This is a genomic window from Gordonia sihwensis, assembly GCF_029632925.1.
GTDB classification, from domain to species: Bacteria; Actinomycetota; Actinomycetes; order Mycobacteriales; family Mycobacteriaceae; genus Gordonia; species Gordonia sihwensis.
This window is the reverse complement of sequence record NZ_CP121248.1, coordinates 913743-971413: the sequence shown is the minus strand read 5'-3', so window position 1 is coordinate 971413 and position 57671 is coordinate 913743. Positions and strand designations below refer to the sequence as shown.

49 protein-coding genes and 4 pseudogenes (2 of these 53 cut by a window edge) are annotated in these 57671 nt (G+C 64.5%); 36 read left to right on the top strand and 17 right to left on the bottom strand.

Annotation, left to right across the window (positions count from 1 at the left end):
* From P5P27_RS04650 to P5P27_RS04625, 6 genes are all read left to right on the top strand, one after another.
* Nucleotides 1-224: the 3' portion of a hypothetical protein gene (locus P5P27_RS04650; protein WP_006897056.1), read on the top strand. Its footprint begins 82 nt before the window's first position; 224 of the gene's 306 nt are visible here — the last part of the coding sequence; the start codon falls outside the window, past its left edge; it ends in the stop codon at nucleotides 222-224.
* A 48-nt stretch (nucleotides 225-272) separates the two neighbouring features.
* Entirely contained in the window at nucleotides 273-470 is a 198-nt protein-coding gene (locus P5P27_RS04645; protein WP_006897055.1) for a ferredoxin, read from the top strand.
* Complete coding sequence (locus P5P27_RS04640) at nucleotides 467-1702, top strand: NAD(P)/FAD-dependent oxidoreductase (protein WP_006897054.1); 1236 nt, start codon at nucleotides 467-469, stop codon at nucleotides 1700-1702. The genes P5P27_RS04645 and P5P27_RS04640 overlap by 4 nt, the downstream gene beginning before the upstream one ends.
* Complete coding sequence (gene phtC, locus P5P27_RS04635) at nucleotides 1699-2448, top strand: 3,4-dihydroxyphthalate decarboxylase (RefSeq protein ID WP_006897053.1); 750 nt, start codon at nucleotides 1699-1701, stop codon at nucleotides 2446-2448. Before P5P27_RS04640 ends, phtC begins: the two co-directional genes overlap by 4 nt.
* A 46-nt stretch (nucleotides 2449-2494) precedes the next feature.
* Nucleotides 2495-3295: an IclR family transcriptional regulator gene (locus tag P5P27_RS04630; RefSeq protein WP_006897052.1), complete on the top strand. Its 801-nt coding sequence runs from the start codon at nucleotides 2495-2497 to the stop codon at nucleotides 3293-3295.
* Between the two features lie 292 nt (nucleotides 3296-3587).
* On the top strand, nucleotides 3588-4991 hold the full coding sequence (locus P5P27_RS04625) for an IS1380 family transposase (protein WP_006897051.1): 1404 nt from the start codon (nucleotides 3588-3590) through the stop codon (nucleotides 4989-4991).
* Between the two features lie 98 nt (nucleotides 4992-5089).
* Here P5P27_RS04625 and P5P27_RS04620 read toward each other — a convergent pair whose 3' ends face one another.
* Complete coding sequence (locus tag P5P27_RS04620) at nucleotides 5090-5833, bottom strand: MFS transporter (protein ID WP_423201243.1); 744 nt, start codon at nucleotides 5831-5833, stop codon at nucleotides 5090-5092.
* 44 nt (nucleotides 5834-5877) lie between these two features.
* Here P5P27_RS04620 and P5P27_RS20750 point away from each other — a divergent pair, with 44 nt between their 5' ends.
* From P5P27_RS20750 to P5P27_RS04610, 3 genes are read left to right on the top strand one after another with little or no spacing between them, the layout of a single operon-like run.
* Nucleotides 5878-6441 (top strand): transposase, encoded by a 564-nt coding sequence (locus P5P27_RS20750; RefSeq protein WP_423201251.1) that lies wholly within the window; start codon nucleotides 5878-5880, stop codon nucleotides 6439-6441.
* On the top strand, nucleotides 6324-7406 hold the full coding sequence (locus P5P27_RS04615) for an IS30 family transposase (protein ID WP_423201250.1): 1083 nt from the start codon (nucleotides 6324-6326) through the stop codon (nucleotides 7404-7406). The genes P5P27_RS20750 and P5P27_RS04615 overlap by 118 nt, the downstream gene beginning before the upstream one ends.
* A complete protein-coding gene (locus P5P27_RS04610) occupies nucleotides 7390-8397 on the top strand; it encodes an IS3 family transposase (protein WP_222111449.1) in 1008 nt (335 codons plus the stop codon). Before P5P27_RS04615 ends, P5P27_RS04610 begins: the two co-directional genes overlap by 17 nt.
* Nucleotides 8398-9101: 704 nt before the next feature.
* Here the strand turns inward: P5P27_RS04610 and P5P27_RS04605 are convergent.
* Nucleotides 9102-9857: an IclR family transcriptional regulator gene (locus P5P27_RS04605; RefSeq protein ID WP_006898357.1), complete on the bottom strand. Its 756-nt coding sequence runs from the start codon at nucleotides 9855-9857 to the stop codon at nucleotides 9102-9104.
* 70 nt (nucleotides 9858-9927) lie between these two features.
* Here P5P27_RS04605 and pcaH point away from each other — a divergent pair, with 70 nt between their 5' ends.
* The 4 genes from pcaH to pcaDC are packed head-to-tail and all read left to right on the top strand — an operon-like array spanning nucleotide 9928 to nucleotide 13707.
* Nucleotides 9928-10695, top strand: coding sequence for a protocatechuate 3,4-dioxygenase subunit beta (pcaH, locus tag P5P27_RS04600; RefSeq protein ID WP_006898356.1), 768 nt, complete (start codon nucleotides 9928-9930; stop codon nucleotides 10693-10695).
* Nucleotides 10692-11261 (top strand): protocatechuate 3,4-dioxygenase subunit alpha, encoded by a 570-nt coding sequence (gene pcaG, locus P5P27_RS04595; protein ID WP_006898355.1) that lies wholly within the window; start codon nucleotides 10692-10694, stop codon nucleotides 11259-11261. Before pcaH ends, pcaG begins: the two co-directional genes overlap by 4 nt.
* A gap of 5 nt (nucleotides 11262-11266) precedes the next feature.
* Nucleotides 11267-12511, top strand: coding sequence for a lyase family protein (locus tag P5P27_RS04590; protein ID WP_039868240.1), 1245 nt, complete (start codon nucleotides 11267-11269; stop codon nucleotides 12509-12511).
* Nucleotides 12508-13707 carry a bifunctional 3-oxoadipate enol-lactonase/4-carboxymuconolactone decarboxylase PcaDC gene (gene pcaDC, locus P5P27_RS04585; protein WP_006898353.1) on the top strand — a complete coding sequence of 400 codons (1200 nt, stop codon included), beginning with the start codon at nucleotides 12508-12510 and terminating at the stop codon, nucleotides 13705-13707. The genes P5P27_RS04590 and pcaDC overlap by 4 nt, the downstream gene beginning before the upstream one ends.
* Nucleotides 13708-14075: 368 nt before the next feature.
* Here the strand turns inward: pcaDC and P5P27_RS04580 are convergent, their stop codons facing one another.
* Nucleotides 14076-14852 (bottom strand): recombinase family protein, encoded by a 777-nt coding sequence (locus tag P5P27_RS04580; RefSeq protein ID WP_006898352.1) that lies wholly within the window; start codon nucleotides 14850-14852, stop codon nucleotides 14076-14078.
* A 165-nt stretch (nucleotides 14853-15017) separates the two neighbouring features.
* On the opposite strand from P5P27_RS04580, the gene istA (P5P27_RS04575) reads away from it, so the two are divergent.
* Nucleotides 15018-16529, top strand: a complete 1512-nt coding sequence (gene istA, locus P5P27_RS04575) for an IS21 family transposase (protein ID WP_075845131.1) — start codon at nucleotides 15018-15020, stop codon at nucleotides 16527-16529.
* Nucleotides 16526-17314 (top strand): IS21-like element helper ATPase IstB, encoded by a 789-nt coding sequence (istB, locus tag P5P27_RS04570; protein WP_062394395.1) that lies wholly within the window; start codon nucleotides 16526-16528, stop codon nucleotides 17312-17314. The genes istA (P5P27_RS04575) and istB overlap by 4 nt, the downstream gene beginning before the upstream one ends.
* Nucleotides 17315-17339: 25 nt before the next feature.
* On the opposite strand, the pseudogene P5P27_RS20745 reads toward istB, so the two are convergent.
* Nucleotides 17340-17495: pseudogene (locus P5P27_RS20745) on the bottom strand (hypothetical protein); the annotation flags it as partial.
* Between the two features lie 262 nt (nucleotides 17496-17757).
* Between P5P27_RS20745 and P5P27_RS04565 the strand changes: the two are divergent.
* Together P5P27_RS04565 and P5P27_RS04560 are read left to right on the top strand one after the other, a co-directional pair.
* Nucleotides 17758-18501, top strand: a complete 744-nt coding sequence (locus tag P5P27_RS04565; protein ID WP_075844772.1) for a DUF4839 domain-containing protein — start codon at nucleotides 17758-17760, stop codon at nucleotides 18499-18501.
* Nucleotides 18502-19855: 1354 nt separating this feature from the next.
* Entirely contained in the window at nucleotides 19856-20512 is a 657-nt protein-coding gene (locus tag P5P27_RS04560) for a hypothetical protein (protein WP_006898340.1), read from the top strand.
* 272 nt (nucleotides 20513-20784) lie between these two features.
* Here P5P27_RS04560 and P5P27_RS04555 read toward each other — a convergent pair whose 3' ends face one another.
* Together P5P27_RS04555 and P5P27_RS04550 are read right to left on the bottom strand one after the other, a co-directional pair.
* Complete coding sequence (locus tag P5P27_RS04555) at nucleotides 20785-23595, bottom strand: AMP-binding protein (protein WP_156896117.1); 2811 nt, start codon at nucleotides 23593-23595, stop codon at nucleotides 20785-20787.
* A gap of 115 nt (nucleotides 23596-23710) precedes the next feature.
* The gene (locus P5P27_RS04550; protein ID WP_006897085.1) at nucleotides 23711-24349 is read right to left on the bottom strand and encodes a TetR/AcrR family transcriptional regulator; all 639 of its coding nucleotides are present in this window, start codon (nucleotides 24347-24349) and stop codon (nucleotides 23711-23713) included.
* Between the two features lie 98 nt (nucleotides 24350-24447).
* Here P5P27_RS04550 and P5P27_RS04545 point away from each other — a divergent pair, with 98 nt between their 5' ends.
* From P5P27_RS04545 to P5P27_RS04520, 6 genes are read left to right on the top strand one after another with little or no spacing between them, the layout of a single operon-like run.
* On the top strand, nucleotides 24448-25335 hold the full coding sequence (locus tag P5P27_RS04545) for a CoA transferase (protein WP_008382193.1): 888 nt from the start codon (nucleotides 24448-24450) through the stop codon (nucleotides 25333-25335).
* A 23-nt stretch (nucleotides 25336-25358) separates the two neighbouring features.
* On the top strand, nucleotides 25359-26564 hold the full coding sequence (locus P5P27_RS04540) for a thiolase family protein (RefSeq protein WP_006897083.1): 1206 nt from the start codon (nucleotides 25359-25361) through the stop codon (nucleotides 26562-26564).
* A 52-nt stretch (nucleotides 26565-26616) separates the two neighbouring features.
* Complete coding sequence (locus P5P27_RS04535) at nucleotides 26617-28290, top strand: long-chain-fatty-acid--CoA ligase (RefSeq protein ID WP_006897082.1); 1674 nt, start codon at nucleotides 26617-26619, stop codon at nucleotides 28288-28290.
* Nucleotides 28287-29084, top strand: coding sequence for an enoyl-CoA hydratase/isomerase family protein (locus P5P27_RS04530; protein WP_039867704.1), 798 nt, complete (start codon nucleotides 28287-28289; stop codon nucleotides 29082-29084). The genes P5P27_RS04535 and P5P27_RS04530 overlap by 4 nt, the downstream gene beginning before the upstream one ends.
* A gap of 23 nt (nucleotides 29085-29107) precedes the next feature.
* Nucleotides 29108-30271 (top strand): acyl-CoA dehydrogenase family protein, encoded by a 1164-nt coding sequence (locus P5P27_RS04525; protein ID WP_008382198.1) that lies wholly within the window; start codon nucleotides 29108-29110, stop codon nucleotides 30269-30271.
* The gene (locus tag P5P27_RS04520) at nucleotides 30268-30753 is read left to right on the top strand and encodes a MaoC/PaaZ C-terminal domain-containing protein (protein ID WP_006898348.1); all 486 of its coding nucleotides are present in this window, start codon (nucleotides 30268-30270) and stop codon (nucleotides 30751-30753) included. Before P5P27_RS04525 ends, P5P27_RS04520 begins: the two co-directional genes overlap by 4 nt.
* 558 nt (nucleotides 30754-31311) lie before the next feature.
* Here the strand turns inward: P5P27_RS04520 and P5P27_RS04515 are convergent.
* On the bottom strand, nucleotides 31312-32247 hold the full coding sequence (locus tag P5P27_RS04515; RefSeq protein ID WP_006898349.1) for a hypothetical protein: 936 nt from the start codon (nucleotides 32245-32247) through the stop codon (nucleotides 31312-31314).
* 286 nt (nucleotides 32248-32533) lie between these two features.
* Here P5P27_RS04515 and P5P27_RS04510 point away from each other — a divergent pair, with 286 nt between their 5' ends.
* The 3 genes from P5P27_RS04510 to P5P27_RS04500 are packed head-to-tail and all read left to right on the top strand — an operon-like array spanning nucleotide 32534 to nucleotide 35035.
* Complete coding sequence (locus tag P5P27_RS04510) at nucleotides 32534-33742, top strand: hypothetical protein (RefSeq protein WP_008382285.1); 1209 nt, start codon at nucleotides 32534-32536, stop codon at nucleotides 33740-33742.
* A gap of 34 nt (nucleotides 33743-33776) precedes the next feature.
* A complete protein-coding gene (locus tag P5P27_RS04505) occupies nucleotides 33777-34070 on the top strand; it encodes a transposase (protein ID WP_006898371.1) in 294 nt (97 codons plus the stop codon).
* On the top strand, nucleotides 34067-35035 hold the full coding sequence (locus P5P27_RS04500; protein WP_008382279.1) for an IS3 family transposase: 969 nt from the start codon (nucleotides 34067-34069) through the stop codon (nucleotides 35033-35035). Before P5P27_RS04505 ends, P5P27_RS04500 begins: the two co-directional genes overlap by 4 nt.
* Nucleotides 35036-35109: 74 nt before the next feature.
* Here P5P27_RS04500 and P5P27_RS04495 read toward each other — a convergent pair whose 3' ends face one another.
* Together P5P27_RS04495 and P5P27_RS04490 are read right to left on the bottom strand one after the other, a co-directional pair.
* Nucleotides 35110-36510 carry an IS1380 family transposase gene (locus tag P5P27_RS04495; RefSeq protein WP_008382277.1) on the bottom strand — a complete coding sequence of 467 codons (1401 nt, stop codon included), beginning with the start codon at nucleotides 36508-36510 and terminating at the stop codon, nucleotides 35110-35112.
* Nucleotides 36511-36775: 265 nt separating this feature from the next.
* Nucleotides 36776-38176, bottom strand: a complete 1401-nt coding sequence (locus P5P27_RS04490) for an IS1380 family transposase (RefSeq protein ID WP_006898364.1) — start codon at nucleotides 38174-38176, stop codon at nucleotides 36776-36778.
* Between the two features lie 182 nt (nucleotides 38177-38358).
* Between P5P27_RS04490 and P5P27_RS20740 the strand changes: the two genes are divergently transcribed.
* From P5P27_RS20740 to P5P27_RS04475, 3 genes and pseudogenes are all read left to right on the top strand, one after another.
* Nucleotides 38359-39132, top strand: a complete 774-nt coding sequence (locus tag P5P27_RS20740) for an AMP-binding enzyme (protein ID WP_082924098.1) — start codon at nucleotides 38359-38361, stop codon at nucleotides 39130-39132.
* Between the two features lie 29 nt (nucleotides 39133-39161).
* Entirely contained in the window at nucleotides 39162-39515 is a 354-nt protein-coding gene (locus P5P27_RS04480) for a hypothetical protein (RefSeq protein WP_006898361.1), read from the top strand.
* A gap of 212 nt (nucleotides 39516-39727) precedes the next feature.
* A pseudogene (locus P5P27_RS04475) lies at nucleotides 39728-40204 on the top strand (ISL3 family transposase); the annotation flags it as partial.
* Between the two features lie 104 nt (nucleotides 40205-40308).
* On the opposite strand, the gene P5P27_RS04470 reads toward P5P27_RS04475, so the two are convergent.
* Nucleotides 40309-41076: an ATP-binding protein gene (locus P5P27_RS04470; protein ID WP_006898359.1), complete on the bottom strand. Its 768-nt coding sequence runs from the start codon at nucleotides 41074-41076 to the stop codon at nucleotides 40309-40311.
* Nucleotides 41076-42677 carry an IS21 family transposase gene (istA, locus tag P5P27_RS04465; RefSeq protein ID WP_006898358.1) on the bottom strand — a complete coding sequence of 534 codons (1602 nt, stop codon included), beginning with the start codon at nucleotides 42675-42677 and terminating at the stop codon, nucleotides 41076-41078. The genes P5P27_RS04470 and istA (P5P27_RS04465) overlap by 1 nt, the downstream gene beginning before the upstream one ends.
* A gap of 146 nt (nucleotides 42678-42823) precedes the next feature.
* Here istA (P5P27_RS04465) and P5P27_RS04460 point away from each other — a divergent pair.
* Nucleotides 42824-43663: pseudogene (locus tag P5P27_RS04460) on the top strand (ISL3 family transposase); the annotation flags it as partial.
* Nucleotides 43664-43781: 118 nt separating this feature from the next.
* On the opposite strand, the gene P5P27_RS04455 reads toward P5P27_RS04460, so the two are convergent.
* The 3 genes from P5P27_RS04455 to P5P27_RS04445 all read right to left on the bottom strand — a co-directional run bounded on the left by P5P27_RS04455 (nucleotide 43782) and on the right by P5P27_RS04445 (nucleotide 48307).
* The gene (locus P5P27_RS04455; protein WP_006897513.1) at nucleotides 43782-45263 is read right to left on the bottom strand and encodes an aldehyde dehydrogenase family protein; all 1482 of its coding nucleotides are present in this window, start codon (nucleotides 45261-45263) and stop codon (nucleotides 43782-43784) included.
* Between the two features lie 91 nt (nucleotides 45264-45354).
* A complete protein-coding gene (locus P5P27_RS04450) occupies nucleotides 45355-46479 on the bottom strand; it encodes an NDMA-dependent alcohol dehydrogenase (protein ID WP_006897512.1) in 1125 nt (374 codons plus the stop codon).
* A 427-nt stretch (nucleotides 46480-46906) separates the two neighbouring features.
* The gene (locus P5P27_RS04445) at nucleotides 46907-48307 is read right to left on the bottom strand and encodes an IS1380 family transposase (RefSeq protein ID WP_039867814.1); all 1401 of its coding nucleotides are present in this window, start codon (nucleotides 48305-48307) and stop codon (nucleotides 46907-46909) included.
* Between the two features lie 159 nt (nucleotides 48308-48466).
* On the opposite strand from P5P27_RS04445, the gene P5P27_RS04440 reads away from it, so the two are divergent.
* Nucleotides 48467-50011: a DUF262 domain-containing protein gene (locus P5P27_RS04440; RefSeq protein ID WP_278126580.1), complete on the top strand. Its 1545-nt coding sequence runs from the start codon at nucleotides 48467-48469 to the stop codon at nucleotides 50009-50011.
* Between the two features lie 49 nt (nucleotides 50012-50060).
* Here the strand turns inward: P5P27_RS04440 and P5P27_RS04435 are convergent, their stop codons facing one another.
* On the bottom strand, nucleotides 50061-50495 hold the full coding sequence (locus P5P27_RS04435) for a hypothetical protein (protein WP_278126578.1): 435 nt from the start codon (nucleotides 50493-50495) through the stop codon (nucleotides 50061-50063).
* Nucleotides 50496-50850: 355 nt separating this feature from the next.
* Between P5P27_RS04435 and P5P27_RS04430 the strand changes: the two genes are divergently transcribed.
* The gene (locus P5P27_RS04430) at nucleotides 50851-52152 is read left to right on the top strand and encodes a hypothetical protein (RefSeq protein WP_278126576.1); all 1302 of its coding nucleotides are present in this window, start codon (nucleotides 50851-50853) and stop codon (nucleotides 52150-52152) included.
* A 145-nt stretch (nucleotides 52153-52297) separates the two neighbouring features.
* On the opposite strand, the gene P5P27_RS04425 is transcribed toward P5P27_RS04430, so the two are convergent.
* Nucleotides 52298-53323, bottom strand: coding sequence for a hypothetical protein (locus P5P27_RS04425; RefSeq protein ID WP_278126574.1), 1026 nt, complete (start codon nucleotides 53321-53323; stop codon nucleotides 52298-52300).
* 397 nt (nucleotides 53324-53720) lie between these two features.
* Nucleotides 53721-54365: a recombinase family protein gene (locus P5P27_RS04420; protein ID WP_278126572.1), complete on the bottom strand. Its 645-nt coding sequence runs from the start codon at nucleotides 54363-54365 to the stop codon at nucleotides 53721-53723.
* A 118-nt stretch (nucleotides 54366-54483) separates the two neighbouring features.
* Here P5P27_RS04420 and P5P27_RS04415 point away from each other — a divergent pair, with 118 nt between their 5' ends.
* The 4 genes and pseudogenes from P5P27_RS04415 to P5P27_RS04405 form a co-directional block, all read left to right on the top strand.
* Complete coding sequence (locus tag P5P27_RS04415) at nucleotides 54484-55515, top strand: DUF6414 family protein (RefSeq protein ID WP_278126570.1); 1032 nt, start codon at nucleotides 54484-54486, stop codon at nucleotides 55513-55515.
* A gap of 174 nt (nucleotides 55516-55689) precedes the next feature.
* Nucleotides 55690-55848, top strand: a pseudogene (locus P5P27_RS20735) (hypothetical protein); the annotation flags it as partial.
* A 135-nt stretch (nucleotides 55849-55983) separates the two neighbouring features.
* Complete coding sequence (locus P5P27_RS04410; RefSeq protein ID WP_278126568.1) at nucleotides 55984-57465, top strand: polysaccharide deacetylase family protein; 1482 nt, start codon at nucleotides 55984-55986, stop codon at nucleotides 57463-57465.
* A gap of 109 nt (nucleotides 57466-57574) precedes the next feature.
* On the top strand, nucleotides 57575-57671 hold the 5' portion of the coding sequence (locus P5P27_RS04405; protein ID WP_341338664.1) for an HNH endonuclease. The gene runs 707 nt beyond the window's last position; the window shows 97 of its 804 coding nt (coding positions 1-97); it begins with the start codon at nucleotides 57575-57577; its stop codon lies beyond the right edge, outside the window.

Sequence of the window (57671 nt, the reverse complement as noted above, 5' to 3'; positions counted from 1 at the left end):
ACGTCACCGGCAAGCCGATCGTGATCGCTAACGAGTTCTCGGAGGTCCAGGTCACCCGCATCGAGACCCGCAACGGTTCGCGGCTGATGATTCAATCTCCTCGTTCGGGCCAGTGGGTAACGCTCTGTCCGCTGGAACTGGAGTCCCTGACCTGGCAGGCCCCGGCCACGTTCTCGGCCATGATCGGACACCCTTTCGGGCCGCTCGTGGCCGAAGACGAATAAACACCCCAACCGCCAGAGCACCACCGTCTCAAGCTAAGGAGTTCGACCATGCCCGTTGTAAAAGCCGATCTGCAGGCCTGTCAGGGATACGCGAACTGCGTCGTCGGAGCCTCTGACTACTTCGACCTGGACGACGACGGGATCGTCGTGCTGCTCCAGACCGAAGTCCCCGAAGCCGACCGCGCCCGCGTCACCGAAGCCGCGCGCAGCTGCCCGGTCTCCGCACTGGTGGTAGAGGACGCATGAGCCCGGGCACCGTCGTCGTCGTCGGGTCCTCCATTGCCGGGGTGCGCACCGCGCAGTCCCTCCGGCTGGAAGGCTATAAGGGGGAGATCATCCTCGTGGGAGAAGAGACCGAACTTCCCTACGATAAGCCGCCATTGTCGAAATCCGTTCTTGCGGGATCCGCCGACGAGGACTCTATCCGGCTGCTGACACAGGAGCAGGCCGATGCCGAGGACATCCAACTCTTGCTGGGGCACCGCGCTGTCGATCTGGACGTCGCCGAGAACCTGCTGAAGCTTGAAGGGCATGACCCCCTTCGCTACGACAACCTCGTCATTGCCACCGGAGCATCACCCCGGCCCTCTCCCTGGGGCCAGTCTCCAGGGATTCACGTGCTGCGCACCCTTGAGGACGCCCGCGAACTACGTGGGGACCTTCTCCGGGGTGGGGCGCTGGCCGTTATCGGGGCAGGGTTCATCGGCGCCGAAGCGGCAGCCACCGCCCGCGGCCTGGGATTGGAGGTCACCGTCATCGACCCGGTGCCCGTGCCCATGAGCCGCCTCTTTAACCCTGAGATCGGCCAGTGGTTCGCAGACCTTCACCAGGACAACGGGGTCGACACCATGTTCGGCACCGGAGTGGAAGCTATCGAAGGCGAGGAGGGCAACTTCTCCCTCCACCTGACCAACGGTGAGAGCGTTCAGGCGGCCACCGTGCTGATCGGTATTGGCGTCATCCCCAATGACTCCTGGCTTAGCGCATCCGGCCTGCTGGTGGACAACGGGGTCGTGCTCAACGAGTACTGTCAAGCCCTCGACGCTGCGAACGTGTACGCCGTCGGCGACGTAGCCCGCTGGCGCCACCAGAAGCACGGCGAGGACGTCAGGACCGAGCACTGGACTAACGCGGTGGAACAGGCCGCCTGCGTGGCCTACAACATCATCCATCCGGAACAGCCGCGCGCCTACACGCCCATTGAATACGTGTGGAGCGACCAGCACGACTGGAAGATCCAGGTCGTGGGACGCGTCGGAGGCAATGTCGACCACGTCCTCATCGGACACCCGCAGGTCCACGGCAAGTTCGCCGCCCTCTACACCATCGACGGCACCACCGTCCGGGGCGCAGCCATCGTGAACTGGCCCAAAGCCCTCATTGCCTGCCGTCTGGGCATGGCCAGGGGCATCACGGTGCAGGATCTGCGCGCCAAGCTCGAACCCCAGTTGGAGCCACCGCCGAGGAGGGCGTCATGACACCCGGAAACTTGCTGCCCCAGACCGAGAGCGTCAGCCGGGAACGTATCGCCCTCGCCTGCCGGGTCTTGGCCCATCGGGGCCTTGCAGATGGAATCTTGGGTCACATCAGCCTGAAAATTACCGACAGCACATTGCTGGTGCGCTGTCGCGGCCCGTACGAACGCGGACTGGCGTATACGCAAGCCGAAGACATCCGCATGGTGGACCTCGACGGCAATCCCGCCGCCGACGGCGAGCTCGCGGGCGGATACACGGTCCCCAACGAACTGCCGCTGCACACCGAGCTCTTCCGGCGCCGCCCAGACATCCGGGCTGTCGTTCACGCCCATCCCCCGCGAGTGGTTGCCGCCGACCTGGCAGGGCTTGCAGTACGCCCCATCGTAGGGGCGTACGACATTCCCGGAGCCCGCCTCGCCGCCAACGGGGTGCCCGTCTATCCCCGCGGAGTACTCATCCGCGACCGTCGGCTCGCCACCGAAATGGCCGATGCTATGGGAACAAGGCCCGTTGTTGTGCTGCGGGGCCACGGCCTCACCAGCGCGGCCGAAACCGTCGAGCAAGCAGTTCTCCAGGCCATCAGCGTGGACGGCCTGTCCGGGTTGGCACTGCAAGTGACTTCGGCTGGTGGGCACCTCGTCGATCTGCCCGACGCCGATATGGCCGAACTGCCCGACCTCGGAGGAGCATTCAACACAGAGACTGCTTGGAGACATGAACTCGCACGACTTGGTGAGCCTCGTTGATGGCCTGCGCCCTAGCCGGACAGAGACTGAACCCCCGGTCAGTAACATGAAGCTCATGTCCGCATCACGGGCGGAGGACGACTCCAGATACGGCCCTCCTCCGCAGTACCCCATCGAATCCGTCGACAACGCACTCCGATTGTTGCTGCTCTTCGAGACTCGGCCGAGCATCCGGCTCACCGATGCCAGCAAGTACCTCGGAGTGGCGTCATCTACGGCCCATCGCCTCATGGGGATGCTCCTCTACCGAGGTTTCGTACGGCAGAACCCTCAGACCAAAGCGTACGAACCCGGACAAGCACTCAGCTCCATCGCCTTCGCCATACGGCGCCACGTCGACATCGGAACGCTAATTCGTCCAGCAATGGAAAGGGTATTCGAGGCAACCGGAGAGACGGTGCACTTTGCCGAGCTCAAAGGCTCGAACGCACACTTTCTGGAGGCCATCGAAAGCCAACGTGCCGTCCGCGTTGCCTCACGTCAAGGTGCGATGCTTCCTGCCAACTGCACTGCAACGGGCAAAGCAATGCTGAGCCTACTCACCACGGAACAACTGCATGCCCTGTACCCGTATGAGGAGCTCCCGGGTCTCACCAAGGGATCTATCATTTCCCGTTCCGATCTGGAGCGTGCCCTCGAAACGATTCGGCAAACCGGGTACTCAACGAGCCAGGAAGAAAGCGAAGACGGCGTCATGTCAGTCGCTGTTCCCATCACCAGCCCGAGCGGAGGATACTACGGGATCAATGTATCCGTGCCCGCTCACCGCATGACTGAACAACTCCGCACAGAACTCGGAGCTATGCTCCAGACAGTCGCCAAAGAAATCCAGAACTTGCTCGTTTAAGGATCTCGACGGCCGGTGACGGTGGTGCTGTGGACAGGACCACCTCAGGCCAGCGGCGATTCCAGAGAGTCGATTCTCCGCAGTCGGAGCCCGAAGAAGAAGGAAATGACCACGGCGACGGTTGCCATAGTGACGAGCATCGCCCAGGTCAGTGTCGAGTTACCGAGGCTAACCCGGGTGATTCATGGGAATCTGCGGATCGCTGGGCGAAAATAGACCGAAGTGCTTCCTGAACAGGGGAAACTGGGACTTGTCTAAGGTTCCATGTTCTCCAGCAGAAAGCACTCGGTAGGTGAAGCGTACTTCGTGGTCGGCCGGTCTGTCCGTTACTGCAGATGGTGTCGGGGTGGTCTCGCATGCCGGGGCTATCGTGCCTCGACTTCTGGCTGATCAGGTCGGTCTGACCGCCGAGCTGTCAGGGGCCATGGCTCGCCGCCGGTTCATCCCGATCCACGATCGCGGCCGGGTGTTGATCGATACCGCGGTGATGCTCGCCGATGGCGGCGAGTCCATCTCCGACATCGGCGTCCTGCGCCACCAGTCCGGCGCCCTGGGCCCAGTGGCGTCGGCGCCGACGGTGTGGCGCACGCTCGATGAGGTCACTGCCGGCAAGCGCAAGAAGATCCAGGTGGCGCGGGCTCGCACGCGGCGGCACGTGTGGTCCCACCTGCCCGGCGGAGTGCCCGCATCGGCGTGTGCGGGGCGGGATCTGGGATCGACGGTCGTGCTCGATGTGGACGCCACCATTGTGGTCACTCACAGCGAGAAGGAGCTTGCTGCGCCGACGTATAAGCGCACGTTCGGGTACCACCCGATCGGCGTGTGGTGCGACAACACAGAAGAGTTCCTCGCCGCGAGCTTGCGCCCAGGCAACGCCGGGTCCAACACCGCCGCCGACCACATCGACGTCCTGGGCCAGGCAATCGCGCAGATCCCCGCCAGTCATCGGCGTGATCTGCTGATCCGCTCCGACGGTGCCGGCGCCTCCCACGACCTGATCGACTGGATCACCGAGCAGAACCGCGTCCGTGGTCGACAGGTGGAGTACTCGGTCGGCTTCTCCATCACTGCCCCGATTCGCCGGGCCATCGCGACCTGCCCCGAAGCCGCGTGGGGACCAGCGCTCAACCCCAACGGGGACATTCGTGACGGGGCCGACATCGCGGAGCTGACCGGATTCCTCTCCCAACGGATGCTCGCCAAGTGGCCAGACGGGATGCGGGTGATCGTGCGCCGCGAGCGGCCCCATCCGGGTGCTCAGTTGTCGATGTTCGAGGAGATCGATGGATGGCGCTACCAGGCTTTTGTCACCAACACCACCGCCACGGGTCAGCTGCAATTCCTCGAGGCCAGGCATCGGGCTCACGCCCGGGTCGAGGACCGGATACGCCACGCCAAGGACACCGGGCTCGGGCGGCTACCTTCGCGGGGGTTCGCGCTCAACCAGGCCTGGCTCGTCGCGGTGATGATCGCAGCGGACCTCGTTGCCTGGACGCGGATGCTCGCTTGCACCGGCGAGGCCGCAGTCCTGGCGTTGTGCGAGCCCAAGGCACTGCGCTACCGCTTCCTTCACGTGGCAGCCCGGCTGGTCCGCAGCGGCCGACGGCGAAAAGTGAAGATCCCGGAAACATGGCCCTGGGCCGTCGCGATCGTCGCTGTGTTCAACACGATCGCCGCGATCCCCAAACCAGCCTGACCTCACATGCCCGCCCACGACATCACCACCCGGGGACCCGCCCACCGGCAGCGCCAGCCGGCACACACGCACGCCCACCCACGAAATCGATCCCGCCGTCACCCGACAGCAGCAGTCACACCGGCCCGTGAATCAGCGGGGCTAAGGGCCACCCCGGTGAGCACGGGGCCGATGGTATTGCCGATGTACGTGCCGGTCTGGACAATGCCGGTGGCCGCTGCGGTGGCCCCAGGCGCCATGTGCGAGATGAGGAAGTGCACCAGACCTGGCCACCCCCACCCCAGGCCCACCGCTAGCAGGACACCTACCACGTAGCTCCAGGTGGTGGGGATCGCCATGAGTGAAAGCCCGACGGCGCAGACGATGAGTGCTGTCTGGATCAGAGAAAGTGCTGACACGCCGCCTCGATCGACGACTCCGCCAATGACGATACGGGTCGCGGCTCCTAAGGCGCTGCCGACGGCCAGAATCACACCAGCCGGGCCGACTGCAATCCCCCGCTCCAGCGCGCCGATCACGGCAAAGGCCACGGCGGACGTAACGGCACCGCCCGCGAACATCGTCATCGCGGCCATCAGCACCAACGCCGAACGCATCTGGGTATCCCATTGCCCCGCCGGCCGGGTCGTACCCATAACGACCGGCATGGTCCGGGTCCGGGCCACGGGGACCAGTACGAGCATGCCCAGTACAGCCATCAGCAGGAAGGCCATGGACCATCCCAGAGTCAACGCAACCAACGGGATCGAAACGCCGGCGACCAACCCCGTCACAGGGACCGCGGCCTGTTTCACCCCGAAGGCCAGCCCGCACGAGGCGGCTGGGATGTGCGTGACGAGCAAGTGGTTGGAGGAAGGGTGCCCGAGACTGAATCGTCCCGGGTTTGATGGAGGCAGGTTTGACCGGAAGGGACACTTGTTTCATGCCTCGCCCATCGAAGTACTCGAAGGAGTTGCGGGACCGTGCCACGCGGATGGCCATCGATGCCCGTAGCGATCCTGCGACCGCGCCGGGTGCGTTGGCGCGGATCGCCAAGCAACTCGATATCCACCCCGAGACTCTGCGGAACTGGGTCCGCCGCGTCGAGAAGGGCCAAGCCGAAACCCCTGGCGTGGAGACGGTCTCCGATATCGAGAGGATCCGTCAGCTCGAGCGTGAGAACGCGGAGTTGCGGCGGGCGAACGAGATGGCGGATTCAAGCGGTCAGTGCAACGAGTCCTGTGAGATGAGGCAGTCACTGATCACAGGAGGATCCGGATGCAGGGCAAGCACGGTCATCTCAGTCGGGAGCAGAAGCGGCTGGCACTCAGGCTGCATGCGAGGGGTTGGCGGCTGGTCGACATCGCCAAGGAGATCGGCTGCAGCGCGCCGATGGTCGGGATCATGGCCCGCACCGGCAGGCACGCCGACGCCAAGCCGTTCGGCTGGGAGCCACGCCAGGGCTGCCTGACGATTGACGAGCGCGAGCAGATCCTGGTGGGGATCAATCGTGGCGACACCTTCACCGCGATCGCCGAGCACCTGGGGCGCGCGGTGTCGACCATCAGCCGCGAGGTGAAGCGCGGCGGTGGTCGCTGCGGCTACTCGGCATGGCATGCGCACGAACGCGCTCGCGATCAAGCTCGTCGGCCGAAGTCTTTCAAGCTCGCGTCAGGCCGGTTGCTCGAGGAGGTCTCCAGCCGGCTGGAGCAGTTGTGGTCCCCCGAGGAGATCGCGGCGCGCCTACGGTTGGATCACGCCGATGATCCGGAGATGCGCGTGAGCCACGAGACGATCTACCAGTCCCTGTTTGTCCAGGGCCGAGGCGAGTTGCGCCGCGAGTTGGCGCGGTGTCTACGGTCCGGAAGAGCGGCCCGAAAGCCCCGCGGCACCACTGACGGCCGCGGCCGGATCCCCGGCATGGTGATGCTCAGCGAACGCCCCGCAGAAGCCGACGACCGCGCCGTGCCCGGACACTGGGAAGGCGACCTCATCCTTGGCGAGGGCAGCCGCAGCGCGGTCGGGACGCTCGTCGAGCGATCGACGCGGATGACGCTGCTGTTGCACCTCCCAGATGGCAAGACAGCCGAGCAGGTCGAGGCAGCGATGCGCGCCGCGATCAGCAAACTACCGTCCTCGTTGGCCAGAACGATCACCTGGGACCAGGGCGCGGAGATGTCGCAGCACGCGGCGTTCACCACTGCCACGGGTATCCCGATCTACTTCTGCGATCCCCACTCGCCCTGGCAGCGCGGGAGCAACGAGAACACCAACGGCCTGTTGCGTCAGTACCTGCCCAAGGGCACCGACCTGAGCGCCGTCACCCGCGAGGAGTTGGACGCGATCCAGGACAGCCTCAACAGCCGACCGCGCAAGACTCTGGGCTATCTGACACCATCAGAGAAGCTCGCAGAGCTTCTTGCGCCCACCGCTTGAATCCGCCGATCTTGAAGACCGCGTCGGCTTTCTTCGCGGCCGAGCTCGACCGGCCACGCCGCTGATCGTCGATTTCATCGACCAGTACCGCCGTCGATGGCCCGTCGAGGCGATCTGCACCGCCCTCACCGAGGCCGGATGCGCGATCGCGCCATCGACCTACTACGCCGCCCGAGGCCGCGGTCCATCGGCCCGCGCCCTGCGCGACGAGGAACTCAAAGAACAGATCATGGACGTCTACGAAGACTCCGGCGGTATCTATGGGCGCCGCAAGATCCGCGCCGCACTCGCCCGCAAAGGGATAACGGTCGCGAAGTGCACGGTCGAACGATTGTGCGGTGACCTGGGAATCCGTGGGGTGGTGCGCGGGAAGTTCCCGCGCACCACGAAACCAGCGGCCGAGACCGAACACCCCGGTGATCTCGTTGACCGCGCATTCGCCGCGACAGCGCCGAATCAGCTGTGGGTTGCCGACATCACCTACGTCCGCACCGATGCCGGCTGGGTCTACGTGGCATTCGTCTTGGACGTGTTCTCGCGGATGATCGTCGGCTGGCAGACCTCGACCCGCATGTTCGCCGACCTGGCGATCGACGCCCTCGCGATGGGCTTGTGGCTGCGGCGTCGGACCGGCCAGGACATCACTGGCCTGATTCATCATTCCGACCGCGGAGTCCAGTATCGAGCGGTGCGCTACACCCAGGCCCTCGACGAGGCCGGCGCCGTCGCCTCAGTCGGCTCGCGCGGGGACTCCTACGACAACGCGATGGCCGAAGCCCTGAACTCGCTGTACAAGCACGAGCTGATTTACCGGAAGGGCCCGTGGCGATCGACGAACGCCGTCGAGATCGCGACTGCCGAATGGGTCCATTGGTACAACACCGCCCGACTGCACGGCGAACTCGATCACCGGCCACCGACAGAGATCGAGGACCTCTACTGGCAGCAGCACGCTGCTGCCGAGACTGAACCTGCACTACAGAACAAATGATCGGTCTCTAACAAACCCGGGACTTGACAGACCGTTCCCGAGTCCCCCCAGGGATGCCCATACAATTAGCCACGGCCACGCAGAGATCCAGGACGCGCTGCCGGTCAGGCTCACGACCGCCAGAAGCAAGGCGGCGATGCCCATGCCTTTCTCGCTGAGCACACGACCAATCACACCGGTGCACGCGGAGGTGAGGGCGGCCGCAGCCCAGTAGACCCCTACCGCCAGGCCGATCCCGTAGGCCGGGACGCGGATTGTTGCGGTGATCTCCGTGGCCAGCGCCCCAAGGAGAAACACCGGCATGTTTGTTAAGACAGTCACCAGTACGGCCACAGCCAAAGCGGCGAATCCACGGCCCGGATGTCTCACGCGCTGTGACCTGCCACCGGGGCATCCGATGCCGCATCCATCTCCGGCACGCTGCGCTTACGCACCCGTGGGCAGGGCGGTAAAAAGTTCATGGCTGGCATTCCTGCCCTTCCAGGTCAAGGCTGTGGTGCGAGCAATACCGCTTCTGAAGTGCCCCGGGTTTGATGGGCACATTGGTGTGCCCCGGGTTTGATGGGCACATTGGTGTGCCCCGGATTCCGTGGGGTTCGATTTTTTGGATTCTCATGCCTCAAGTACGACTTCGCCGGACATCGGTCTAGATGGATCAGCGTCGGCCCCTGTCTCCCTCTAGCCCGCGTCAGATCTCCTTCCCATCACCCGCCTGACGCCAGTTCCCGGCCGATACCGAACGCCGCGGCCTGGAGGACTCCGACGAGGCGGGTCCTGTCCCTCGTCAAGCGGGGAACCACAAGACCCAGGGATGCGACGACCGCGGTGTCTCGAAGCACGGGGACGGCCACCGAGCACGCCCCGAGGGACATCTCCTCGACCGTTGTCGCATACCCATGGCGCCGCACCCGAGCCAGCTGCTGGCGCAGGAGCCCGGGCTGGGTCACCGTGAACGGCGTCATCCGGGTCAACGAGCCGAGCGTCTCGGCGAGCACGTCGTCGGGCGCGTGCGCGAGCAGCACCTTCCCAACCGCCGTGCAGTGCAGCGGCAGTCGGGAGCCGACGGTGCTGACGATCGGGACGGACGCCGTGCCGGACAGCCGGTCGAGGTACAACACCTCGGCGCCCTCGCGCACCGCGAGGTGCACGGTGGCCAGCGTCGCGCCGTACACGTCGTGGAGGAACGGCTCAGCGATCTGGCGCAGGCCGGTCTGGGTCGGCGCCAGTAGTGCGAGCTCCCAGATCCGGCGACCCACCACGTACTCGCCGGTCGGCCGCCGCACCAAGCCGCCCCAGGTGGCCAGTTCGGCCACCAATCGGTGAGTGGTCGGCAGCGGTAGACCCGCCCGACGCGCAATCTGGCTCAGCGTCATCGCCCGGTGCTCATCGTCAAAGGCGCCGAGAACGGTCAGCAGGCGCGAGGCGACACTGGCTCCCGGGTCGGAGGTGTTGCCGGCCATCGTCGCCCCCCTTTCACTCAGTGAACGATATAGCTCGAAGCGTACGCCCCGGCCACCTACCGTCGGGCTGGTGAGCACTCCTGACCTATCGACCCAAGCCGAGATCAGCGCCGAGATCGCCGACCTGTCCGCCGGCACCGACCCGTCCGCTATCCGGCCCCGCCTCGACTACTCCCCGTACCGCAGCAGCCTCCTGCGGCATCCGACCAAGGATCTGCACCAGGTCGATCCGGAAGGCGTCGAGTTGTGGTCTCCGTGCTTCAGCCACCGGGACGTCGATCCACTCGAGGCCGATCTGACGATTCAGCGCTCGGGCGAGCCGATCGGCGAGCGCATCACGATCTCCGGCCGGGTCGTGGACGGCGACGGACGCCCGGTCGCGGGCCAGCTGGTCGAGATCTGGCAGGCCAACGCCGGAGGACGCTACATCCACCAGCGTGATCAGCACCCTGCGCCGCTCGACCCGAACTTCACCGGCGCCGGGCGGTGCCTGACCGGTGCGGACGGTAGCTACTCATTCCAGACGATCAAACCGGGTCCGTACCCGTGGCGGAACCACCGCAATGCGTGGCGTCCCGCCCACGTGCACTTCTCCCTGTTTGGCACCGAGTTCACCCAGCGCATCGTCACGCAGATGTACTTCCCGGGCGATCCCCTGTTCGCGCTGGACCCGATCTACCAGTCGATCACCGACCAGGGCTCCCGTGACCGCCTCGTCGCCCGCTACGACCATGACCTGACGCGACCCGAGTGGTCGACCGGCTACCGGTGGGACATCGTGCTCACCGGCGCCCACCGCACCTGGACCGAGAACAACGACGACAAGGACCACGCATGAGCCCCCGCCTGCACCCCACGCCCGGCCAGACGGTGGGCCCGTTCTTCCACTACGCACTCCCCTATGACGGCGACTCCGAACTGGTGCCTGCGAGCAGCCCGGGTGCGATCCGGTTCCACGGCCGCGTGCTCGACGGTTCTGGTGCGCCGGTCCCCGACGCGCTGGTCGAGCTCTGGCAGGCGGACGCGTCCGGCGCGATCGTCCAGCAGCCGGGCTCGTTGCGCCGCGACGGTTGGACGTTCACGGGCTGGGGCCGGTCGTCGACCGACAACGCCGGCCACTACTCGTTCTCGACGATCGCGCCGGGTGGGGTCGACGGGGGCGCACCGTTCTTCGCGCTCACGGTGTTCGCGCGTGGCCTGCTCGATCGGCTCTTCACACGCGCATATCTGCCGGGACACGAGGCCGCCCTCGCTGCGGACCCCCTTCTCAGCAGCCTCGAGCCGGACCGTCGCGCGACGCTGGTCGCGGAGGCCGATGCGCAGGGACATGCGTTCGACATCCGTCTGCAGGGCCAGGGCGAGACCGTCTTCCTGACGTTCCCGGGCCACGGGGCGGCACACTGAACGCCATGACCGACCTGTTCTGGCCCGGCGACGAGCGCGCCGGCGACCTGATGAGTGCTGAGGCGTTGCTCGCCGCCATGGTCAGGGTGGAGTCCGCGTGGCTGGACGCTCTCGTGGCCTCCGGGCTCGCGCCGTCCGCCGCCGCCACCGACCTCGCCCCGCTCGTCACCGCCGACGATCTGCCGCACATCGCGGCGGCAGCCGAGGGCAGCGGCAACCCCGTCGTCCCGCTCGTCGGGCTGCTCCGCTCGCGAGCGCCGCAGCCCGCCGCCACCTGGCTTCACCGCGGGCTCACCAGCCAGGATGTCCTCGACACCGCCCTCATGCTCGCGCTGCGCGATGCGCTCGAACGGCTGATCGGCGAGCTGCGCGCCCAGGTGACCGCTCTCGCCCGTCTCGCCGCGCAGCACGCCGACACGCCGATGGTCGGCCGCACCCTGACCCAGCACGCCGTCCCCACGACATTCGGTGCGGTCGCCGCGGGCTGGCTCGACGGCCTGGTCGACGCCGCCGATCTGGTCCTCGACGCCCGCTCCCTCCTGCCGGTGCAGCTCGGCGGGGCGGTCGGGACGTTCTCGGCGGCCACCGAGCTGGCGGGCCTGCGGGGGCACGACGATCCCCAGGGGACGAGCGCTGACCTGGTCGCCGACACCGCCGTGGCCCTCGGGCTGCGCGAGCTGCGCCCGTGGCACACCTCGCGGGCGACGGTCACCCGGACGTCCGACGCGTTGGTGACGTGCACGGACGCGTGGGGACACATCTCGACCGATGTCGCGACCCTGGCACGGACGGAGATCGGCGAGCTGGCCGAGCCGACGGCTGAGGGTCGCGGCGGCTCGTCGACGATGCCGCACAAGAACAACCCGGTCCTATCCGTGTTGGTGCGTCGCGCGGCCCTGGGAGCCCCCGGTCTTGCCGCCACGCTGCACGTCGCGTCGGCCGCCTCCGGCGACCAACGTCCGGACGGGGCGTGGCACGTCGAGTGGTCGACCCTGCACCTGCTCGGCCGACGCGCCGTCGTGGCCGCATCCCAGACCACCGAGCTGCTGACGGGTCTGCACGTGGACGCCGAGCGAATGCGCACGACGCTCGACACGTCGGCCGAGAGCGTGCTGGCGGAACGCCGCTCGATCGCCGGGCTGCTGGACGCCACCGCCAGCGCCGATCCGACCACGTACCTCGGATTCTCCGAGGACCTCATCGCGGGCGCCGTCGAGCGGGCCCGGACCTTCTTGGAGGAGAACGAGTGAACATCCCTCGCATCACGGCCGTCCGGCTCGGCGGATCGCCGGCCCTCCCCCTTCTCGTGCTGGGGCCCTCGCTGGGCACGTCCGCTCAGTCACTGTGGGCGCGCTGCGCCGCCGGACTCACCGATCGATTCGAGGTTCTCGCCTGGGACCTGCCCGGGCACGGGTCCAACGCCGGCTCCGCCGAGCCGTTCACGATGGCCGAGCTGGCCGCCGGTGTCCTCGGGATGGTCGACGACGTGGTGGCCCAGCGCGACACGTTCGCCAGCACTTTCACCTACGCGGGCGACTCGGTGGGAGGCGCCGTCGGGCTGCAGCTGCTGCTGGACGCACCCGCGCGCATCGACTCCGCTGTCCTGCTGTCGACGGGCGCACGGATCGGCGAGCCGGATGCCTGGCGGACACGGGCCACGTCCGTGCGCGCGTCGGGCACCCCGTCGATGATCGAAGGGTCGGCCCAGCGCTGGTTCGCACCCGGATTCCTGGAGCGGGAGCCGGAGATCGGCGCAGCCCTGCTGCACGACCTGCGGGACGCCGACGACGAGGGCTATGCGCTGGTGTGCGAGGCGCTGGCGGGCTTCGACGTCCGTGACCGCCTCGGCGAGATCGAACCGCGAGTGCTGGCGGTGTCGGGTCTGCTCGACGTCCCCACTCCGCCGGCCGATCTCGCGGCTATCGCCTCTGGAGTCCGGAACGGGCGGCTCGTCGTCCTCGACGGCGTCGCGCACCTGCCCCCGGCCGAGCAACCGTCCGAGGTCGCCCAACTCATCCGCGATCACGCGAACGCGGGGCAGGCGGTTGCCGCTCCCACGACCGTCGCCGGGGTGCGCGACGCCGGCATGGCGGTGCGCCGGGCGGTCCTGGGCGACGCCCATGTCGACCGCGCGACCGCGGCGATCACCGATCTGACCGCCGACTTCCAGGATTTCATCACCCAGTACGCCTGGGGGTCGGTGTGGACGCGTCCGGGTCTTGACCGGCGCAGCCGCTCACTCATCACGCTGACCGCCCTGGTGGCCCGCGGCCATCACGAGGAGCTGGCCATGCACGTGCGGGCCGCGCGTACCAATGGGCTGACCAACGACGAGATCAAAGAGTTGCTGCTCCAGACGGCGATCTACTGCGGCGTGCCCGATGCCAACGCGGCCTACCGCATCGCCCAGCGCGTGCTCGACGAGCTGGACCACCCCGCTTACTAGGAGACTGCTGCACAATCCTCGTGGCAGGAGCCCGGTGTGGTGGCTGGCGTGAAATCCTGTGGCTATGCAGGGTTGTGATTGTGACTTTCGCCGGTAAGTGGCGGTGGCGGTGGTCTACGGACGTTTCGCGGCGGTCTCACTGGCGAGTGGTGGTCACCCGGGCGCGCACTAGGTCGCGCCGAACGAGACGGTGGAGCTCATTCCAACCGGGACTCACTGACGCGTGCTCGAACCCTCGTCGTCCATGCCGTAGCGGGGATCTCCGAACGCGGCATCTCGACGCAAGGGCTACGACTTCGGTGTCCTGTAAGGGTGTCGCACCAGCTTCGTCGCGCAGTGGGCGGGCTAACGCGACGTGTCGGCGGCGCCTACTTCCTTACTCGCTGGAGTGCGCGGTAGAGCGTGGATCGACCCACCCCGAGATCCCGGGCGATAGCTGACGGCCCCTCCCCCGCCTCGATACGGGCAAGGGCCTTGTCGATCTGCTCCTCAGTCAGGACGCGTTTGCGTCCCTTGTACTTGCCCTTCGCCTTGGCGATGGCGATACCCTCGGCCTGGCGTTCGCGAATGATGGCCCGCTCGAACTCTGCGAACGCCCCGAGCAGCGAGAGCATCAGGTCGGCTCGAGGATCCTGGGCACCAGCAGCGTAGGTGGCCCGCTCGTGGACGAACCGCACACTCGCACCCCTCGCGGTGACCTCGCCGACGATCTGCTTGAGATCAACCAGGGAACGAGCGAGTCGGTCCATCGACGCGACAACCAGCTCATCACCGTCCCGCAGATACCTGATGCACTCTTCGAGCTTTACGCGATCAGCGCGCGAGCGTGCCGACTGTTTCTCGATATAGACCCGGTCGCACTCCCCCACCGCCTCGAGCTGACGCGCCTCGTTCTGATCCGCGGCTGACACCCGCACGTACGCCACCCGCTGCCCACGCGCATGCGAAGATCGGCGAGCCGGCTTCGGATCTGGCTTCGGCTTTGGCGTTACCTCGATGACGTTCTCCGAGTCCGTCGACTCCACCCGAAAGTTCCAACCCAACTCATCCCGACGACGGAACCGAGTCCGCACCTTCCCGCGGCTGACGATGAGCACCTCCTCGCCACCCGAACGATTCAGCAACGTCCCGATCCGATCAGCCATGTGTCCATGGCCATGAGAAAGTCCCCACTGGTGGCCAGGTCGAGGTCCCCGCTGGTGGCCAGATAAAAGTCCCCACCCTGTGTTCGTCGTGTCGACCCGGAACTGAGGGCCCAGGCGATGACGGTGAAGGTGCCAACCGATCACCATCACCGCCTGGGAGTTCCATTGAAGTCTGCGAAGGACCGTATGGACATCATTTCTGCTTACCGAGAACTCGGAAGCTATCGCGCCGCCGCCGAGGTGTGCGGCACCACCCACAAGACCGTCAAGCGTGTGGTCGACCGGTTCGAGGCCGACGATCAACCACCCGACCGCAAGGAACGGGCCCGCAACTACGATGCGGTCGCCGAGTTGGTCGCTGAGCGAGTCGAGCGGTCACACGGCCGGATCACCGCCAAGCGACTGCTGCCGGTAGCACGTGCCGCGGGCTATGAGGGCTCGGCCCGCAACTTCCGTCGTCTCGTCGCCCAGGAGAAAACACAGTGGCGCCGTGACCATCATCGTGGCCGCCGCCCGGCAGTGTGGGCGCCGGGTGACTACCTGGTCATCGATTGGGCCGTAATCGGCGGGCTACACATGTTCTGCGCGGTGGTGGCGTTCTCGCGGTGGCGTTTCGTTCGGTTCGCCACCAACGAAACAGCGACCACCACACTCGGATTCATCGCCGAGGCGTTGGAAGAGATCGGTGGAGTACCCAACAAGGTACTCGCTGATCGGATGGGCTGCCTCAAAGGTGGAGTCGTCGCCAACGTCGTCGTACCCACCCCCACGTATGTGCGGTTTGCCACCCACTACGGGTTTTCCCCGGACTTCTGTCACGGCGCCGATCCGGAATCGAAAGGGATCGTGGAGAACCTCTGCGGGTACGCGCAGTCGGATCTGGCGCAGCCGTTGTGGACCGAAGCCAAGATCGCTGCTGGTCGTGACGACGTGCAGCTGGATGTGCACGCAGCGAACCGGGCCGCGCGGGACTGGTGTGTCGAGGTCAACACCCGCCGTCACAGCGACACACTGTGCGTGCCTGCTGACCAACTCACGATCGAACGAGACACATTGAGCCCGTTGCCGTCTCTGCGGGCCCAGGTCGGTCCACCGCCGGTCACCCGTAAGGTCGATCGCCTCTCGTGTATCCGGTACGCCTCGGCCCGCTACTCGGTACCCAACCGGCTCATCGGCACCACCGTGACCCTCATCCAGGACGGTGAGCGGCTCCTGATCGCCGAACCTGCCTCCGGTGAGGTGGTCGCCGATCATCTGTTGGCCGCACCTGGTGAGGTCGTCCTCAACGATGATCACTACGGGGGGCCACGCACCCCGCCCAGTCGTGCACCACGGCCCAAAACTGCGGTAGAGAAACAGTTCTGCGATCTCGGTGAGGTTGCTGAGCAGTTCCTGGTCGGTGCCGCGGCCATCGGGAACACCCGCCTGGGCGGTGAACTCGATGACATCCTCGGGCTCGTCACCTCCCACGGCCGCGAACAGGTGCTCACCGCTCTGACCAGGGCGGTGGCGTTCCGGAGGTTCAAGGCCGCCGATGTGCGCTCGATCCTCGATGCCGGAGCCGGCACCCCCAACCCGCGACCGGCCGGCACAGCACTGTTGGGTCACCTGCCTACCGCGCCCACCCGCTCGCTGGATGCCTACAAGCTGGGCGCCGGCGACAAGGAGGTGTCATGACCACCACAACATCGACACCCGTTGCACCTCAGACAGTGCCGCCGCTACCGGCCGACCTCGATCACGCGCTACGCCGATTGAAACTGGCCTCGATCCGCCGCAGCGCACCCGAGGTCCTGCTCACCGCGAAAACCCAGCGGTGGACACCCGAAGAAGTACTGCGAACCCTGGTGGAAACCGAGATCGCCGCTCGTGATGCCTCCAACATCCGCAACCGACTCAAAGCTGCCGGGTTCCCGGTCACCAAAACCTTGGAATCGTTCGACGTGGCCGCATCCTCTATTCCGGCCAATACCTTCGAATACCTGTCTTCACTGGAATGGGTTCGGGCGCAACATAATGTCGCCCTGATCGGCCCTGCCGGGACGGGTAAGAGTCACACCCTGATCGGGTTGGGGATCGCCGCAGTGCACGCCGGACACAAAGTGCGGTACTTCACCGCCGCCGACCTCGTGGAGACCCTGTATCGCGGGCTGGCCGACAACACCGTCGGCAGAACCATCGACACCCTGCTGCGCCAAGATCTGCTCATCCTCGACGAGATCGGATTCGCCCCGCTCGACGACACCGGCACCCAACTGCTGTTCCGGCTCGTCGCCGGCGCCTACGAACGCCGATCTCTCGCGATCGCCAGCCACTGGCCCTTCGAACAATGGGGACGATTCCTGCCCGAACACACCACCGCCGCCAGCATCCTCGACCGACTCCTACACCACGCCACCATCGTCATCACCGACGGCGACTCCTACCGCATGACACACCGAACGGAGGTACCACCCACCTAAAACATCCCGCACAGGGTGGGGACTTTTACCTGGCCACCAGCGGGGACATCAAACTGGCCGTTGACATCGGAGCACCCGCAGCACCCCGTGTATCAGACAGCAGCGGGGCTAGCTTTCCACTACCCAAGTCGGGTGCTGGCGGGGCGGGCGCCACCTGTGCCCTCCATTTCTTGCCGTCCCAGTACCGTGATCCTGAACCTCCCGATGGATCTGGATACCACCCAGGTGGGGGAGGCGGTGGAGTGGTCGTATGGGTGCCCTCTCTTGACGAAACTCGACAAGATTAGCCGCACTCGTCCGTCCTTCGGCCCTGACCCTCCGCAGGATCACCCGCGGGCGACAAAGGGATATGGGGTGTCCCAGTGGCGGGTACGGGCTCGGATGGCCAGTAGGCTCAGCACGGGCCGGCCACCTTCCTGGCATGAAGCTGAGGGGCTGTGAGCATGGCAACGGACACCGGAGTCACGTACGAGACGAAAACGATCCGTGCGGTCCGCGGCATGGAGTCGCGGATTGTAAAGAAGTGGGAGGCCGACGGCTGGGAGTTGGTCTCGCAGTCGCCAGGTATGGTTCAGGTTGAAATCACCTTCCGTCGCCCCCGGCCGAAGTCTCGTCGGCTGCTTTGGATCATCGGTGGCGGCGTGGTTGTGCTCGTGCTGGCAATCATTGTGACCGTCGGGCTAGTCATCGAGAAGAACACTGCCCCGGCGAATCCCGCGCCGGGTGAAGCGACAGCTTCGCCGAGCGGGCAACCGTCCGCTGAAGCGACTGGCGAAGCAGCGTCACGGTCATCGACCCGTGATGGCGAGGTGCTCACGCCTGAGAACAGTCCTGAGTTCGCGGCTGTCCTCGCGTTCACTGACTACTGCTCGCCGGACATCGCAGCGTTTGCTGCGGCTCATCGTGGTCGAACGATCGTGTTTCCCGGCAGCATCGCCGCGATGGCACCGCACGGGAACGCGAAGACTAGGTACGACATCCTAATCAACGCGGGCGACGCTGCGTCAGCGACTGGACCGGCTTTCCAGTTCCGTGATGAGAACACCCTCAACGACCTCCACTGGGTCGGCCCGGTACCGGACACGATCGGCGTGGGGACGAACCTCGACATAACGGCCGAAGTCGACCGCTACGAGGATCGGTCGTGCCTGCTACTGCTTGAGCCGGTTGCAACCGCCGTTCGCTAGCCGTACGTAGTAGCTCGCGGCGCGCACGCCACCCACCTGTCTCGGAACGACATCCGCAGCTGTGCTGCTGTTAGGCGACATGGGAACAGGCAACGGCTAGTTGAGCCTGGAGTCGTGCTCGAGCGCACCACGCTGCCGACGCCCGCGGGCGGCAAAAACCTAACTGACCATGCTCGCCGACACCACTCCTCGGGTCCTCAGTCTGCGTAACGAGCTCTCCGGACAGGCGGATACACTCAGCGAAACCTGAGACCCAGTACCGGCAAGGAATTTCGCCCATGCACGCGGCCGATGACGCCGACAATGATCGCGACGCCCCCACGAGCTACTACCTGAGTCAAGCCGTCGCCACACTACTGATCCCAGGAACCGGTCTCACTGTGGCTGAGTGGGTTGACGACAACAAAGGTCCACTGATAATCGCGGACGGTGACCCTGCCTTTCGGGAGTGGCTGCGTCGTCTCCGCTCCGCAGCTGCTGACATGCTTGTCACTGCACCGTATGAAGCTTGGCCCATATCCGGATCAGTCGTAATCACTCGTCCCATACGAGGCAGCACCGGTAACGAACTGGTTCCCCCTCAGTCGGTGACAAGCGCGCGAAACAGCTTCTGCGTCCTGTGCGTCACGCCCGGAGCAGTCCTTCATCAGGCCTCTCATACTCCGCACACTCGTGGCGAAGTCCGGCCACAGCCGCCAGCCGCGGACGTCGCAGCGGCACCACCGTCCGGGCGCATTGGTAACGATGCTCAACTACGCTCTGCGCTATGGATTGACGCTGTTCGCCGACTGAACACGGTGCGGGAAGAGTTCGCTGCCTACGAGACCGACGCAACGGCATTCTTCCATCGCCCACTACTGGCCGATCGAACACACCCGCTCGTGCAAGCTTTCTACACTGCTTTCGCCCATGCCGATGCCTTGCGAGTAGATGGCACCGTTCCTGACGAACTCGGTTTCGTGCGTGACTTCGCCGATCGGGCCGTTGCTGCCGAAACCGCATGGAGGGCCGCGTACGCAGCTGCTTCAGCCTCGGGTGACAGCGGTCTGTCGGCTGAGCAACGAACTCTGCTGCGACGCGCTGAATCGGCAATCAAAGTGGCGCTCGACGATCGATCTCCTCCTAACGAACGAGCAACTGCCTACCGACGAGTGACCGAACTCTTCGGCAAGGCTCACATCGATGTTCCCGCGAGCATAGCCACGGAGTTGCGCCACCAAATCGAGAGCGCTACTCGCAAGACGCTCCCTGATCGACCCGGTCAAGGACTCGAGGCCCATCCAAAGATTGACAGACTCTCATGTCAATCCGCCGTTCCCGACAACAATTGTGACCAAGCAGAAGGACCAACCACATGGATGCCACCGGAATAGCAGTAGCGGTCATCATCGCGCTGGCCGTGATCGTCGGCGTCGGCTGGTTCGAATACCGCCGGCGGGAGTTCGGCAAGCTCGATGTCGAGGTACAGCACGCAGTGACAGCCGCCAGGTCTGCACGCAAGCAGTTCCGGGCTGCATCGCGGCTGATGACGACAGAAGTCGCCAGCATCGAGCGAACCATCAGCGAACTGAGCAGCGTCAAGGGCCAGCGGGTCGCCGCCGGCGGAGGAGTGACGGTCTACCAGCGATGGATCGACACCAGGCAAGGTAGCGGGTCGATCATCGGCGTCACCGCATCGGCAGCCGACGAATCCACCAACGGTGCCGGCAACGCGTACGTTGTGGTTGATGGTCCTGCAGTAAATGGTGTCGCCACCCTTGATGCATCGAAAGACCCAAAAGCCGGTCCGAACGCCTACGCGCTGGCGGCAGCGATCAACAAACAAGCACGGCTGGCCGCTGACGAGAAGAAGACGCTTCCCGAAAAGATCGAGCGAGCCAAGAGTCAGCTGACGACCGCCACACGAAGTCATGAGCAGAAGGTCGAGGCGGCACGCTCTCATTTCAGGGGACGGCTAGAAGTGCTGCCGACAGAGACTCGAGCGAAGTACTTTCGCAACGATCACGCCTAGTTTGGTCCGGCGCGCGTCACCCGTGGGGTTGGAGTTCACCCGGCGGTGATCGCGCGCTGGCTACGCGTCGTTTCGACCCGCTTGGACGCCATGTGTCTGCGACCTGCGTCGATCACTAAGCGCTGGACCAGCGGTCACGTGCTGCTGTGGTGGACAAACACTTGGTGGCCAGATGCATAGACGAGCTGTGTCGGTGACGGCCATGCTTCAGGGGCCAACCTGCGGAAGCCGGCAGACACGCTTGACTTCCGCAGGTCCTCGCTGTGAGCCATTTATTGGGTGAGTCGGCCTGCCAGCCAGTTGACTGCGATATTACCGGTAACCAATCCGACTGCGTGTCCTGGAGCTCCGATGGGCGGTAGCGATGGTGTGTTGATATTCGCCCTGGCGACGTTGGTACCCCCGCGTTTCCAAGCGTCTGCCGTGGCATTCGCATCGTCGGCGGGGACAACGTCGTCGTTCACGTTCTGCATAAGGAGTACCGGATGACTCGGTGCCGTTCGTCCCATTACGAAACTCTGGAATACGCTGTTTATCTCAGGATCGGAAGCCAACTCTTCGATTAACGGTCGCCCACTTACCGTCATCCCCTTTGTCGATCTGAAATAGTGGCCGACGACACTGCCCACCAGACACTCACCCGCAGTCTTACGCAGAAAATCTCTACCCTGACTGTTTAGTTTCGCATCGATCTTCGGCGCAAGTTGCGGATACTCAGCCCGTACCCCGTTCACGAAGTAGCCAATAACTCCGGCCGATAGCTTCCCTTCGTTGAACATCATTGTTCGCGCCGGGTTGGTCGGGGGCGCACCGACCACAGACCCTCTGATATTGAGTTCAGGGGCATAAGACTTGGCCTGTTCGGCAGCGGCGGCAGCTGCCCCGCCCCCCTGTGAGTATCCCCAGATTCCGACAGGCGCTCGGCGATCAACTGCCCCCACCGATATAGCGGCGCGCGCAGCATCAAGCACTGCGTGGGCTTGGGGAATGGGCTGCAGGTAAGGTAGCCGCCCCGGCGCCTCCGTCCCCTGAAAGTCGGTCATGGTTACAGCGAACCCTCGAGTCAAGAGGGAAGCCACGTCAAGCAGCTGTAGCTCGATCATAGGAACGCCAGAGCGGTCGGTGGTCAGTCCGCGAGTCAGCAGCTGTGAAGGTCGGCAACTCGGATCCGAGCCGTGGGTGCCAACTGCATAGGTGACCAATGGGCGAGGTCCTCTACCAGTCCACTTCGAAGCCGGAACCATAACAATTCCCGTTGTAGCGACTGGCTTGCCGCGGGTATCGGAGCTTCGATACGTGACCGAAGTCGCCTTCACCCCAGTAGGGATGGCGCCTGCCAGGAGATCCGTCTTAACAGACCGCAGCAGGCCGCCGTTCTCGACAGGGGCGTCCGCAGGCTCTGCAACGGCCGGAGCGCCCGCTGTTGCTGTTGCTGTTGCTACGAGTAGCGCAGCAGCTGCGTATCCAATCGATCTTGCTAGGAAAGTACGGGGCACATCCACTCCTTCAAAAGTACACGTTGAGTTCTCTAACTGTGAACACACATCGTACACGTTGAGTTCTCTAACTGTGAACACACATCGAACTGTCTCGGGAGAACCAGTCTTCCCCGAGGGGTTACGGGGAATGGGCCGGGTGATGAGCTCGCGCGGAAGCTTGTAACCCGCAATGAACTGGGATCCGTACTCGCGGAGCGACTCCAAGGTGACCTCGCGGCCCTCGACCGGGGTGACGACGGCGATGAGGCTCTCCCCGAACATCTCGTCCGGCCGCCCGACGACCGCCACATCGGCCACGTCCGGGTGGCCGGCGAGGGCCTGTTCGACCTCCACCGAGTACACGTTGCGCCCGCCCGTGATGATCATGTCCTTCATCCGATCAACGATCGTGATAAACCCGTCGGCGTCCCGGACCGCCACGTCGCCGCTGTGCAGCCAGCCGTCGCGGAGCGCATCGGCGGTGGCCTCGGGCTTGTTCCAGTAGCCCTTCATGATGGTCTCGCCTCGGTAAATGATCTCCCCGGGCTCGCCGACCGCGGTGTCGTTGCCCTCGTCGTCGACGATCCGCGTCTCGGCGTTAGTGATGGACGCCCGTCCGGTGGCATCTGGGCGGGCGCGTACTTCGTCCGGAGTGAGGAAGATGCCGGTCGGGCCGCCTTCGGTTTGGCCGCACAGCTGGAAGAACTGCACGTGCGGCAGGGTGGCGAGCAAGCTGGTCGCCGCGCTCGGCGGCATTGGTGCGGCGCCGAAGAAGCCCAGCCGCCACGCGGACAGATCGCGCGTGCCGAGCTCGGGGTGCTGCAGCAGCATCTGGTACATGGTGGGCACGCCCAGGAACACGGTGATGCGGTGCTTCTCCAGCGCATCCAGGACCGCCTTGGGCTCGAACGCTGGCAGCACCACGTGAGTGGTGCCCAGGCTGAACCCTGACATAACGAACAGGACCAGCTCCGCGCAGTGGTACATCGGCGCGACGTGCAGATTCCGGTCGAAGATATTCATACCGAGTGCGGAAACCGAGTTCCCCACCCACAGCATGCGGTGATGGTCGAACACCGCTCCCTTGGGACGCCCGGTCGTGCCCGAGGTGTAGAGGATAATGCAGTCGTCGTCCTCGATGACCTCCACTTCCGGCGCGGTGGTCGGCATGGTGTCTGCGAGCCGCGCGATGCCCTGCGCGGCGGGCTCGTCCAGCACCAGACTTTGCGGCGCGGACGGCAGCGGATCGAGTTCGTCGAGGCCGGCCACCACCACCGCGAGCCCCTCGGAGTACAGCAGCACCGTCGCACCGGAGTCCTCGAGCAGGTAGCGAAGTTCGCGGGCCGGCACGCGAGGGTTGAGAGGCACGGCAATGGCCCCCAGTCGGAACGCTCCGTACAGGCCCAGGATGTACGCGTCGGAGTTCGGGCTCAGCAGTGCCACCCTGTCGCCCTTGCCGACTCCGAGCGACGCCAACGCGTGCGCATACTGATTGATCCGGGCCGCGAGCTGCTCGTACGAGTAGGTGCTCTCGCCGAAGATCAGTGCGGTCTTGTCCGGGTGCCGGCGGGCATTGAGCGCGAGGGCGCCTCCGAGAGTGGCCATGGTGACTCCTGAGGTGTCGATGACTCCGAGATCGGATATGTGACCCCGGACACAGCAGGAACAGTAACCGCCAGCGTGATGCTTGTACAGATGTTCAGTGAAAGTGAAACTCGAGTCAGGTGGCTGACCCGTGGGAACGATCGACAGCTCCTCCCCCGGACACGCTCACGCCGAGTTCGGGCTTGCTGCGCCCCTCGGTGTGGGTAAAGGTCCCGAGGTGGGTCCAGACGGCATCCACCAGCGGCTGCAGGAACAGCCGGCCCATCTGGTTGATGATCACGTCGACCACCTGGACGGAGTCGGCGCGACCCCGCGAGGCCGCGCCGGTCTCGCGCATCGCAACGACCTCCCGGTGGGTAAGTTCGGTGAGCCGCTCCAGCAGTTGCCCCCGCTGACCACCGGGTTCGAGTAGCGCCCGGCGGAGATAGTTGACCACCTCCGGGTTTCTGACCAGCATTTCCGAGACAGCCTCGTTCCGCACGCGAGCGATTTCTTCGCCGGCCCCGTCGGTCGGCGCCGAAGCAAGGGCCGACGCAAAACGCTCCACGACGATCTGCTCCACGGCCTCGCGGAGGCCGTCTTTGGACCCGTAGTGATGGACCACCAGCCCTACGGTAACCCCGGCGGCGGCCGCGACCGCCCGCATCGGTGTGCGGTCCTCGCCGTTGGCCGCGTAAAGCTCGAGAGCGGCGTTGCGGATTCGCGCTTTGGCGGTGAGATCTTGGTCGCCGGAGTGCTGGGCGGGGCGGTCCACGCGGTCTCCCTTCGGTCGACAAACGAGTCTACGGGGACGCGCCAATCGCTAAAGCTATACAGTGGCTAAGTTTACTGACTACTTGTATAGTCGCTGAAATGAGTCCCAGATCGCTCCGACCCCTGGCCGGCATACAGGTCGTCTCTTTGGCTACCAACCTGCCCGGTCCGCTGGCCGTGGCAGGCCTTCGTGACCTCGGCGCAGCGGTGATCAAAGTGGAGCCGCCGGTGGGTGACGCCTTGGCCGTGGCCGCGCCCTCCTGGTACGCAGAACTGACACAGGGAGTGGAGGTTCGTCGGGCCGACCTCAAAAGTCGTAGCGGCCTGGAGGAGCTGACCAGGCTGCTCGATACGGCGGACGTGTTGGTGACCGCCATGCGCCCGTCAGCGTTCTGCCGACTCGGCCTCGGCGATCTCAGCGACCGCTACCCGCGGTTGTGCCATGTGGAGATCGTGGGCTACGACGGCGCCGACGAGGAGGTCGCGGGCCACGACCTGACATATCAGGCGAGATACGGCACCATCCGGCCGCCGCACCTGCCGCTGGTCCCGGTCGCCGACACCGTCGGTGGGGAGCGGGCCATCTCGGCCGCCCTGGCCCTGCTGCTGGCCCGGGGACAGCACGACTCCGGCGGACATCAACGCATCACTCTCGACGCGGCCGCGTACGACTCCGCGGCTGCCCTCCGGCACGGCCTGTTTGGCAATGGAGCACCACTGGGCGGGGCTCTGCCCTCCTACAACATCTATGCCACCGCCGACGGCCACATCGCCCTGGGGGCACTCGAACCGCACTTCGAGGCCCGCACCAGAGAAGTACTCGATTGCGACGGCACATCCGCCGCCTACACCCGCGCCTTCGCCGCGCACACCACGGCCCACTGGGAGGATCTGGCCGCGCGCCACGACATCCCGCTCACCGCCGTTCGCGATGCCCACCCGGCCACAGCGCAGACCACTCACGCGCCCACGGCGCCCACCACCTGACCACCTTGAGGAAGGACCCAGTCATGACCGACTCCCCCCAGCCCCGTAGTTCCCGAGCCACCCGCGAGGCCGTGATCGTCGATGCCGTCCGGACCCCGGTCGGCAAGCGCGGCGGGGCGCTGGCCGCCTGGCATCCCGCCGATCTGCTGGGGGCCACCCTCAGTGAACTGGTTCGCCGCAGTGATGTGGCGCCGGAGAAAATCGACGACGTGATCGCTGGCTGTGTGATGACGCACGACCAGCAGAGCTCCAACATCGCTCGCCATGCGGTGCTCTCCTCCGGCCTGCCCGATTCGGTGCCGGCCGTGACCGTGGACCGACAGTGCGGCTCGGGGCAGCAAGCTGTCGCATTTGCCGCCCACGGTGTGGAGGCGGGGTCCTACGACCTCGCCATCGCATGCGGCGTGGAGTCGATGTCACAGGTGGCGCTGCCATCCTCATTACAACCCGGCGCCCCGCTAGGCCCGCAATACTCCCCCCGCGAACTGGCCCGCTACGACGGCGGACTGCTGGTTCAAGGCCCGTCCAGTGAGCTGATGAACACCCGCTTCGACCTCAGCCGGGAGGAACTCGACGCCTTCAGCCGCCGGAGCCACGAGCGGGCGCTGGCTGCCACCCGCGACGGCCGCTTCGAGACCCAGCTGGTTCCGCTGCGCCGCGACCCGCTCGATGACTCCAGCGAGCCCGTGACCGCGGATGAGGGGATCCGGGCCGAGCTCGACCCAGAGAAGATGGCGTCCCTGCGGGCGGTGTTCGCCGAAGACGGCAAGACCACCGCAGCCAACTCCTCCCAGCTCAGCGACGGCGCCGCCGCACTACTCATCGCCGACCGCGAGTTCGCCGAGGCCCACGGGCTCACCCCCCGCGCCCGCTTCGTGGTCCACGCGGTCGCCGCGGCCGATCCGATCATCCAGTTCACCGCAATCCTCGAGTCCACCCGCAAGGCCCTGGACCGGTCGGGGCTCACGGTGGACGATATCGACCTGTTCGAGGTCAACGAAGCGTTCGCGGGAGTACCGCTGATGTTCCAAAAAGAGTTCGGCGTCCCCGACGACAAACTCAACGTCAACGGCGGCTCGGTGGCTGTCGGCCACCCCCTCGGATCCACCGGCGCCCGCATGATGACGGACCTGCTGACCGAACTCGAACGCACCGGCAGCCGATACGGGCTACAGACCATCTGCGAAGCCCACGGCACCGCTAACACCACCATCATCGAACGCCTCTGACGAGCCCCCTCCGTCCCAGCCACCGTCCCAACCCCACTTCAGGAGCACCAACATGACGTCCCACCCCATCGTCACCGGTCTGCCGTCGACACACGGTGACAGTTACCAGCTCAACACCACCACCCTGCTGCGGCACTCCGCCCGGACCTACCCCGAGCAGGAGATCGTATTCCGCACCATCGACGGGGGCTGGGACCGCTACACCTACGCAGACATGTTCGAGCGGGTCGGGAAGTCAGCCCACGCGCTCACCGGGCTGGGGGCCGGCCCCGGAACGGTGGTGGGAATCCTGGATTGGAACTCCAAACGCCATATGGAGCTGTACTGGGCGATTCCCGGTATCGCATCGGTGATGCTGCAGATGAACCTGCGGCTCGCCCCGGTGGACCTGGCCTATGTCACCGACCACGCCGAAGCCTCGATCGTGCTGGTCGACGAGTCCCTGCTGCCCGTGGCCGAGGCGCTGGTCGAGCAGGGCGTCGGGGTGAAGACCTGGGTGGTCATGACGGACAAGCCACTCTCGGAGATCTCCACCACCCTGCCCGGGGTCGTCCACTGGGAAGACGCGCTGACGGCCGCGGAATCGACCTTCGACTGGCCGATGATCGACGAAACCTCGGCGTACAGCGCGTGCTACACCACCGGCACCACCGGCCGCCCCAAGGGCGTGTACTACTCCCATCGCGGGATCTACCTCCACACTCTTGCCGAGGCAGCGCAGTTGAAGATGGGCGACGACGACACCGTCATGGTCATCACCCCGATGTTCCACGGCCAGGGCTGGGGACTGCCGCAGTCGGCCATCTACTCGGCCGCCAAGGTCGTGCTGCCCGGACGGTATACGGCCGAGGACACCTCTGTGCTGGTTGACGCGATGATCTCCGAGTCCGTCACCGTAGCCAACGGTGCCCCCGCGATCTTCGAGCCGATGCTCGACTACATCCGCACACTCAAGACGCGCCCGGACTTCAGCCGCGCCCGTCTGCTGTCCGGGGCGACCGAACCGTCGCTCACGCTCATGCGCGGCTTCCATGACCTCACCGGCGCCGACATCATCCACGCCTACGGCGCCACGGAGACCACTCCGCTGGTCACCGTCAACGCAGGCCTGAAGCACACGCTGCGGGACGTGCTCAGTGAGAAGGAGAAGTGGGATCTCAAGCGGGCCCAGGGTCTGCTGGTCAACGGGATCGACATCAAGGTCGTCGGACCGGACGGAACCGAACTACCCCACGACGGTGTCTCCCAGGGCGAGGTGCTCATGCGCGGCCCGTGGATCATCGAGCGCTACCACAAGATGGAAGACAAAGGCGGCGCGTTCGCCGATGGGTGGTGGCGCAGCGGCGATGCCGGCACGATCCGCCCCGACGGCTACCTCAAGCTGACCGACCGCATCAAGGACGTGGTCAAAAGCGGCGGCGAATGGATCTCCTCGATCGACATGGAAAACGCGATCGTCGCCCACCCACAGGTCCGCGAAGCCGCCGTGGTGGGGATCGAGCATCCCAAGTGGCAAGAGCGCCCGGTTGCGATCGTCGTCCAAGAAGACGGTGCCGATCTTGACGTCGACGACATCCACGCCGTGTTGGAAGACAAGTTCGCCAAGTGGCAACTGCCCGACATCGTCATCTTCGCCGACGCGCTGCCGCGCACCAGCGTCGGCAAGTTGGACAAAAAGACGCTACGCACCGACCACGCCGATCTCTACCGGGGAGCCGAGGAATGAACAACCGGAGCGGACACGATGATGTGGTGCGCAGCGAACGACGCGGAGCCGTCGCGATCCTGCGCATCAACCGACCCGAGGCCCGGAATGCACTGAACGCCGCGGTGTTCGCAGCCTTGAACAGGCACCTAGCCGAGCTGCGGACCGATGACTCCGTGCGCGCCATAGTTTTGGCCGGCGCGAGCGGCGTGTTCTGCGCTGGAGCAGACATCACCGCGTTCGACGCCCTGCGGGCCGATCCGTTGATCGGGCAGCGGCGGGCCTCCGGGGGGACTCTATGGGCCGACCTGGAGAACTTCCCCAAACCGGTGATCGCAGCCGTCGAGGGCCTGGCCCTGGGGGGCGGGCTCGAACTCGTCCTGGCCTGCGACACCAGCATCGTCGGCCAGGGTGCCCGCCTTGGATTACCCGAGGTCAAGCTCGGCGTCATCCCCGGCGGCGGCGGCACCCAACGACTCATCCGGGCGCTCGGCAAACCTCGCGCCATGGCACTGCTGCTCAGCGGCGACCTGGTCACCGGGACCGAGGCCGCCACCCTCGGCCTGGTGGGAAAGGTGGTCGACGACGACGAGGTCGTCGAACAGGCGATCGCCCTGGCGCAGCGGATCTCGGCTAATTCCCCGCTGGCCGTGGCCCTGGCCAAAGACGCCGCCCTGGCCGCGCAGACCGGGTCGATAGCCGCAGGGCTCGAGCACGAAAAGCGCAACTTCGTCTATTCACTCGCCTCAGACGACAGCCACGAGGGCCAGGCCGCCTTCGTGGCCAAGCGTTCGCCGAACTTCACCGGCCGCTGACCCGGCCCGACAAGGACAAGATCATGACCACCACCCTGTTCCCCGACCACCGCCCCACCTGGCAAACCGAGTCCCACGAGTTGCTACGGGACCACGCCCGCGCCTTCTTCGCCAGAGAAGTCACCCCCCGCCAGGCGGACTGGGCCCGGCAGGGCCACGTCGACCGCGAACTCTGGAACAGAGCCGGAGCGGCAGGCCTACTGCTCACCGACATCGCCGAAAAGGACGGCGGCGGGGGAGGCGACTTCGGCCACGAGGCTGTAGTGGCCCAGGAACTGGCGTACGCGCACGACAGCGCGTTCGGCTTCACCGTGCACTCCACGATCGTCAGCCACTACATCAACGCCTACGGGACCGAGGAGCAAAAGCGCCGCTGGCTACCCGGGCTCGCCTCCGGCGAGAAAGTGGTGGCCGTCGCCATGACCGAGCCTGGTACCGGCTCAGACCTGCAGAACGTCAAGACCACAGCGATCCGCGACGGCGACCACTACGTGGTCAACGGCGCCAAGACCTTCATCTCCAACGGCACCCACTGCGACTTGGTTGTCATCGTGGCCAAGACCGATCCAGCGGCCGGCGGCAAGGGCATCTCCCTACTAGTCGCCGAGGTCGACAATAACGTCGCGGGCTTCTCCCGCGGCGCCGTCCTCGAGAAGATCGGCATGCACGGATGGGACACCCGCGAACTCTTCTTTGACGACATGCGGGTACCGGTGGAGAACATCCTTGGCGAGGAGGGCTCCGGCTTCGCCGAACTCATGACCCAGTTGCCGCGGGAGCGACTCATCATCGGAGTCGCCGGCGTGGCAGTGGCCGAGGCCGCGGTGATCGAGACCATCCGGTACGTCAAAGAGCGCGATGCGTTCGGCAAGAAACTCCTGGACTTCCAGAACACCCAGTTCGTACTAGCCGAGTGCAAGGCCGACGTCTACGCCGGCAAGGCGCTGATCGACGACGGCATCCGCCGCCAGATCGACGGCACCCTCGACGCCGCCGGCGCCTCGATGATCAAGCTGTGGGCCACCGACATGCAGTGCCGCGTGGTGGACAAGTGCCTACAGCTGTTCGGTGGCTACGGCTACATGATGGAGTACCCCATCGCCCAGATGTACACCGCCTCCCGCGTGCAGCGGATCTACGGCGGCACCAACGAGATCATGAAGCTGCTCGTAGCCAGGTCGCTGTGAACGCCACTCCCCCAAGTCCGTCCGTCTACGCCGAAGACTTCACCCCGGGCCAGATTCACAAACTGGGCGATCACACCGTCTCCAAGGCCGAACTGGTCGATTTCGCCACCCGCTGGGACGCACAGTGGTTTCACATCGATGAGGACGCCGCCAACCAGGGTCACTTCCGCGGACTCATCGCCAGCGGGGTACACACCATTGCCATCGCTCAACGGCTGCTCACACAAACAATGCTCAACCAATGGGCAGTGATCGCCGGGCTCGGATTCGACAAGGTACGGTTCCCGGCGCCCGTCCGACCCGGCAACGTTCTCACCGGAACCGCCCAAATTGCCGAGATCACTCTCGACGGAACACGCGGACGAGTGAAGATAGAAATGCGGCTGACCGATCAGGACGACCACACCGTCCTCTACGCCGAACTGACCATCGTCATGTGGCAAAGAGAGCAGGCCACGACACCGTCCGGAGGCTTCAACTGACACACGGCAGGACGTCACCAGAAAGAGCAACGGTCCCGCCCTACATCGACGAAGCGACCTTCATCTCGTATCCGCAAGTCAGCGTGGGACGTGACGACCCCACCTCACGACGGTGGCTCAAGGTAGTCAAACCCCCGTCCGAGCGCGTCCGCTAGCTAGCGATCGATTTCGCGACACTCACAGAACCAGTCGTTTCCGCAGGGCAGCAGTGTCCGAAAACTCGTGTCGCCTTGCCACCCACATCGAGCACCGGTAACCAGACCTTATGACAAGTAGAAGTATGCGTATTGCATCTGATGAATCGACACCTGACCGCATGCCGGTCACCACTACTCCAGTCGTCTTCGGCTGCGTTGTAAGCACCCCGCCACAGTCTCTGTGGCGTCGACGGACTTAAAATCATCCTGGCCCGAAAACGGAACATCAAGTGTTAGAACTGCTTACCGGAATCACCTCCAGTGCGATCCCACTGACCAATGACAGCCTCACCTCTGCGGGACTGTCCGCCGCATAGCTCACCATCGAATATGGTGCGCCACCAGTGCGGATTCCCCCACCTCAGGCACTGTCTCGCAGCGCGAACGCTTCTCGCGCGCGCTGCAGCCGACGAGCACATTGAGAATCGCTGGAGACTCGACGGAAGGCATATCCTTGACCGTGGCCACCGTCAGAAAGTCGAAATCCAAGTGAGCTGAGCAGATCCGCCTCAATATCGATAGCCGAAAGCAGGATTGAGTCCAGTTCCGAGGCGTCGAGTGCCGTGCGGACGTCCGGGATGTTTTCGTAGAAGGCAACACGTTTGCCCCAATGTGCCGCGATGTAATCATCCCAGTTCTGTCTCGAATGGCTCGACAGAGCTGATAAATCGAGCGTCGGGCTAGAAGCGTATGCGGCAACATATGCAAGGTGCTTGGTCAGCCAATCTTGCGTTGACATGACGGCGCCTTGAAACTTCTCCACGTCTGAGCTGGCCGGGTCGACCAAGGCATTCATGAGTTCGCAGTTCAGCCAGAACATTGCCTCATCAATGTAATCAACGTCGCCGGTCATTGCGACCGGATACCCAAGGTCAGCGAGCCCACGCTCGATCCGAAGTTCATCAATGGCCAGGGCTCCGAGGCACATCAGCAGCCAACGCCACTCGGAGTCAACGAGGTGCTGGCGGCCTATCACGCCCTCGCCGCGTTTGCCGAGTTTGACGTGGCCGGCCTCATGGGCCGCTAGCCTCTCCAACAGGAGATTGTCTCGATTGCGCAGTTCAGGTGCGTTAAAGACGATAACTTCGCCTGTAGATGTGTGGATCGTCTTTGCAGCGACGATTCCCGCTCCCCTGCCAGCCGAATAGGCGGGGTTCTGGGTGAGTCGCTGAACGGTGTCAACGAAGTTATCAACAATCACAACCCGGGCGTCCGGCTCTGACATTGCATTCAGCCCCGCTTCGATCGCGGTCAGCTGATCCTCTCGAAAACCTGCTCCAGTGACCTCAGCTTGCATGTGGCACTCACTCCGTTTCACCGGGCCCGAAGCCGACGCTCCATGGCTCGGTACTCAGCATAGGCTTGGGCGCCGACAAGACCTGCGGCATCGATTCTCGGCCGACTGATTGGGAGGCGAGTCGCGCGCCTTCGACTGACATCCGCCTCACTGTCGACGCTGAGCAGCGGGCGAACTCTTCCCCACCCCCGGCGCAGCAGCTGTTCGTCAACCTGCGTCGTAGTCGATTGAGATACTGGATCGGTGCCCTCGCGCGATGAAGTCCTGATGAGTACCTGGCGAATCCATGTCCTCTGAACGCGTCCCTTGGTCTCGCCTCGACAGCGGCGAGTTCGAACACACCGTCGCGATGCTGGTGTGCGCCGACCACCCGCTGGGGCAGAAGTTCACACCTGGCCCGGACGGCGGCATCGATGTCTTCGTTCCCGACGGCGACAGCCAGCGCAAGGTATTTCAAGTCAAGAACTTCCCCCTGAAGTTTGCCGGTGCAGAGTTCCGACAAGTGAGGAAGTCGCTCAGGGCGGTCGCAGAAACGTCAAGGCAAGAAGGATGGACGATCACCGAGTGGCACCTTGTGATCCCCCGCGATTCAACCCCCGGATACCGCGCTCGCATCGAAGAGGAGATCAAATCTCTGGGTATCCCGACGTGGTCATGGATGGGCCTGACTCAGCTCGATATTCTCGCAGCACGCCACCAGGAGCTCATCGATTACTACCTCAAAGGGGGCAAAGACCGTTTCGCTGATCAACTCGCCGAACTTACCGCCATCATTCGCGGTGACACGACCCTTGCTAGCGGGACTCGTTTGCAACCTGCCGACGTCGGCGAACGAATCAGGATCTTGCAACGTGCAGCAAACAATGACCCTCACTACCGGTACCACTTCGGAACATCCGATTGCCCCCCACACCAAGTCGACGAGCCCTGGCTGGTCGCTGTCGCAGCCGAGCAACACGGCCCCATGTGGCTTCACATCAAGGTGTATGCAAAGTTCGCTGCCGCCCTCAGCGAGCGTCCGATAACCACTACCGTGCAGGTCGACGTAACCGGCGACCCGGCACTCGCCGAGAGCTTCGAGCAGTTTCTCAATTTCGGAACAGATCTCACGATTCCCTCGTCTGCTGCGTCCGCAGAACTCAACCTCCCCGGCGGGCTCGGCGGCACTATTGACAATGCTGAGATCCACTTCACCGCCATCACGGCCGAAGCGGGCGGTCCGGAACCGGCATCTAGTATCACCGTTGGAGTCCGAGACGCTACAGGTGATGTCGTCGCCGAACTGCGGTTGGAGCGGAAGAGCTTCACGTCGGGGGTGCGCGGCGGCCAGCGAATCGTCTGGGCTGACCGGACCGGCAAGGTGGAGCTTGCACTTAGGGCCCGCTTCGGGCCCGTCGAAGTCGAAGCAGACTTCCGTATGAACTGGGACGTCCATGGCCAGTTGCCAGGCGACCTTATCTGGACCGTTCCCGCTCTGGTGGACACCCGGAGATGAGCGGTGAGTTCCCCCAAGATAGAGGGAGCGGATTATGGGATCTACTCGTCGGAGCTTCACTGCCGAGTACAAGGCCAACGCGGTAAGTTTGGTCATCGATGATGGCCGTGCGATCGCCGAAGTTGCACGCAGTATCGGCGTTCACGAGATGACGTTGGGGAAATGGGTGAAGAAGACTCGAGACGAGGGAAACGGTGAGTCTGACCGCCCGTTGAATGAGGACGAGCGGGCGGAACTCGAGCGCCTTCGCGAAGAAGTGAAGCACGCCCGGATGGAGGTGGAGTTCGCAAAAAAAGTAGCGACCTGGTTCGCGAAAGACCCGCGGTGAAATTCGCGGCTATCGCGGACTGGGCTGAATCCGATTCATATACGGTCACGTTCATGTGTGCTCAACTCGGCGTATCGACTTCTGGCTACTACAAGTGGCGCGGCAAGTCGCGCTCAGCTCGAGACCTCCGAGACGACGAGTTAACAGCGCTGATCGAGTACCACTACGAGCACCTCAACGGCCGTCCCGGCGTTCGGCGCATGCGTGCGGAACTCGCCGCCGGCGGCCACCGGGTCTCGCACAAGCGGGTGTGGCGGCTCATGAAGGTCGCAGGTCTGGAAGGCCGCCACCCGAAGGCGTGGAAACGCACCACCGTCGCCGGAGACAGCCCCGTTGGGGCACCTGACCTCATCGGCCGCGACTTCACGGCGGCCGAGGCGAACACCAAATGGTGCGGCGATATTACTTACGTACGGACCTGGAACGGCTGGGCGTACCTGGCCACCGTCATCGATCTGCACTCCCGGATGGTCGTCGGATGGGCCGTGGCCGACCACATGCGAACCGAGCTGGTCACCGACGCACTGGACATGGCCATCGCTCGTCGTCGACCACCCGGAAAAGTCATATTCCACAGCGATCGCGGAACTCAATACACGTCCACCGACTTCGATAAGTACTGCACGAAAAACAATATCCGACGATCATTGGGGCGCACTGGCATTTGTTTCGACAACGCGGTCGCAGAATCATTCTTCGCGAGCTACAAGAAGGAACTCATTCACACGCGCCCGTGGCCCACTCTAAAAGCACTCAAAAAGAGCACATTCACCTGGATTGAGGAGTACTACAATAGGGCCCGACGACATTCCACACTGGGCTATTTGACACCAGCCGAGTTTGAACTAGGATTCAGAGACATATACGACTCGCCGCTTAATTGCAGTGGCCACTTTAGCCCCCCTGATTCATGGGGTGTGGGAGATTCGGTTCTCTACGGATGTCGCGTCCTGATTGGCGAGTAGGCGTGCGGAAGCTCCGGCTAGCGCTGCCGGTGGGCGGGTCTCCGGGTGGTGCTGTCGTGGGCGGGCAGGTGAGGTCAGGCGGGTTTGGGGATCGCGGCGATCGTGTGGAACACCGCCTCGATGGCGACGGCCCACGGCCAGGTTTCGGGGATTTTCACGCGTCGTCGGCGGCTGCTGCGGGTCAGCAGGGCCGCGACGTGCAGGAATCGGTAGCGCATCGCTTTGGGCTCGCACAAGGCGAGAACGGCGGCCTCGCCGATGCAGGCCAGCAGCCGCGTCCACGCGATGAGGTCTGCGGCGATCATGACCGCGACGAGCCAGGCCTGGTTGACCGCGAATTCCCGCGAAGGAAGGCGGCCGAGTCCGGTGTCTTTGGCGTGTCGGATCCGGTCCTCCACGCGGGCGTGCGCCCGATGCCGCGCTTCGAGGAACTGCAGTTGACCGACGGCGGTGTTGGTCACAAATGCCTGGTAGCGCCACCCGTCGAGTTCCTCGAACATCGACAGTTGGGCGCCGGGGTGGGGTCGTTCGCGGCGGACGATGACCCGCATCCCGTCTGGCCACTTGGCGAGCATCCGTGGGGAGAGGAACCCGGTCAGCTCGGCGACCTCAGCCCCGGGCCGCAGGTCCCCGCCCTGGTTCAACGCTGGCCCCCACGCGGTGTCGGGGGCGATCGCGATGGCCCGGCGGATTCCGGCGGTGATCGAGAAGCCGACCGAGTACTCCACCCGCCGACCACGGATCCGATTCTGCTCGGAGATCCACTCCAACAGGTCATGGGAGGCGCCGGCGCCGTCGGATCGGATCAGCACATCACGCCGATGGGCGGCGGGAATCTGGGCGATGGCTTGCCCCAGGACGTCGATGTGGTCGGCCGCGGTGTTCGACCCCGCGTTGCCCGGCCGCAAGCTCGCAGCGAGGAACTCTTCTGTGTTGTCGCACCACACGCCGATCGGGTGGTAGCCGAAGGTGCGCTTGTAGGTCGGCGCGCTCTGTTCTTTCTCGCTGTGGGTGACCACGATGGTGGCGTCCACATCGAGCACGACCGTGTCCCCCAGATCCCGGCCCGCGCACTTGGAGGCCGGCACCCCGCCGGGCAGCTGGGACCACACATGCCGCCGCGTACGGGCCCGCGCGACCTGGATCTTTTTGCGTTTACCAGCGGTGACCTCGTCCAGGGCGCGCCACACCGTCGGAGAGGAGGCGACCGGACCCAGGACAGTGGATTGGTGGCGCAGGACGCGGATGTCGGCGATGGACGTGCCGCCACCTGTGAGCATCACCGCGACATCGGTCAACACCCTGCCACGGTCATGGATCGGGATGGATCGGCGCTGCGCCATGGCCCCCGACAGCTCGGCGGTCAGGCCGACGCGATCAGCCAGAAGACGCGGCGCGATGACCCCGGCATGAGCAATCACCCCGACATCCTCGACGGAGAACGACAGACCAGACGACCACGAAGTACGCTTCACCTACCGAGTGCTTTCTGCTTGAGGATCAGGAACCTTAAACAAGTCCCAGTTTCCCCTGTTCAGGGAGCACTTCGGTCTATTTGCGCCCAGCGATCCGCAGATCCCCATGAAACACCGGGGCTAGCCCCCCTGATTCATGGGGTGTGGGAGATTCGGTTCTCTACGGATGTCGCGTCCTGATTGGCGAGTAGGCGTGCGGAAGCTCCGGCTAGCGCTGCCGGTGGGCGGGTCTCCGGGTGGTGCTGTCGTGGGCGGGCAGGTGAGGTCAGGCGGGTTTGGGGATCGCGGCGATCGTGTGGAACACCGCCTCGATGGCGACGGCCCACGGCCAGGTTTCGGGGATTTTCACGCGTCGTCGGCGGCTGCTGCGGGTCAGCAGGGCCGCGACGTGCAGGAATCGGTAGCGCATCGCTTTGGGCTCGCACAAGGCGAGAACGGCGGCCTCGCCGATGCAGGCCAGCAGCCGCGTCCACGCGATGAGGTCTGCGGCGATCATGACCGCGACGAGCCAGGCCTGGTTGACCGCGAATTCCCGCGAAGGAAGGCGGCCGAGTCCGGTGTCTTTGGCGTGTCGGATCCGGTCCTCCACGCGGGCGTGCGCCCGATGCCGCGCTTCGAGGAACTGCAGTTGACCGACGGCGGTGTTGGTCACAAATGCCTGGTAGCGCCACCCGTCGAGTTCCTCGAACATCGACAGTTGGGCGCCAGGGTGGGGTCGTTCGCGGCGGACGATGACCCGCATCCCGTCTGGCCACTTGGCGAGCATCCGTGGGGAGAGGAACCCGGTCAGCTCGGCGACCTCAGCCCCGGGCCGCAGGTCCCCGCCCTGGTTCAACGCCGGCCCCCACGTTGCCTCGGGAGCCATCGCGATCGCCCGCCGGATCGGGTTGGTGACCGCGAATCCGACCGAGTACTCCACCTGCCGACCGCGGACGCGGTTCTGGTCGGTGATCCATTCCAGCAGGGCGTGGGAGGCGCCGGCGCCGTCGGAGCGGATCAGCACATCACGCCGGTGAGCGGCGGGGACCTGCGCAATCGCCTGGCCCAGGACATCGATGTGGTCGGCAGCGGTGTTCGACCCGGCGTTGCCCGGCCGCAAGCTCGCGGCGAGGAACTCTTCTGTGTTGTCGCACCACACGCCGATCGGGTGATACCCGAACGTGCGCTTATAGGTTGGCGCGGCCTGCTCTTTTTCGCTGTGGGTGGCCACGATGGTGGCGTCCACGTCGAGCACGATCGTCGATCCCAGGTCCCGGCCCGCGCACTTCGAGGCGGGCACCCCGCCGGGCAGGTGGGACCACACGTGCCGCCGGGCACGAGCCCGCGCGACCTGGATTTTCTTGCGTTTACCGGCGGTGACCTCATCCAGGGTGCGCCACACCGTCGGGGACGAGGCGACCGGCCCCAGGACCGTGGATTGGTGGCGCAGGACGCGGATGTCGGCGATGGACTCCCCGCCACCCGTGAGCATCACCGCGACATCGGTCAACACCCTGCCACGGTCATGGATCGGGATGGATCGGCGCTGCGCCATGGCCCCCGACAGCTCGGCGGTCAGACCGACGCGATCCGCCAGAAGGCGTGGCGCGATGGTCCCGGCGTGAGAAATCACCGCGACATCATCGACACAGAACGACAGACCAGACGACCACGAAGTACGCTTCACCTACCGAGTGCTTTCTGCTTGAGGAACTGTAGCTCTAGACAAGTCCCAGTTTCCCCTGTTCAGGGAGCACTTCGGTCTATTTGCGCCCAGCGATCCGCAGATCCCCATGAAACACCGGGGTTTACTCAGGACCCTTCAATCCCCAAGCATGGCACCGGGTCGCTGTCGAGACCAAGGCGAGTGTGCTCGCGACGGCACCATCGGCGATCCGTCGGCTGGCTCCGGTGTTTTCGGAGATCGGGGTGCCTCAGACGCTGCGCACAGTCGCCGCCGCAGGTGAACCGCTCACCGCTACTGTGGCCAGTTCCTGGGAATCGACCGGCGCGCCGATAGTCCGCAACGGATACGGTCTCTCGGAGGTCGGCATGGTTCTAGGGGACGCTTTCGGGCCCGGCCCGACAGCACGACCGGGAATGCTCACCCACCCGATTCCGGGCTTCGATCCCTTTCTAGTCGGCCCAGACGGTTCGCCATCGCTTGCAGATGAGCCCGGGCTCATCGCCGTTCGTCGACCGCGGCATCAGATGTCCGCAGGTTACGAAAATGCCCCTGCGCAGTGGCAGCAAAGTTGGCACGGTGAGGTCTTTGTCACCGAAGACCGAGCCCGCATCGACGGCGAGGGGCGATGGATGATCGAGGGACGAGCGGACGACATGATCATCACCTCTGGACATAACGTGAGTCCGGTCGAGGTGGAGGATGCGATTCTCAAGCACCCCGCAATCACAGAAGCTGCCGCGGTCGCCTACGCCGATCATGCTCGCGGTGATGTGGTGCGAGCCGTCGTAGTGGCTCCACAACCCGGAATAGACGTCGACGAACTAACCCGCCAACTCAAAGACCTTGTCGCACAACATGTGGGCAAGTATGCATCGCCGCGTGTCGTTACCTTCGTCGATGCGCTTCCGCGCAACGAAGTTGGAAAGCTGCGACGAGCCTCGCTACGGCCACAGTAGCGAAACCTCACACTGGAAGGACATCAACAATGCCCGATAACATAGTTCGCGCAATTCTGATAGCCCACGTCCAGCCCAAGGACAATCTGGAGGACGAGTTCAACCGCTGGTATGACGACATCCACATACCGCAAGTCGTTGACCGAATTGCTGGTGTGGTCTCGGGAAAACGTTACCGGTATGCCGAAGAACAACTTGTCGATGCTTCTGGCGCCCCGCCGACTAGGTATCTGACAATGTACGAGATCGAAACCCACGATCTCGCCGACACCGTCGACCGCCTCGGAGCAGCGCTTACCGACGGCACCCTAGACATGTCGGAGTCGCTCGATACCGAGAACCAGCCGCCGATCCTGCACTTCTATGGCTCGGTCAGCAGCTGACTCTGCACTACCTCCTGGAAAGAGGCCTACCTTGACCATCGACGATTTGGACCACGACCGGCGTCCTGTAGCCGAGCGATAAGTGGCCCTTCCGGATCCGGAGTGCGTAGCTGGGGTTCGCCGGTGATGCGGTGAGGCACAAAATGTAGGGGTCCTGGGGCGTGTGACGATGCAGGTTCTCACGCCACGCATCGAACACCCCAGGACCCGCTTTGAACGCTACCGCCAGCCTGCTTGCCGACACCATCTGCCGCACCGTCGAGCTCGGGGTGACGATCACCGACGCCGCCGTGGCCGACGAGCTCACGCACCTGTTCTGCGCCCCGGTCACACTCGACCCGATCTGCGCCGAGTGCGGGATGGCGGGGCGCCTGCGCGACCACGTCCAGCGGAAGGTCACGGATCTACCGATCGTCGGACATCCCACCAGACTGCACGTGCGGGTACCACGCTTTGTCTGCGACAACGATGACTGCGGCACGAGGATCTTCCAGCAACGCATGCCGGCGTTGGCCGAGCCGCGGGCCAAGACCACCCGCCGCTGCAGCCGCTGGATCCTGCAGCGTCTGGCGATCGACCGCACCAGCGTGTCCGCGGTCGCCAAGGCACTCGGGCTGGGATGGGACCTCGTCAACGACCTGGCGGTCACCGAGACTCGCGCCATGGTCTACGACCAGCCCGGACACTTCGTGGCAGATAGGGCTTGTCGGTACCGCGGGTCCGGCGAGTTGGTACCGCTGTTCCGGCGACCCGGAACCGGCCCGCGCGTGAGGCGGGCCGGCACCGTCGGGGGTTACTCCCAGTAGCCGGTGGTCGCCCGGGCTTGGTCGTCGCGTTGGCGTCGCATGTCGACTTCGCCGAGGTTGATCTCGCGGGCGTTGTTGGCCAGCCGGTTGACGATGGAGTCCGCGGCCACCCGGTCAGGTAGGGCCTCGAGCCAGTACGCCGGTCGGGATTGTGAGGCGATCATCGTCGGCAGCCGGTGCTCCCGGTTGGCCAGCACGGCGAACAGGTCGTTCGCGGCCTCGGGGTCGATGCCCACGGTGAGGAAGTCGTCGATGATCAGCAGTTCCACGTCCGACAGGTCGTTGAGCATTTTTTGGTGGCGGATGCCGTCGCCGCGGGCGATGACCAGCCGCCGGGCGAGTTCGTCCATGCGGGCGTAGGTGACGGTGTGCCCGTTCTGGCAGGCGGCGATGCCGATCGCGCAGGCCAGGTAGGTTTTCCCGCCGCCGGTCGGTGAGAGGACCAGCAGGTTGGTGGGGTCTTGGCGCCAGTGGTGCCCGGCGTAGCGTTTCATCCGCACCGGGGTGATCCCGCGTCCTTCCTGGTAGTTGATCTCCGCGATCGAGGCCTGCGGGATCGGGAACTTCGCGGCGCGGATCAGCTTGTCGATCCGGTGGGCTTGGCGCTGGTCTAGGGCGTCGTCGACGGCGGTGAGGAAGATCTGCTCCGGGGTGAGCTCGTCATTGGCCTCATCGCTGATGAGCTCCTCGAACCGGGTCGCCACGTGCGTGATGCGTAGGTTGCGGAACTTCTGGTGATCGATCTCGGTGAACATCACACGCCCTCCCCGCTGCGGCCGCGCGCATAGTGATCGGCCGAGCGGACTTGAATCGCGCCGTCGTCTCGGGCCCCGGCCGGTGGCGGCGGTTTTCGTGTGGCCGCCGCCGGGACCACGGGCCGGGGCGCCTTGTGGTCGGAGTCGATGCTCGCCATGACGCGTTTGAGCACGCTGTAGCTACCGGCACTGTTCTGGTTGAGCAGTACCTGGCAGGCTGCCTCGAGCCGCTGGCGACTGCGCTTGCCGAGAGTTTCGAGGATGTTCTGGCAGTCCAGATAGCCCTGCGCCTCGATCACGTGACGATCAAGGATCTGGGCGATCACCTGCTCAGTGGCGGGGCCGAACCCGCGGGCACGGTCGGTGAACCACTGCCGGGACCACAGACCGTCGATACCCTGGTGCTCCTTCGGGGCGTGAGCGAGCACGGTCGAGTACTGGCCTTTGCGGCCGTGGCGCCGTGGGTGCTCGCAGACGACCTGGTCACCGTCGAAGAGCGTCACCGACTGCGCGGTCAACCGGACTCGCAGCAGTTGACCGGCGAAGGTGTACGGCACCGAGTAGTACTGCGAATCGCAGGAGACGTGATAGTTCCGTCCGACCTTGAGCTGCTTCCACTCCACCGTGGCGAACCCGTCGTCTGGCAGCACCGCCAGCAGCGGCGCCTCATCGGACTCGAATCGCTCCCACCGTGTCGTACCGTCAGCCCGGCGAATCTGGGTGTTGATCTCGGCGACGCGGTCATCAATCGCCGCGTTCAGGGCCTCGACGGTGGTCCACACCTCCTCGGCGAGGTAGCCGATCACGCGCTTGTTGACCACTTCCACTGCTGACTCCACGGCCGCTTTGTCGCGGGGTTTGCGGACCCGCGCCGGCACGATCGCGGTGCCGTAGTGGTCGGCCAGTTGCTGGTAGCGGACGTTGACAGCCCTGGCCGCCTCGCCCTTGGCCTGCCGGTGGGTGGCGGTGGTCGGGTTGTCGGGCACCACCATCTGCGGCGTCCCGCCGAAGAAGTCGAACGCTGCGACGTGAGCGTCGATCCACGACGGGGACTTCATATCCGTAAAACCGCGACAGAACACCGCACCGGAGTACGGCAGCACCGCCACGAACAAGTACAGCTTGGTGACCTCACCGGTGACCGCGTCGAGGACCTCGAGGGTGTCGCCGGCCCAGTCGACCAGCATCGTCCTGCCGGGTTCGTGATGCAGCGTGGCCACGACGTCCTTGATGCGGGCGTGGTCGGCGAACAGGGCGCAGTACTGGGAGTACCCGTACTTCTTCCCGGCCCCGACGGGGTCCGCGAGATATTTGCCCCAGGCCTGCTGGATGGTGAAGTGCCGGTTGAACTTCATCGACGCCAGCACCCGATCAAAATCGGGCTTGGTGTAGTCCTCCGAGACGCGTTTGCGCCCGTCGGGGAACATCCCGGCGATCTCGGCCGGGTTCATCGACGACGCTTGGCCGGCGGTGATGCCGTACGCGGTGATCGTCTTCTTCACCGCCGCGATCTCCCGACGCGAACACCCGACGGCGGCGACGATCTCGCTGTAGCTATGCCCGGCCAGCGCCAACGTCATGATGGCCTTGTACTCGGCCACATCAGCCTCCTCAAATAGGAAGAAGCGGCGCAGTCGCGCCGCCTCACCCCGAGCAGACCACCCCGCCCGCCCTAAGGAGTACCGAGTCGCCGGAATCGAAGTACCGGATCGCCGGACTAGGCGTACCCACTAGCCCTATCTGCCACTTCGACGGCGTCCGCGTTCTCGGGGTCGATTAGCACAAGCGGAAACACGTCCGCGGCGACGGTTCGTCTTCGTTCGTCACCGTCCTGGTCGACCTGACCCCGGTGGTGGACGGCACCGGCCCGTCGCGCCTGCTGGACATGGTCCCCGGGCGCTCGGCGAAGGTGCTCACCGAGTGGCTCGATGCCCGCGACCAGGTGTTCCGTGACCGAGTCAAGGTTGTCACGATGGACGGATTCGCCGGCTACCACGCCGCCGCCGCCAAAACCGTGCCCGCTGCTCGGACGGTGATGGATCCATTTCACGTCGTGCAGCTTGCCGCCGACAAGCTCACCGTGTGCCGCCAACGCATCCAGCAGGCCACCACGGGGCACCGCGGCCGCACCGGCGATCCCCTTTACGGGATCCGCCGGACCCTGCGCACTCGGGTCGAACTGCTGACCGACAAACAGAAGGTCCGCCTGTTCAAGGCGTTCACCGCCCACGATGCGCACGCGGCGGTGGAGGTCACCTATGGCGTTTACCAGCGACTCATCACTGCATACGAGGCCTCGGGCAGACGGGAGGGCAAGATTGCGATGTACAAACTCCTGCGCTCGATCCGGTCCGGCGTACCCAAGGAACTCCCGGAGCTCGCGCAGCTCGGACGCTCTCTCTGGAAGCGCCACCGCGAGATCCTGGCATACTTCGACACCCGGGCTTCCAACGGCCCGGTCGAGGCCATCAACGGTCGCCTCGAGCACCTGCGCGGAATCGCCCTGGGCTTCCGAAACCTCAACCACTACATCTTGCGGTCACTGATCCACTCCGGTCAGCTTCAGGACCGGATCAATGCACTCTGATTCCGGAAGGGCCGGTTAACTGGAGGGGTCCGCCGGGGCGAGACGGATCGAGAGTGCCTCGCAACGAAGTTTTCGTTGCGAGGCACTCTCAGTGGGTCAGAATTCCGAACAATTCTTCTTACGGGATAGTAAGTCCCCACGCCGCGCGGGCATCGCGGCCCGAGTAGTCAATTGCAATCGACTTCTCATTGGTGTACTCGTTGATGGCATTCGGGCCCATCTCACGGCCGAATCCGCTCTGCTTCACACCTCCGAACGGCAGTTGGCCTGACAGGGCGTGCCAGTCATTGATCCATACGGTGCCAGCCTCAAGTCGATGCGCTAGGTCCATTGCGACCGTATAGTCGGTGGTCCAAACGCCGGCCGAGAGTCCGTACTCACTGGTGTTGGCCTCTGCCACGACGGCATCGATATCGTCGTATGCCATCACTGAGACCACAGGGCCGAAAATCTCCTCCGTAGTGATCTTCATGTCAGGTGTGACGTCGGTGAAGATTGTCGGAGGAACCCACATGCCTTCCCTGTTCAGGTCAGCAGGAAGTTCGGCCTGGAATGCGACGGTTGCCCCATCCTTCTTACCGCTGTCAATGAACCCTTCCACGCGTTCCCGCTGAGCTCGGTTCATCAAGGGTCCGATGTCGGTGCTCATATCTGTGGGATCACCGATAGTGAGCTGCGATGCGCGCTGGACAAGGCGATCAACGAACTCGCGATAGATGGTTCGGTGGACGAACAACCGGGTGCCGGATTCACATGCTTGGCCGGCGTGGACCAAGAAGGCCCAGAGTGATCCGTCTACCGCCAGGTCGAGGTCGGCGTCGGGGAGCACGATGTTTGCTCCCTTTCCGCCGAGTTCCATGGTGACCTTCTTGACACGCTCTGCAGCGTTCGCCATGACCGTCCGTCCAGTGGCAGTGGACCCCGTGAATGAGACCTTCCGGACCTTTGGGTGCTTGGTAAGATGCCCACCGACTTCGGCTCCATCACCAGTGATGACATTGAATACGCCATCGGGCAATCCCGCAGCCTTGAGCACCTCGGCCAAGATGAGAGCCGTTGACGGCGTCTTCTCGTCGGCCTTGAGCACGACAGAGTTGCCCGCTGCGATTGCCGGGATCGACTTCCACACCGTGAGGAGCAGTGGAAAGTTCCACGGAACGATTCCTGCGACGACGCCAATCGGTTCACGACGAATGATGCCGACTACGCTGCCGCTTACCATGGTCGGCTGATCGGTGACGTGTCGTCGCGCCAGGTCGGCAAAGTAGCGGATATGCATGACTGGGAAGCCGACAGAGAGACCTTGAGCGAGCCTGACCGGTGTGCCGTTCTCTCGCGAGGCGAGCAAACTGATTTCTTCGGCGCGGGCTTCGATCGCATCCGCTGCGCGGTCGATTACCGCCGCCCGCTCATGCATCGGAGTTTCGCGCCAGCCGCTGCTGGCGAAAGCCGCTGCGGCGGCTTCGACCGCAGCGTCGACCTCCGCGGTTCCTCCCTTGGCTAGCGTGGCAATCACCGTGCCATCACCCGGGCTGACCACGTCATAGGTTTCGTCGGTATCGACAGACTTGCCGTCAATGAAGAGTGAGTAGTGCGTCATGTTCCCAGAACCAACTTTCTGAACTTGAATGTGTACTCAGCTTCCTTAGCCCAGGAAAGTGTCCTGTGGTGTGTGGTGCTGGTCATGAAACTCAAGCCTCTTCGTAGGTGATGATGCCGCGCAAATTTTTGCCATCCAACATGTCTTTGTATCCTTGGTTAACCTGGTCGAGGGTGTAGGTAGTAGTGACCAGTTCGTCGAGCTTGAGTTCTCCCTCCATATACCAGTCGAGCAGGCGGGGGATATCAATGCGGGGATTCGATGATCCGAACAGACCGCCGCGAATTTCCTTCTCGTACAAGGTGAGGGTTAACAGATCCAGGTCGACCTTTATTTGATCGCCCGGTGCACTCGAGGTCAGAACCAGCACTCCCCGTTTGCCGACCAGCTTCAGTGCTGGCTCCACCAGCTCGCCCTCAGCAACGCTGGTGGTCAGGATGGCCCGATGCGCCAGGGTGCCCCGAGTTAGCTCCGCGATAAGGGGCAGGGCTTCCTCCATGCTTGCGGCCACATGCGTTGCGCCGAACTCCTTGGCGCGCTCTCGTTTGTAAGCCACAGTGTCGATCGCAATGATGTTCTTGGCACCTGCGAGGCGGGCACCTTGTACTGCGTTCATGCCGATTCCGCCGACGCCAATCACGGCCACCGTGTCTCCGGGCTGGGTGCCCGCGGTGTGAAATGCCGAACCCCACCCCGTCGTGACGCCACACCCTACGAGCGCGGCCCGATCAAGCGGAACATCGTCACGGATCTTGATGACATTGTCCTCGTGGACAACAACATACGGGGAGAAGGTTCCCAGCAAGCACATCGTCCCTACGCCTTTGCCACGCGCTTGGACCCGGTGGGTCCCGTCCGAGAGCGCCACTCCTCCGAAGAGGTGGGCTCCGAGATCGCAAAGATGCGAATGTCCACTGACACAGGAGTAGCAACGGCCGCAGGAGGGGATAAACGCCAGCACGACGTGGTCGCCCGGCACGATTCCCTTGACTGCGGAGCCGACTTCCTCAACGATTCCGGCGCCTTCGTGTCCACCGACCATAGGCTCCAAGCCGACAAAGATGCCGGAGTCGATATGGTCGTCCGAATGACAGAGCCCCGACGCTGCGAGTTTGACTCGTACTTCATCAGGCCGAGGATCACCCAGTTCGATCTCTTCGACTGACCAACCCTTGTTCGCGCCAGGCTCCCAGCAAATCGCGCCTCGTGTTTTCATCAGAAAAATCTCCTGTCTCTTCTCGATATTCCTCAGTCGCTCCGCGCGGCCAAGGAGGTTGATAGGAACAAATGGGGATGTCAAAATTTGCTACACGCTGGCCGATTCAGTGTGTGGAGAACCACCATCCCTGATAGCAGTCGCTGTCATAGCCAACCTTCTCTCGCTGAGGTTGTTTGAGCGAACAAGCCAGGCCCACTCGGCTGACCCACCACGCGCTGCCACTCCCAAACGGACGACTGTGTCCTGCGCCACAAGTAGAACACAGACCACATCTTGCCGCAAGCCCCGCTGATTCATGGGGCGTGATGGAGTCGGGTTTCTACGGATGTTGTGTCCGGCGGGTCGTGTAGACGTGTTTGGGCGCCGGCTGGCGCTGCCGGTGGGCGGGTCTCCGGGTGGTGCTGTCGTGGGTGGGCAGGTGGGGTCAGGCCGGTTTGGGGATCGCGGCGATCGTGTGGAACACCGCTTCGATGGCGGTGGCCCAGGGCCAGGTCTCGGGGATTTTGACCCGTCTACGTCGGCTGCTGCGGGTCAGTAGGGCGGCGACGTGGAGGAAGCGGTAGCGCATCGCTTTGGGCTCGCACGCTGCGAGGATGGTGGCGGCGCCGGTGCAGGCCAGCATCCGGGTCCAGGCGACGAGGTCGGCGGCGATCATCACCGCCACCAGCCATGCCTGGTTGAGAGCGAACTCTCGCGAGGGCAGACGGCCCAGGCCGGTGTCTTTGGCGTGGCGGATCCGGTCCTCCACCCGGGCGTGCGCCCGATGCCTGGCCTCGAGGAACTGCAGTTGACCGGTGGCGGTGTTGGTGACGAACGCCTGGTAGCGCCACCCGTCGAGTTCCTCGAACATCGACAACTGGGCGCCGGGGTGGGGCCGCTCACGGCGGACGATGACCCGCATCCCGTCGGGCCACTTGGCGAGCATCCTGGGCGGCAGCAGTCCAGTCAGCTCGGCGATCTCCGCGCCCGGCCTCAGGTCGCCGTCTTGATTCACCGCTGGCCCCCACGCGGTGTCGGGGGCGATCGCGATGGCCCGGCGGATTCCGGCGGTGATCGAGAAGCCGACCGAGTACTCCACCCGCCGACCACGGATCCGATTCTGCTCGGAGATCCACTCCAACAGGTCATGGGAGGCGCCGGCGCCGTCGGATCGGATCAGCACATCACGCCGATGGGCGGCGGGAATCTGGGCGATGGCTTGCCCCAGGACGTCGATGTGGTCGGCCGCGGTGTTCGACCCCGCGTTGCCCGGCCGCAAGCTCGCAGCGAGGAACTCTTCTGTGTTGTCGCACCACACGCCGATCGGGTGGTAGCCGAAGGTGCGCTTGTAGGTCGGCGCGCTCTGTTCTTTCTCGCTGTGGGTGACCACGATGGTGGCGTCCACATCGAGCACGACCGTGTCCCCCAGATCCCGGCCCGCGCACTTGGAGGCCGGCACCCCGCCGGGCAGCTGGGACCACACATGCCGCCGCGTACGGGCCCGCGCGACCTGGATCTTTTTGCGTTTACCAGCGGTGACCTCGTCCAGGGCGCGCCACACCGTCGGAGAGGAGGCGACCGGACCCAGGACAGTGGATTGGTGGCGCAGGACGCGGATGTCGGCGATGGACGTGCCGCCACCTGTGAGCATCACCGCGACATCGGTCAACACCCTGCCACGGTCATGGATCGGGATGGATCGGCGCTGCGCCATGGCCCCCGACAGCTCGGCGGTCAGGCCGACGCGATCAGCCAGAAGACGCGGCGCGATGACCCCGGCATGAGCAATCACCCCGACATCCTCGACGGAGAACGACAGACCAGACGACCACGAAGTACGCTTCACCTACCGAGTGCTTTCTGCTTGAGGATCAGGAACCTTAAACAAGTCCCAGTTTCCCCTGTTCAGGAAGCACTTCGGTCTATTTTCACCCAGCGATCCGCAGATCCCCGTGAACTACCGGGGCTAGAAGATCTGGTCGCGGCATGCGGATCCGCGCAAGAAGTGGAGGACGCGCTCGACGGCCTCGCTGAAGTGGCGCTGGAACACCTTGAATTGGTAGTGATCGACCTGGATGTTGAGGACAATGCTCAGGTCATATTCGAGACTCTCAACGCCCGCGGCACTGCGCTGAGGGCCTCCGACTTGATTAAGAACGCCCTGTTCCGCACTCTGCAAGACGGCACCGACGACATCGAGGGCCTATACACGAGGTACTGGGAGCCTTTGGAAGCCGATCAATGGCAGAAGGAGGTGCGGGTAGGACGACTCACGCGGCCGCGGCTCGACGTGTTCGTCGGGTACTTCCTGACGGTGCTCCTGCAGCGTGAGGTGCAAGTCCATCAGTTATTTCCGCAGGCCCGCGGGTACTTCGACGGCGACAAGGAGGCGGCTGCCGAGTTCCTTCGCGAGATGTCACGCTACGCGAATGTGTACTCGGGAATCGACGATCGCTCGATCGCCTCGGATCTGGAGAAGATCGCTCTGGACCGTCTGGAGATCGTGGACACCCAGACGATCATGCCGGTGCTGCTGTGGCTGTTCGCGAACTCTGGTGGAGCACAAAGAGAGCGAGCGCTGGCACTGCTGGAGGCATACCTCGTCCGTAGAGCCATCTGCCGGATCACACCGAAGAACTACAACCGACTGTTCCTGGAACTGACTCGCAAGTTGGAGTCGGCGTCGGTGAGTGCCGACGTAGTTGTGGAGCGGTTCCTCGTCGGTCAGCGTTCGGATTCCGGGGTGTGGCCGACCGATGCCCAGATAGTGGCCGACATGTCGCGGCTGCAGCTCTACCGACTTCTGAAGCGAGATCGCCTGCAACGCTTACTGCTGGCGCTGGAAAACGAGCTGACCACGGAACAAACCGAACCTGTGCCGCCGAGTAAGAAGCTCTCAGTCGAACATCTCATGCCCCAAGCGTGGCATGAGCACTGGCGGCTCGACGCGGGCGATAATGTCGAGGAAGATCGCCGTGACGAACTCGTCCACACGATCGGGAACCTGACGCTGATCACCGGCAAGCTGAATTCGAGCATTTCCAACGGAGCCTGGATCACGAAACGCGAAAGTCTCCTGAAACACTCGGCACTGACCTTGAACAGGTCTTTGCCGGACATATGGGATTCGGACGCGATCGAGCAGCGATCTCGCATGTTGGCCGGTGTCGCCACTCGGATCTGGCCGCGACCCGATGAGGCTCCCGCACACGACGAGATCTCAGACGGCGACCGAGAACTGCGACCGGACCGGGATCGATCCGTCACCACTACGCGGTCTCGGCGACCGAGCAGGCCATCCACGCGTGCTCGCCGAGACATCGGGCAGCACATCGTCAGTGCCTTCGAAGACCTGGGAGTTGGTCAGTTTCTAACGATCGGCGAGATTGGGCGAGCTCCGTCGGAGGAGTATCCCGCGAACGACCTCCCCTCCCAGGGAGCGATCGCTGCACGCCTCTTCCCCAAAAACGGCCGGCCGTCGACGGTCCCCGGGGTGGAGAGCGCCATCGTCAACGGGCGACGCGGTGCGCGGAAGCTCCCGGAAGCGTAGGACGAGGTTCCCGGTCATGTCGGACGGGATCATCTCGCGGTGTCGCTTGTCACCCGATCAGGGCCGCGGCCTTGTGTTCGATCCGGTGTGCCTCGACCTGGTGCTGGGCCAGGCCGCCGCGGACTGTCGGCTCGACGTACCAGTTCATCAGCATTGTGTTCCTCGCTCGTGGGCTGGCGAGCTCCCGCGCCTCCTCTCGGGTGAACAGCCAGACTGTGTCGGTGCTTAGCAAAACCGCAGCGAGCAGCTCAGCACGCAAGTCAACCGGGAAGGACCAGCCCGGTGCGAGCGCGCCCTTGCCGCCAGCCCGAACAGGCTTGTCCGTGGACTTGACCTGGATCGTCCGCGCGGCGTTGTCCGCCGAGGAGTACGCGACCAGATCGACGCCGGAGTCGGTGGTGAGCCGGGCGCTGTCTAGGCCGAGCCGCAGCAGACGGTACTGGACGAGCAGTTCGCCTGCCGCACCGATGTGGAGCGAGCTCACTCGCGGACCGTCTGGTCGTGGACAGTATTGACCTTCGCCGCGTCGAACTCAAAGGCACCTACGCCGGGCAGCGCGGCCACGGCTCCGTTGGCTGTCATCCGTCGACACTCTGTCTCATCACTACGAATGACTACCACGAATGGCCAGTCGGAGCAGGCGGCAGTCGAACCGCCTCCTCCAACCGCCGGCGGTTTGCCAATGGGCACTGGTGTCCGCCATTCCAGCGGTCGCCGCCCAGGCGTCCGGCCGGCAGTGGTCTCTTTGTCGGCGCCAGGCGCTAGTGTTCACACATCGGGTCGCGGGTGGGCCCACTGCGAACCAGTTCAGCGCACGACGATTGACGATTGGAGCCTCGATGAGCGAGCGGAACAAGGGCGAGGTCATACCGCTGTGGACGCTGGCGACAGCTCCTGACTCTCTGCCGTTCCCGTTGGAGGACAGGTTGACGCCGTCGCGCTTGTCCGAGCTGCGCACGGTGCTAGCTGCACTCGTCGAGCGGCCGGTCGCGACCCTGGAAGCCCATCCGAGGCCCGGTTCGGTCGACACGACCGGAGGGCTGCGGCTGGGCAGCGCGAGCCCGCTGGCGGCGGAACTGTCCAAGGTCGCGGCGCAGGCTGCGACCTCGATACCCAAGTCAGCCAGCGGAGAGGTCCTCTACAGGATGGTCGTGCCCGCCAAGGTCGCGGCCCAGGTCAGCGGCGGCGTGCTGAAGCCGATGATGGCGAAGGGCGTGCCGGGTGGCGTGCGCGGAGCGCTCGTCGGGGCAAAAGGGATTGGCGCCCAGGCCGCATTCGTGCCGGTGACCGCTGGTGCGGCCGGGGGCTCGGCCGCAACGGCAGGCGCGGCCGCTGCGGGCGCGGGGGCCTTGACCGTCGCCGCTCCGCTGATCCTGCTGGCTGTAGCCGCTGGGGCGAGCGCCTACTCCGACCAGCAGCGCCGGAAGGAGATGGAGCGGATCACCGAACTGCTGGACAAACTCCACCTAGACCGGCTGGACGATGAGCGCGACAAGCTCGACGGCTGCCGAGGCGCGATCGACAAGGCCACGGCGATCCTGCTGGACAAGGGAAAGGTCGGGGCGACCCTGGGAATCGACAGCGCCACGCACACCATCGACACCTCCTTGGCCGCAGCCGCGCGCCGGATCGAGAAGTGGCAAGACGCGCTCGACGAACTGCCCGCCGACACAGTGGAACTCCCGAAGCTCAACGCCGCGATCGAGGGCGTCGAATCCCCCGACAGCGAGTTCTACGCCCACCTCGAACTGGCCGAACTGGCCATCGCCCTCAAGCGCCGGGTCATCGTCCTGCAGGCGGTAGAGCACGCGCAGCAGGACCCGGAGAACCTGTTCGAGTCATTCACCTCGTCTCTGAAGCTCGATTCGCAGAACCTCGACGCCGTAGTCACCGATCTGCACGACGTCCTGACCAGACTGTCGACCCTCAGACTCGATCGCCCGCGCGGAGTCCGTGACTTCACGTTCCGCGCCGGATCGGTCGACCGGCTCCTTGACACCTCCTACCGACTGCGTGCGCTCGGCGACAGGGTGCCTGACGCGTCCCGGGGGAACGATGTCATCGTGGATGTCATCCAGCAGGTCGACGGCTCGGTCACGGTCCTTCCCGCCGCACGCGCACCAAGCGTCGCAATCTCGTGAGGGTCTGCACGGCACGACGATTGCAGCAGGATGCGGAGTCGATCCGCATTTGCTCTTGGCGAAAATCGCCGCCAGCGCCGATCAAGCGGCTGAGCCAGCACGCCGGTGTACTCGTCGGCCTTCTTGGCCGGTCTCGTCCAGCCGTTCAGAAGTGGCCGTGATAACCGAGCGTTTTCTTGAACTCCGTGAGATCGGTGTAGCTCGGGGGCTTGGTGTCGGGCATCGCGATTCGGGAGAACGGGTCGAGGGTCGAGACGTACGCGCGGCACCACTCGACCCATTCGTCGGCGGCCGCGCGATCTGCCCCGTCCAGGTCGTGGGCTCGCCGCTCCACCTCATCAACGAACTCAGAGAGTTCGTTCCTGCGCACGTATCGGGAGAAATCGGTGAGTAGCGCGTCGACTCGCCGTTGCTCGTAATATGCCTCTGTGGCTCGCGCAGTCGCGCGCTCTTCGCGCTTGCGACGCTCGATGGCTTCTAAGCGCTCGCGCTCGATCCGGTCCTTCTCGCGCTCGTTTCGGACGAAGAGTGACGACAGCACGTCGTGGAGCCGGTATTCGAGCGCAAGCGACTTCGTGTCGGACCAGTGCTTGCGGCTGCTGTATCTGCCGTCGTCGTTGGTATGAATGGTCAGGCGCTCGGTCTTCACGTAATCGTGAGAGGGGATGTAGCCATACCCTCGGCGCTGACGCTCCTCCTCAGCACGAGTCGGCACATGCGGCACGTGATCGGTGCGCTGGGAGATCGACACCACGCAACGAACCTCGTCGAAGTCGAAGACCAGATGACCGTGGTAACCATCGAACGCCTGCCGATAGCCGTGGTGGTCGATCGCGACTGCCGAGACATCGATTCCGCGAGCCTTGGCTTCGAGCGCGAGCGCGTTGAGAAGACGGAACGCACGCGCTCTCACGGTGGTGGGAGTGATGCTTGACAGGGCCTTCTCGGTGCGGAGCTTGGCTACTGCGGGATGACTCTTGCGGCTTCGGTCCGGATCGGCGATCTCGCGAGGCGTCTGGGTGATCCAGTCCGAGACCGAGGCCAGCCGGATCTCGACCCGGTTTCCCAGTTCGGACAGCAGGAGCCTGTCGTCGTCGGGCAGGAGCCCTCGTCCGTTGACGATGCCGACCAGGTGCGAGTAGCCCGGAGAGTCGGCGGTGACCTCGCGCACCAGTCGGCCCCCCAGCGGCCAGCACGTCGTCGACGAGCTTGCGAGTCGGCTTGGGCTCGCCGGGAGAGCGTGGCGGTCGCGGCTTCGGGTTCGAGCGCGACTGAGGCGCGGGCTGATCGGGCGATGTCTCCTTGGCGTTCTTGCGCACCTTCCAGTGGTCCGCTGGGTAGTCGCCGTGGGCGAGGTAGTAAGCGCCGGCGGGCAGAATCTCCGCACTCCAGCCTCCGCCCTTCTTCGAGACCGTCAGGAGCCGCCGTCCCGCGAGCGCATTCGCGGTGGTCTTGTACGAATGGCCGGTCCACTTTCCGTCGGGACAGCCGTCGGCGACCCACTGGAGCAGCTCAACCTGACCTTGGTGAAGCGGATCTCTGAATGACACAGCTCAGCCTCTCGGCGCCTAGACCGCGCTCGCGGTCAAGTCGGTGAGCACCTTGTGCACTGTTCCGACGGACACGCCGACACCCCGGGCGATCTCGCGCACTGACTCGGCCTTCGCTCGACGAGCCAAGATAGCCGCGCGCTTGTCGTCGTCGACCACGCTCGGCCGGCCACCGACCTTGCCGCGACGCCGTGCGGCCTCCAGGCCGTTCTTCGTCTTGCGGCTGATGTCGCGGCGCCGGTCCTCGGCCAGCGCGAGTGCCAGATCCAGCACCAGGGACCGCTCGGTGTGCTCGCCGGCCGCGATGCCGTCGAGCACCTTCACGCCGACGCCGCGCTCGAAGAGCGCGTTGAGCGTGATGAGGCCCTCCAACAGATTGCGGCCGAGGCGGTCGACCTCCTGCACGGTGAGCAGGTCGTCAGCACGCAGGTAGTCCAGCGCCGCCTTGAGACCCGGTCGATCGTCGACGCCGAGCTTGCCCGACACCTTCTCCTCGAACACCTTCACGCAGATCGGTTCGAGCGCGTCGCGCTGACGGCGCGTCTCCTGCTTGTCGGTACTGACACGCACCAGTCCCACGAGCGCCATGACTGCCCTTCGTTCAACAAATATGTTCACAATCCCGTCTTCACAGTACCAGTTGTTGAACGAGTTGTTGAACAATGTGGCGCAGTGTGCAACTCGAACGCAGGGGGTGTTCACGCCGTTCGGTCAACGACCGTTTCCTGAACGGTCGTGTGAGCCGACGTGGGGGCGTGTCCGCCTGTGAAATGATCGCGTCATGACCGAGCCGCAGAGAGTGCCTGTCGCGATCGTGTACCAGAACTCGGACTTCGTCGGTTCACTGATACAAGCAGTGACGGGCGGAGGACTCGCTCAATCGGGTGAGACTGAGTTCACCGACGGCACCGACAGCTCGCACGAATCACAGAACGGTTTCGACGCGCAAGCGAGCGGGGGGATTCAGGCACCCGGCGTCGCGAACGTTGCAGGGAGGCTCGGTGGCAAACGTGCGCGCACCACCGGGACATCGGAGGAACACCGCCGGCGTCATCGCTTGGACATGTCGTACGACATCAGTTATCACTTCCATCAGCTCCGATCGATGCTCGCCGACCAGACGAAGACCGTGGCCGACACGGCATCGGCCACGGGCCTCGTCACCGGCGACATCGTTACATTCACAGGTCGGCTAGAGCCCGACCCGATCAGCGCTGTGCTTGATATCGCGAGCCCCGAACTTGCAGCCGAGATTGCGCGGTACGTAGCGCGCAGGAAGCGTCTGCAGGTAACCGGCGACGACTTCGATGTTGATGAGCTCCGGGCATCCTGGGAAAGCGCCGAGCAGTCCGCGACCACGAACGCGGACCTCGCCCGTGCGGTGACCTCGGCTCTGCATACCGACTTTCGGCGCAGAACCACGATCGAGTACCACGCCACCATCGGCGACGCCTTGACCGGCATCGTCGTGTGCGAGAACGAGCACTTCGTGACTGCCGATCCAGATCGCCTTCTGGACGGAGAGTTCACGGTTCTGGGCAAGGTTGTCACCTCGCCGGAGACCAACACTCCCGTCCTGCGAAAGAACAAGCTTCTGCGAAGACTGAATCCGCAGTGGGTCGCCTGGCTCTTCGACCAGATCGGGTCCAACGACCACTTTGAGCGCGACGAGTCGTACCAGAGTTTTCTATCAACGATCAGCGCCGAAGATGACGGCGACGAGACTGCCGAGGTGCCCCCGATCGACCTCAACTTCCCGGCGATCATCGAGGGCGTCTCGTTCGTCGTCCTCCCCATCGCAATCTTCGCCTGACGGCGGCGAGCGGCCAGCAGAAGTCTAAGACCTCAGCGCGAGCGAGTCCGAGCGGTCGAGAACCGACTTCGGTTTGGCGCTCGGCCCACCACCGCGCAATGTTGGAGCAGGGTGTAGCCCAGTGGCACGAACGCGTGTTCGGGACTGTCTGCACCGGGTGACAAGATTGAGCGCATGGGTCGGATCGAGTGGACGAGATTGCAGGGCGAGGACATTGAGGCAGTCGTTGGAATGCTGCTCTGCTCGATGTATCCCAACGCCTGGCGCATCCGTCCGGGAAAGGGTGACGGCGGCGTCGACATCTTCGTCCCTGCTGACCCGGCCCGGCAGCGGCGCAAGGTGTTTCAGGTGAAGCGATACGCGAGCAACCTGACGAACAGCCAGAAGAGGAAGATCAAGGGTTCCTTCGATCGGGTCCTCGAGTCCGCCAAGTCCGAAGGGTGGACGATCGAGTCGTGGGCGCTGGTGATGCCGCTCGACCCGACGCCGGCCAACGACGCCTGGTTCACCAAGCTCACCGAATCTGCCGACTTCACATGCGACTGGATCGGCCTCAATAAGGTCGAATACCTCGCCGCGCAGAATCCGAAGATCATCGACTACTACTTGCGCGACGGCAAGGAACGCCTCCAGGAACAGACTGATCGGCTCGCGGGGATCATCTCCGGCCGCGATCGCCCGTCTGGTGGCGAACTGCGACCCGTCGACGTACGACGCGACCTCTCCGACATCTACCAAGCGATTAACGAGTACGACCCGCACTATCGCTACGAGGTCTCAATGACGGCACGGCCGCCGGAGAAGGACGACAACGAGAAGCCCGGGCTCGTAGCTGTCGTCGGCTACGGGTCGAAGTCGACCGGATGGATCAACATCAGCGTCTTCGCTACCAGCCTGGTGGCGATGGAGGAGCGCCCCATCGAAGGGAATCTGACGATCTACCCGCCAGCTGCCGGAACCGACCTCGCTGAGGAGTTCCGGAAGTTCCTCGACTACGGGACCCCACTCCACCTACCTGAGGGTCAGTCTCTCGTTGATCTCCCCCTACCAGGGGGACTCGGTCTCAGCGGTTCCGACGGGACGCTGTTCATCTCCTCGATCGAAGAGGACGACCCCACGCAGCCGGCCCCCAGGCTCGTCCTCGGAGTGCTGTCGCCAGAGAGCGAGACGCTCTCAGAACTGCAAGTCGAGCGAATCGAACGTTCGCAGGGATTCAACGGCGGCTACCGGACGGTGTGGCAGGACGCAGCCAAACTGATGCGGTTCGAGATACTCGTCTCGGGTGAAGGCAAGGGCAACCTCAACGTGAGCTACGAGGGCGATTTCGCCGGCCGTCCTCCGGAGGACGTGGTCGACGCTCTTGAGTTCTGGTCGCAGGCCCACATGCCGAACTCGGTAGGGCTCTCTCGCGCATATGGGCCGCGGGAGTACGCAAGGATGAGGACCTCGGAGTTAGATCAAGAGCCAGATAGGGAGATGAAGGCGGTCGCGCGCTCCGCACGCGATCTACGAGTGATTCAAGATCACACCGCGCACCGACTGCTCCTCCCGCAACGGATGACCCGCGATGAGGTGCTGGCAATCCGTATGACGGCTCGGATACTCGCGGGAGAGGCCGTCAACGCCACTTGGTCGGAGTTCGAAGTCGATCTACAGTCCGATCACGGCCTCGAACTGATGACCGGAGACGAGGTCATGGTGAGCATCGTCCGAGCGCTCGAGTTCGAACTCGACGGTGTGACCGTGTTGGTCGGCAAGGAGGTCGACCTGCTCTCGGGACGCGTGGGAACGCTGACTGAATCCAAACTGACGATCGAGCCCATTGGGGGTGTGGAACGCTCCGACGTCGTCCGCCTCAGATTCGATGGCACCGAAGAGGCAGGCCAATTTCTGTATGCACCGCTGCACGAAGACGCGCTACGTACCGCGACACCGGACCACAATCCTTAGGCGACGTTCCAGCACATCAACGTAGAGCGCCGTCGCGTATGAGACGAGGCACGTGTCGTTGGACGGGCGAAAGCTGTCAGATGCCCGTGGCACAGTAGGCACCGTGGCAATGAACGACGAGTCCCCGGACCCCGTTGAACTCACAAGGCGCTACGGCTTGTGGAACTCTGCGCGGCACTTCAGCTGGAAGCGTGCGATCCCCGAGG

Bases quoted from the DNA above. Each gene is read 5' to 3' on its own strand.
- P5P27_RS04455 (WP_006897513.1), bottom strand. From the start codon at position 45,263: ATGACGCACTACTCACTCTTCATTGACGGCAAGTCTGTCGATACCGAC.
- P5P27_RS04545 (WP_008382193.1), top strand. From the start codon at position 24,448: ATGAGTCCCAGATCGCTCCGACCCCTGGCCGGCATACAGGTCGTCTCT.
- P5P27_RS04410 (WP_278126568.1), top strand. From the start codon at position 55,984: ATGCCGCTCGACCCGACGCCGGCCAACGACGCCTGGTTCACCAAGCTC.
- P5P27_RS04645 (WP_006897055.1), top strand. From the start codon at position 273: ATGCCCGTTGTAAAAGCCGATCTGCAGGCCTGTCAGGGATACGCGAAC.
- P5P27_RS04480 (WP_006898361.1), top strand. From the start codon at position 39,162: ATGCCCGATAACATAGTTCGCGCAATTCTGATAGCCCACGTCCAGCCC.
- P5P27_RS04415 (WP_278126570.1), top strand. From the start codon at position 54,484: ATGACCGAGCCGCAGAGAGTGCCTGTCGCGATCGTGTACCAGAACTCG.
- P5P27_RS04560 (WP_006898340.1), top strand. From the start codon at position 19,856: ATGGATGCCACCGGAATAGCAGTAGCGGTCATCATCGCGCTGGCCGTG.
- P5P27_RS04430 (WP_278126576.1), top strand. From the start codon at position 50,851: ATGAGCGAGCGGAACAAGGGCGAGGTCATACCGCTGTGGACGCTGGCG.
- pcaG (WP_006898355.1), top strand. From the start codon at position 10,692: ATGAGCCCCCGCCTGCACCCCACGCCCGGCCAGACGGTGGGCCCGTTC.
- P5P27_RS04535 (WP_006897082.1), top strand. From the start codon at position 26,617: ATGACGTCCCACCCCATCGTCACCGGTCTGCCGTCGACACACGGTGAC.
- P5P27_RS04590 (WP_039868240.1), top strand. From the start codon at position 11,267: ATGACCGACCTGTTCTGGCCCGGCGACGAGCGCGCCGGCGACCTGATG.
- P5P27_RS04605 (WP_006898357.1), bottom strand. From the start codon at position 9,857: ATGGCCGGCAACACCTCCGACCCGGGAGCCAGTGTCGCCTCGCGCCTG.
- P5P27_RS20750 (WP_423201251.1), top strand. From the start codon at position 5,878: ATGGAGGCAGGTTTGACCGGAAGGGACACTTGTTTCATGCCTCGCCCA.
- istB (WP_062394395.1), top strand. From the start codon at position 16,526: ATGACCACCACAACATCGACACCCGTTGCACCTCAGACAGTGCCGCCG.
- P5P27_RS04525 (WP_008382198.1), top strand. From the start codon at position 29,108: ATGACCACCACCCTGTTCCCCGACCACCGCCCCACCTGGCAAACCGAG.
- P5P27_RS04515 (WP_006898349.1), bottom strand. From the start codon at position 32,247: ATGCAAGCTGAGGTCACTGGAGCAGGTTTTCGAGAGGATCAGCTGACC.
- P5P27_RS04505 (WP_006898371.1), top strand. From the start codon at position 33,777: ATGGGATCTACTCGTCGGAGCTTCACTGCCGAGTACAAGGCCAACGCG.
- P5P27_RS04510 (WP_008382285.1), top strand. From the start codon at position 32,534: ATGTCCTCTGAACGCGTCCCTTGGTCTCGCCTCGACAGCGGCGAGTTC.
- P5P27_RS04555 (WP_156896117.1), bottom strand. From the start codon at position 23,595: ATGGCCACTCTCGGAGGCGCCCTCGCGCTCAATGCCCGCCGGCACCCG.
- P5P27_RS04530 (WP_039867704.1), top strand. From the start codon at position 28,287: ATGAACAACCGGAGCGGACACGATGATGTGGTGCGCAGCGAACGACGC.
- P5P27_RS04565 (WP_075844772.1), top strand. From the start codon at position 17,758: ATGGCAACGGACACCGGAGTCACGTACGAGACGAAAACGATCCGTGCG.
- P5P27_RS04540 (WP_006897083.1), top strand. From the start codon at position 25,359: ATGACCGACTCCCCCCAGCCCCGTAGTTCCCGAGCCACCCGCGAGGCC.
- phtC (WP_006897053.1), top strand. From the start codon at position 1,699: ATGACACCCGGAAACTTGCTGCCCCAGACCGAGAGCGTCAGCCGGGAA.
- P5P27_RS04630 (WP_006897052.1), top strand. From the start codon at position 2,495: ATGAAGCTCATGTCCGCATCACGGGCGGAGGACGACTCCAGATACGGC.
- P5P27_RS04640 (WP_006897054.1), top strand. From the start codon at position 467: ATGAGCCCGGGCACCGTCGTCGTCGTCGGGTCCTCCATTGCCGGGGTG.
- P5P27_RS04580 (WP_006898352.1), bottom strand. From the start codon at position 14,852: ATGGCTGATCGGATCGGGACGTTGCTGAATCGTTCGGGTGGCGAGGAG.
- P5P27_RS04470 (WP_006898359.1), bottom strand. From the start codon at position 41,076: ATGTTCACCGAGATCGATCACCAGAAGTTCCGCAACCTACGCATCACG.
- P5P27_RS04450 (WP_006897512.1), bottom strand. From the start codon at position 46,479: ATGAAAACACGAGGCGCGATTTGCTGGGAGCCTGGCGCGAACAAGGGT.